A 57,671-nucleotide genomic window follows, 5' to 3' on the forward strand; every position below is an offset into this window, starting at 1 on the left:
ATACCAAAGAGTACTGCACAGGAGACACACGGCGGGTGCTAACGTCCGTCGTGGAGAGGGAAACAACCCAGACCGCCAGCTAAGGTCCCAAAATCTATATTAAGTGGGAAACGAAGTGGGAAGGCTTAGACAGCTAGGATGTTGGCTTAGAAGCAGCCACCATTTAAAGAAAGCGTAATAGCTCACTAGTCGAGTCGGCCTGCGCGGAAGATGTAACGGGGCTAAAATATAGTACCGAAGCTGCGGCATCAATCGAAAGATTGTTGGGTAGGGGAGCGTTGTGTAAGCGGAAGAAGGTGGTTCGAGAGGATTGCTGGACGTATCACAAGTGCGAATGCTGACATAAGTAACGATAAAACGGGTGAAAAACCCGTTCGCCGGAAGACCAAGGGTTCCTGTCCAACGTTAATCGGGGCAGGGTGAGTCGGCCCCTAAGGCGAGGCTGAAAAGCGTAGTCGATGGGAAACGGGTTAATATTCCCGTACTTGGTAAAGCTGCGATGTGGGGACGGAGAAGGTTAGGTTAGCGTACTGTTGGAGATGTACGTTTAAGTTGGTAGGTGGGTAGACTAGGCAAATCCGGTCTACTGTCAACACAGAGAGATGATGACGAGGCTCTAAGGAGCTGAAGTAACTGATACCACACTTCCAGGAAAAGCCACTAAGCTTCAGGCTTTACTAAACCGTACTGAAAACCGACACAGGTGGTCAGGTAGAGAATACTCAGGCGCTTGAGAGAACTCGGGTGAAGGAACTAGGCAAAATAGCACCGTAACTTCGGGAGAAGGTGCGCTGGCGTAGTGTGAAGTTCTTTGCGAATGGAGCATGAACCAGTCGAAGATACCAGCTGGCTGCAACTGTTTATTAAAAACACAGCACTCTGCAAACACGAAAGTGGACGTATAGGGTGTGATGCCTGCCCGGTGCTGGAAGGTTAATTGATGGTGTAATCGAAAGAGAAGCTCCTGATCGAAGCCCCAGTAAACGGCGGCCGTAACTATAACGGTCCTAAGGTAGCGAAATTCCTTGTCGGGTAAGTTCCGACCTGCACGAATGGCATAATGATGGCCAGGCTGTCTCCACCCGAGACTCAGTGAAATTGAAATCGCCGTGAAGATGCGGTGTACCCGCGGCTAGACGGAAAGACCCCGTGAACCTTTACTATAGCTTGACACTGAACCTTGAATTTTGATGTGTAGGATAGGTGGGAGACTATGAAGCGGTAACGCCAGTTATCGTGGAGTCGTTGTTGAAATACCACCCTTTAACGTTTGATGTTCTAACGAAGCGCCTGAAACGGGTGTTCGGACAGTGTCTGGTGGGTAGTTTGACTGGGGCGGTCTCCTCCCAAAGCGTAACGGAGGAGCACGAAGGTTTGCTAATGACGGTCGGACATCGTCAGGTTAGTGCAATGGTATAAGCAAGCTTAACTGCGAGACAGACAAGTCGAGCAGGTGCGAAAGCAGGTCATAGTGATCCGGTGGTTCTGAATGGAAGGGCCATCGCTCAACGGATAAAAGGTACTCCGGGGATAACAGGCTGATACCGCCCAAGAGTTCATATCGACGGCGGTGTTTGGCACCTCGATGTCGGCTCATCACATCCTGGGGCTGAAGTAGGTCCCAAGGGTATGGCTGTTCGCCATTTAAAGTGGTACGCGAGCTGGGTTTAGAACGTCGTGAGACAGTTCGGTCCCTATCTGCCGTGGGCGTTGGAGAATTGAGAGGGGCTGCTCCTAGTACGAGAGGACCGGAGTGGACGCATCACTGGTGTACCAGTTGTCTCGCCAGAGGCACTGCTGGGTAGCTAAATGCGGAAGAGATAAGTGCTGAAAGCATCTAAGCACGAAACTTGCCTTAAGATGAGTTCTCCCCGACTTTAAGTTGGTAAGGGTTGTTTGAGACTAAGACGTAGATAGGCTGGGTGTGTAAGCGATGTGAGTTGTTGAGCTAACCAGTACTAATTGCCCGAGAGGCTTAACTATACAACACTCAAGGGTTTTGGCTTGTTTTTGATTGAAAGAGTAGAGATTTTAGAGCGTAAGGCTTTGAAGTCTGTAGATAAGAGAGATAAGCTTTAGATAAGCGAAAGAATTATCTTGGCGGCGTTAGTGCAGTGGACCCACCTAAATCCATGCCGAACTTAGAAGTGAAACGCTGTAACGCCGATGGTAGTGTGGGAGTTTCCCATGTGAGAGTAGGGCACCGCCAGGTTTTGAATGAGAGAAGAACGCCATTGAGGGAACTCAGTGGCGTTTTTCTATTTTGGTAGGGAGGAGGGATATTTTCACTCTATTACTCAAAAGATAAAAGAGGCTTGAAATCTAAGTAGGTTATTAAATTTTTAAAATTCACTTTTTGCAAAGTCAAATAAAAATTTCTATTTTTATTCAAAATAAGAGAAAAGGATTTATATATCTGCTAAATTATTTACGATATCCAACTAAAATTTCATTCCAATCAGGCTGAGTAAATTGAATTGCCAGTTTATTTCCCTTTTTATTAAAAGAGCGGTGTAATTTAGTTAGATTTTGGGCTTTCCAACTATTACTCGATTTTTCTGTGCATTTATCGAAATCTAAGAGCCAATATTTTTGTTCTGGCGTGGCGAAATGTTGTACTAAAATAGTATGGGTGTTGAGGTTGGTGTAGCAAATTTGTCGGTCATGTAATTGACGGATTAGTTGCAATACTCATTCAAACCCTGCTTCAAATAAACACCTATCCATCGTAGCTGAATAAATCGTGAATGTAATTAAGCTATTTTGCTCTTTGATTTGAGCTGCAACAGATGATGTGCGTAGGTATCGTTTAGCACTTATTAGGGCATAAAAGAGCGGTAATAAAAGGTATCTAATCCTGTTTCATCAATAAAACGGCTTGATGTTCATCGTATTGTTCCAGTGTATGTTGATAAGCGGCTACTTGCTCTGGTTTTTGCTCTCCTTTATAGCGGGCTGTCTTTTTTACGCGTAATACCCAAAATTCACTCAAATAAGTCATATTTGAGTGTTATTTTAAGTGCGGTGCTTTTTTGTTAATTATTTATTCGACAAAATCATTGCTCTTTTGAGGATGAATATTTTGCTCAGTGGTATCAACAAATGCGAGATAATGTAGATAACCGCCCTTATCGGCAATATAGTGCCGTCAATGATGATCGCACCTGCCCAAGTCATAGCGCAATGAATGGTTTAGTGTATGCCTATGATGATCCATTCTGGCACACCTTTTACCCGCCTAATGGCTTTAATTGCCGTTGTACGGTGATTGCCCTTGCCGAGCGGGATATTAAGCGGCGTAATTTAACCGTGAGCCAAAGCGAAGGGCGATTGGTGGAATATGAGCGTAAAATTAACCAACGAGAAACCGAGAAAACCACGGCGTTTAAGGTCAATGAAGATCGTTGGGTGATTACCGACCGTGGCTTTGATTACAACGTGGGGCGCACAAGTTATAAACCCAATTTAGACCTGTACCCCGAAAAACTCGCTCACCAATTTGCCAAACGGGAAATGAGTGGTACTGGCTTTAAATGGGATTTTAAGCAATTTGAAAAAGAGTTTAATACCGCTAAACAGGCATTAAAATTAGGTGATAAACCGAATAGCACGCAACTGACTGCCATCCGTAACCAGCTACGCCGTGAATATAAATTTACTGCTGGGGTGCTAAATGCAGAAGATAAAGCCAAACTTGCTAGCCAAACCGCAACCGTGTGGCTGTCTGATGATACCTTGATTAAGCAGTTTAGTAGTCGTGAGGGGCAAAACTTTGAGGCGGAAGAATATGCCGTATTGCCTGAGTTGATTTATGAGCCTGATATGCTTTTGCCTACAAGAGAAAAGCATTTCCAGTTTTTTAAACAAATTAAAGGTCATAGATATACTGTGGTTTTGAAAGTATTGGAAAATGAGGTCTTTGTGCAATCATTCAGAAAAATGAGTGAGAAACAGTGGGATAAGGCATTGAAAGATAGCCACTAGGCAGGGCTCGAACCCACTGCACACAATCCCCGGTACTCTTTCAACCGTTCGTCCGCGATCTTCGAGATTCATCGCTTTTCTAGTGGCTGTGTTGAATATACCCCTTTTTATTTTTAATGACAATAGGAAAGAAAAATGAAACATCTATTAAATAGTGAAAATATACTAGATTGCTTGCCTGCATATCTTACTGGAGATGAAAAATCCGAAATTAGAGAAGCATTGTTGCAAAATCTTGGTAAGAGTGAAAATATGAAAGAAGGATTAGTAATGTATTTAGAATGCCTTAAATATATTAACGAATACCCTGATGACGGAAAAACCTTTAAATTTGGTCATATACCACTACCAACCAGAAAATAGATAAGATGATCGAAATAAAAATCAACAACGAAAAAGAAGTGTTTGAGCTATTGGAACGCTTAAGTCAAGGTGTGCGTTATAACGCCCCTTTAATGCGTACCCTTGCAGGCACGATGCAATCGGCGGTAGATCAAAACTTTCAGGCAGGTGGTCGCCCTAAATGGCTGGGGGTAAAATCTCGCCCAAATGGTTCGCCCTTGATTGATAGCGGTGCGTTGCGCAATAGCATTCGAGCCAGTTGGGATAATGATGAGGCTATTGTTGGCACGAATTTAGCTTATGCCGCTATTCATCAATTTGGCGGCAAAACCAAGCCCCATAAGATTAAGCCTGTAACCAAAAAAGCCTTGAGCTTTGGGGGCATTGTGCGAAAATCCGTTAATCACCCGGGGAGCAATATCCCAGCTCGTCCATTTCTGGTTTTAACCCCACAAGACGAGGCGGATATTTTAGAGGACGTACAAGACTATTTTCAGCGTTTGATAAAATAATGCTATTTAGCCCCTAAATCGCACGCTGTGCGATTTTTTCTTTTATGGGTAAAAAATTATCATTCCAAAATTTTTAAAACAAATTAAAGCGATTTAAAACGGTTTTAAAATGGCTTTGCTACTCTCTTTACCTTTTTATTTATTCTTTGCACTTAAATCTGTGCTGAACGCCAACACTTCTTTTCTCCTTTCTCTTTCTCGTTATGCTTGTCTTCATTGGATGAATGAGGACTTTTTAGGAAATTAGACTTATAACTGAGTGATAACGAAGAAAGTTTGAATATCTGCGCATACCATTTGTAATGAATAGCTCAGTTAAGTAGCAAAAAATGAAGTAAGTTACGAAGAAACGACAATGCGAGAAAGTGGATTTAAATACAAAATAAATGTTCTAAAAATGCTCTGCACTTCAGATATCAAGCACAGAGCAAAGATCGGTGGTTTTTCTACAAATTTTTATTTTTGATAGAAATACAGTCCTTGGAACGGTTCAAGTGTGAACTGGCTTGTTACTTGAGGTTCAGTTGCCTGAATATGGCTGTTTTCAAGTAATGTCCATTGTTGGTTTGCCAAGTTTCCCGGCAGTTTAATGTGTTGTGGCTCGTTACTTAAATTGGCTAAAACTAACAATTTTTCATCCGCACTTTCACGCAAATAAGTCCATAGGTTTGGTGAAGTTGGATTGAGATCTTGGTAGTTCCCCTCAATGAAAATTGGATATTGTTTGCGTAAGGCGATTAAGCGTTGATAAGTATAAAATACCGATTGTTCATCAGCCAAAGCCTGTTCTACGTTAATCTCTGTTTGTCCAACACCAATCCAAGGCTCAACTTGGCTGAACCCGCAGTAAGTGCCATTATTCCATTGCATTGGTGTGCGGCTATTATCGCGAGATTTTTGTGCCAGAATTTTTATTAATAGGTTTTCATCCATTCCTTGTTCACGCAGTTCAGCGAACATATTCAGGCTTTCTACATCACGATATTGCTCAATTTTCGAGAAGTTTGGATTAATCATTCCAATTTCTTCACCTTGATAAATATAAGGCGTGCCTTCCATTCCGTGTAATACCATTGCTAGCATTTTGGCTGATTGTTGATGCCATTTGCCTTCATCACCAAAACGCGAAACAATGCGTGGTTGATCGTGGTTACACCAAAATAGTGCATTCCACGCTTTGCCGTGCATTCCTTGTTGCCAATAATTAAAAATTTGTTTTAATTCCACAAAATCAGGTTTGGCGAGTGTCCATTTTTCACCATTTGGATAATCCACTTTCAAATGATGGAAATTAAAGGTCATTGATAATTCTGAACCTTGCTGATTGGCATATTGCTGACAATGCTCAAGGCGGGTGGAGGACATTTCACCCACTGTCATTAAGTTACGAGGTTGGAACACTTCGCGGCTTAATTCTTGCATAAATTCGTGGATGCGTGGACCATCGGTATAGAAACGACGTCCATCACCTTGATTATCATTAGGAAAATCTTGTTGCTTGGAAACCAGATTAATGACATCTAAACGTAACCCATCTACACCTTTGTCTGCCCAAAAATGACAAATTTTTTGTAATTCTGACCGCACTTGTGGATTTTCCCAATTCAGATCTGCTTGCTCTGTGGCGAAAAGGTGTAAATAATGTTTGCCCACGCGTTCATTCCATTTCCATGCGTTGCCACCAAATTTAGAACGCCAGTTATTTGGTGGGGTAGTGGCATCATCCCCTCGCCAAATATAAAATTGGTGATAAGGGCTTTGTGGATCTTGTGCCGCTTTGAACCATTGATGTTCCGTTGAAGTGTGATTAAACACCATATCCATAATAATACGGATATGACGTTGATGCGCTTGAAAAACCAGTTGCTCAAAATCTTGCATTGTGCCGTAAATGGGATCGATGGCACAATAATCTGCCACATCATAGCCATTATCTACTTGAGGCGACACATAAATTGGCGTGATCCAAATGGCATCTATACCCAGTTTTTGTAAATAATCTAAGCGCTGAATAATGCCTTGTAAATCACCAATGCCATTGCCGGTAGTATCTTGGAAACTTTTTGGATAAATTTGATAAATTACGCCGTTTTTCCACCATTGAAGGTGAGAAAGTGCGGTATTTTTTTCTATCATTTTTGCCTCACTGTTATTGTGGAAGTGTGCCATTGGCAGCACGACGTTTATACACGATCATTGTTAAAATGAGTGGCACAACCACGGCAACCACCATCGCAAAGGCAAACACACCCCAGAATGGTAATTGAATGGAAAGAATGCCAGGTAAACCACCCACACCAATACTGTTTGCCAGCACGCCATTTAAGCCACAAATTAGACCTGCGCAAGCTGAGCCGATCATTGCACAAAGCATAGGGAAACGGTATTTCAAGTTGATCCCATACATTGCAGGCTCGGTAACACCTAGGTAAGCAGAAATGGTTGCTGGCACAGAAATTTCACGTTCATTGGCTTTTTTGCTTACAATTACAATGGCTAACACCGCAGATGCTTGTGCGATATTTGAAAGGGCAATCATTGGCCATACGGGCGTGCCTCCAATATTTTGAATCATTTGCATATCAATGGCGAGGGTCGTTTGATGAACCCCCGTGATAACTAATGGAGCATAAAGAAAGCCAAATAACGTTGCACCGATTGGCGCGAAACTGCCTGTTAATCCTGCGCGGACGACATAAGCCACGCCATTACCGATTTCACGACCAATAGGGCCGATAATAGAATGCGCAAGGAATACGGTGATAATTAACGAGGTAACAGGCACAATCACTAAATTCAATGAAGCTGGCACAATGCGACGTAAGCGCGTTTCGATCCAGCCTAAGGCTAACCCCGCCATAATTGATGGAATAACTTGCGCTTGGTAACCCACTTTATCAATAGCGAACCAACCGAAATCCCACATTTCAGGAATTTTTGAGCCAAGTTCGTAAGAATTCATTAATTGTGGTGAAACCAAGGTTACCCCAAGCACGATCCCCAAAATGGGTGAGCCTCCCATTTTTTTTACGGTGGACCAACAAATTCCCACTGGTAAATAGAAGAAAATCGCCTCACCAATTAACCATAGGAAAGAATGGATAGTTGCCCACATTGGGTGTGTTTGCACCAAGGTTTTGCCGTCAAACATTGGAATATCCCCAATTACATTGCGGAAACCTAAAATCAACCCTCCGCTAATTAAGGCAGGTAAAAGAGGAATAAAGATCTCCGCAAAATGTGAGATAAGTTGTTCATACCATTTCATATTTTGGCGTGCAGCGATTTTCGCTTGCTCTTTATTTGCCTCAGAAATTTGCGTTTGTTTGAGCAATTCTTGGTAATAAAGATCCACTTCAGGCCCAATCACCACTTGAAATTGCCCAGCATTGGTAAAGCACCCTTTCACCATAGGCAACGCTTCAATGCCTTTCACATCAGCAATTTCAGGTTGATTTAACACGAAACGTAAACGCGTGATGCAATGGGTCGCTGTGGCAATATTCTCTTTCCCACCAATTAACTGGATTAATTGGGTAATATATTGAGGATGAATTTTCTTTGCCATAATTTTTCCTTTCGTCTAAAAAATGTTCGTGTGTATCTTACGTATTTTTATTTTTCTCTCAATGGGAACGTTCCCAATTTGTGATCTAAATCACAGATTTAGATGCAACGAAGGGGAATTAATGAATGAAACGGAGATTGAATACGCCAAATAGCGTGAAAATGCACTGTTTTAACCTTTTCTTTCGTATCAATTTGGCTATTGTTCATCTTGATCGTCTGTATTTCATTGTAATAAAAAGACATTATTTTACGGAAAAATGAGATATGGCAAATAGCGTAAAAAGATCTAAACCAACCCACAATCAATGCAATTCGCCTTAATTTCTTTGTGTTCCAGTAAATGAAAGAGTTGTTTGACTGCTTGTTTACCGGCAGTAGTAAAGCCGAGATCGACACTCAAAGTTTGAGGGAAGAGAAATCGTAATAGCGGATTGTTACCGATGCCAGCTACGCGAATGTGAGTAATTTGGTGTTCTTGCAACCATTTGACTACTCCGATTGCCAAGGTGTCGGTGGCACAGACAATGGCAGAAATTTGCGAAAAATCCACCGCACTTGCTAATTGATAAGCACTGTCATAGCTTAGCTCACCTAGCACGGCATAAGGTGAAAGCTGATGAGCTTGACAAAAGCGAAGATAGGCTTGATGGCGCAAGTAACCTGTCGTCATATCGCTTTCTTGTACACCAAGATAAGCGATTTTTTGATGACCTTGTTGATGCAAGGTTTCAAGTAACAGGGTTACGGCACGTTGTTCATCATAGTACACACAAGAAAATTGCACATAATGGCGTGCAATAACCACTAATTTTTTTTCCCAACCTTGCAGATCTTGTTCTTCTAAACCTGAAAACGCAAACAAAATGACACCATCAACACGGCGTTGTTGAAAGAAGTTGAGATGTTCCTGCAAACGGTGCATTTCCATTTGGCTTTCTACAATAATGGGTTCACAGTTCGCCGCATAGAGTAGAGGGAGCATTGCGGAAAGGGCTTGGTTTTCCGCATTAGACGTTAAACGCGTGACAATAATGCCGATCATTGGGTTGCCTTGCCCACGCATCGCCCGTGCAGATTGCGAAGGGGTAAAGTTATGTGCTTGAATAATCGCTTGAATTTTCTCGCGTGTTTCCGTACTCACGTTGCTATCTTGGTTTAATACGCGAGAAACTGTTGATTTTCCTACGCCAGCTAAGGCAGCAATATCTTTAATCGTGAGTTTTTTTGCCATTATTCAATCCTATGCAGAGAAGGCGCTCTTTTTAAAGTGCGGTGCTTTTTTGCCGTATTTTCATTTCGTGATTACTGAAACCTTGTACGAGATCTACGATTTTTTTACCATCAGGCAAGATTAAATTAGGGGCAATATCATACAATGGCACGATAACAAATTCGCGATTCTGCATATCATAATGTGGGATCGTTAAGCGTTCAGATTGAATGATGTCGTCTCCGTAAAGCAGAATATCTAAATCTAAGGTGCGTTCACCCCAACGGCGTAAACGGACACGCCCTTGTTCTTGCTCAATACGTTGCAGCTCATCAAGTAATGCTAATGGGGATAATGCAGTGGCTAGGCAGGCTACCGCATTGACATAATCAGGTTGATCTTGTGGCCCTAAAGGCTTGCTTTGATAAAAATGGCTGACGCGCATTAATTGTGAGTGAGGCAGTTGCCCTAACGCGTGCAGTGCGTTTTCTAATTGTTGCACTGGGGTAGCTAAATTACTGCCTAAAGCGATATAAACCTGTTTCATTATATAACTTGCTCTTTCTGGGTTTTACGTCTTCTTGGACGATAACGTTTTTTCTTTGCGATTGGATGACGTTTTTGATGCGCTTTCAGCAACTCGTTACGTTGTGCGTCATTACTAAATTGATATTCGTGCCACCAAGTTGCCAATTCAATGGATTCCCCCCCTTCCACTTGTGCGCGCATTGCGAGCAAATCAAAGGCTGCGCGGAATTTAGGGTGCGCCATTACACGTATTGGGGCGTTACCATTACGTTTGAGCAATTGTAATTGTAAGAACCAAATATCACGAATCACCCCAGTATGGCGGCGCGGTGCAGCAAGGCTTGTGCAAAGCTGATCAAGAATGTCGTTGCTGGCTAAGGCGTAGGCATCGTGGTTATTTAAGCCACCTTCATTTTTCAGCATTTCCACTTTTTCTCTTAATGGATACCAGAAAAAGCAGGCAAATAAAAAGGCGGGGTTAATGCGTAATTTATCGGCAATGCGTTCATCGGTAGAGGTGAGCGCAGTCAAAATCATTCGCTCTGCAAAGCTATCTTGCTTTTCAGTGAAATAAGGCATTAGCGTTGGGAAAAGCTGATCAAACAAGGTGTATTGGCGCAGTAGATGATAGGTTTTTACGCCATTACCTGTTTGTAAGAGTTTTTGTGCCTCATCGTATAAGCGAGCTGGCGGAATATTGCGTAATAGGTGTGCCATTTGTTTGATTGGCGCTTCTGTCGGCTTTTCTAAAAACATATCCAATTTTGCTATAAAGCGAATGGCACGCAACATACGCACAGGATCTTCTTGATAGCGAATGACGGGATCACCAATTAAACGTAATTTGCCCGCTTTAATATCTTCAATGCCGTTGTAGAAATCACGCAGCGTGTTATCTTGCGGATTATAATAAAGGGCATTTACGCTGAAATCACGGCGTTCCGCATCTTGTTCTAGCGTGCCGTACACATTATCACGCAGTAACATTCCTTCATCGCTTTGCTTAGATTGGCGTTCGTTATTATGTTCAGAATGGCTAGCACGGAAAGTGGCGACTTCGATAATATCACGTCCAAACATCACGTGTGCCAAGCGAAAACGGCGACCGATCAAACGGCATTGGCGTTGAAAAATGGCTTGAATTTGTTCTGGACGGGCATTGGTTGCCACATCAAAATCTTTGGGTTTTTTATCCAGTAACAAATCTCGCAAACAGCCGCCTACCACATAGGCTTCATAACCGTGACGTTGTAATTTTTGTACCACCGTAAGTGCATTTTTACTGATCATTCTCGGTTGAATACCATATTGTGACGCATTTATAATATGTTTTTGAGAGCGATGAGCTGTTTTGCCTTGTGGTTTTTTTTCTCGCGGCGTGGCATTTTCTACTAAAGCCACAGCAGGTCTAGCTTTGCTAGGGCTGGCTTTAATCTGTTTTTTATTTGCTCGTTTATGGGAAATTTTTTTCGAGCTCGTTTCTTGTGTTGCATTATCTGTTTTCTTTTTAAACAGATTTTTAATTAAGGTTAAAATAGCGAACCCCTTGCTTAAAAAGCGAAATGACATTAATCAAAAGTGCGGTGAAAAATTACCGCACTTTGTAACTTAATAAACCTCTTTATGTCGGCGCATTAGCCGATCATCTGTTTCTCACGAATTTCAGATAAGGTTTTACAATCAATGCAAAGATCGGCGGTTGGGCGAGCCTCTAAGCGGCGAATACCAATTTCAATACCGCAGGAATCACAATAGCCGAAATCGCCACTGTCGATTTTTTTCAGTGTATGTTCAATTTTTTTCATTAATTTACGTTCACGATCGCGATTGCGTAATTCTAAGCTAAATTCCTCTTCCTGCGTGGCGCGATCTGCGGGATCAGGGAAGTTTGATGCTTCATCTTGCATATAAGCCACAGTGCGTGAGGTTTCTTCTTGAATTTGTGCGTGCCACGCTTCAAGGATTTTTCTAAAGTGAAGAATTTGATCATCATTCATATATTCTTCACCTTCTTTTGGTTGATAAGGCTCCACTCCGGCTAACGCTAATAAACTTAAAGAGGATTGAGTCATTGGTATCTCCTAATAGTAATTCATCCATTTTAACTTAGTATAACTGACCTCATTATCACCGTAGGAATAGCAAAATTCAGCTATATTTTTGACCGCACTTTCGCGTTAAGTTAAGACTTTCTGAGGAGAGCCTATTTCCATCTCAAAATTAGGCTCTTTTTAAAGAGCGGTATAAATATCAGAACTTTGAGCAATTAGCAAATAAATTTACATAAGAAAAAATATTTTTACAAAATAAATCTCAATTTTGCGATCTAGCTAACAAAATGTAGACGTGCAAAATGACTGATTGCGAGGAAAACATAAAAAAAGACTAGACAAACTTTTAATTGCGCGAGTATCTTTTAAGCATCGTTTTTCAAAAAGAGAGAGACAAAATGCAAACATTTTCATTAATCAAAACAAAAGGCTATATTAATGGTGAATATGTCGAAAGTGCAAATGGGCAAACTTTTGCGGTGCTAAACCCAGCAACACAACAAGAAATTTGCCAAGTGGCCGATTTAGGTGTAGTAGAAACAGAACGTGCCATTTTAGCCGCGGAACAGGCACAGAAACAGTGGAAACAGACATTGCCGAAAGAGAGAGCGAAGATTTTAACCCATTGGTATGATTTGGTGTTGCAACATCAAGAAGCGCTTGCACAACTCATTAGTTTAGAACAAGGAAAACCGATTGCTGAAAGTCGTGGTGAAGTGCTTTATGGGGCAAGTTTTATCCAATGGTTTGCCGAAGAAGCAAAGCGAATTCAAGGGGATATGTTGCCGTCAGATAAAGGTCATCACCGTTTAATGGCAATAAAACAGCCTATTGGTGTGGTGGCTGCCATTACCCCTTGGAATTTTCCTAATGCTATGATTACCAGAAAAGCCACGCCTGCTTTGGCGGCTGGCTGTGCCGTGGTGCTAAAACCTGCACCTGAAACCCCATTATCTGCCTTAGCCCTCGCGGAATTAGCCAGCCAAGCGGGGTTGCCAAAAGGTTTGTTGAATGTCATTCCTACCACCCAAGCCGTAGAAGTTGGAAAAGTGCTTACAGCAAGCCCAATTATTCGCAAATTAACGTTCACCGGTTCAACCAAGGTGGGCAAACTATTAATGGCACAATCGGCGAGTACGGTGAAAAAATTATCCTTAGAACTGGGAGGCAATGCACCCGCTTTGGTATTTGATGATGCGGATTTAGACACTGCCGTGGAAGGTGTGTTTGCGTCTAAATTCCGTAATGCAGGTCAAACTTGTATTTGTACGAATCGCATTTATGTACAATCGGGAATTTATGCGGCATTTTTGCAAAAATTCAGCGAAAAAGTACAACAAATTACCTTGGGTAAAGCCAATGAACCTAATGTGACAATGGGGCCATTAATCCGCCAAAGTGCTGTGGATAAAGTACAACGTCACATTGATGATGCGTTACAAAAAGGGGCGAAACTTGTACTTGGCGGTAAACCTGCCAATCTTGGTGGCACATTTTTCCAACCCACGGTTTTAAAAGATGTTGACCAGACAATGTTAGTTGCCAAAGAAGAAACCTTTGCTCCTTTAGCACCAATTTTTAAGTTTGACACGGAAGAAGAGGGCATCGCAATGGCAAATGATACCGAATTTGGGCTAGCAGCTTACTTTTTCACACAAAATATTCATCGCATTTGGCGAGTATCAGAAGCCTTAGAATATGGCATCGTGGGCATTAATGAAGGATTGGTTACGAATGAATTTGCCCCATTTGGTGGAGTGAAAGAATCAGGTATTGGGCGAGAAGGTTCTCGTTATGGTATAGAAGAATTTTTAGAGCTAAAATACCTTTGTTTAGGCATAAAATAAAGTGCAAAAATAAGGGGCAAATGTTGCCCCTTTGTTGTGATGTTATGCCTCTAAATGTTGAATCAAAATCTTGGAACGACGCTGATAATTGTATTTTTCTCTTTTTTCTACGGGCAGATCTTCTACCTGAGCTAAGTAAAATCCTCGTTCTTGAAACCAATGTACTGTACGCGTGGTGAGAACAAATAATTTCTCAATTTGCTGTTCTTTTGCTCGTTTGTGAATGGCTTCTAATAAAATATCGCCGCGAGAAGAATTACGATAATCAGGGTGAACCGCAACGCACGCCATTTCTGCCATTTTTTCCTGTGGATAAATATTGAGTGCTGCGCAAGCAATGACTACACCATCACGATCAATAATGGTGTAATTTGCAATCTCCATTTCAAGTTGCTCACGAGAACGTTTAACCAAGATGCCTTGCTGTTCCAATGGGTGGATAAGCTCTAATAATGCGGGAATATCCGCCACGTTGGCAAGGCGAATATGTTCTGAATTTTCCATTGAAAGCTGCGTTCCCACACCATCTCGAGTAAACAGTTCTTGTAGCAATGAACCATCTTCTTCATAACTTAATAAATGAGAACGTTTCACCCCCGCACGACAAACCTCAATCGCCGCCTGCAAGAAGCGGGCTTGCGAGCTGTGATATTGATTTTGGGAAATCAATTGAGTTAAATATTTTTCTGCCTCTTGGGGTAACAAATCAGCAATGGTTTCTTGCTGATCATTTAAAATACCTTGTGTATTAGAAAACGCGATCAGTTTTTCTGCTTTAAGTTTGATTGCCAATTGTGTTGCGATTTCTTCAAAAGGTAAATTAAAGGTTTCCCCTGTTACAGAAGGGGCGATAGGACCGAGTAGCACAATGGATCCCTGATCGAGTTGTTGCTGAATTTTTTCACTATCAATACGACGAATTTTTCCACTGAGTTGATAATCAACCCCTTCATCTACGCCAATCGGTTGTGCCAAAATAACATTACTACTCACGACATTGATCACCGCTGAATGAGGTAAGCGTAAGGAAAGACGGGCGGCAATATCATAATTTAATTTACCTACTGCCTGTTTTACTATGTCAAGACTATGGGGATCGGTAATGCGAATATTTTTATGGTACGTTGGTGTAATGCCTTGTTGTTCAAGGAGATGATTAATTTGCAACCTTGCGCCAAACACAATAGCTAATTTAATGCCAAGGCTGTGGAGTAGGCTAATGTCATTGATAATATTGATGAAATTTGGGCTGGCAATGGTGTCGCCATCAAGCATAATCACAAAGGTTTTGCCTCTGTGCATATTTACATAGGGCGTGGATTGTCGAAACCACTGTACAAGTTCGGTGCTACGCATAACTTCCTTTTATAATTATTCATTTGTTTTGAATTTATATTCATTTTTGAAAATATGCAAGGGAAATTTTGCTGAGATAAAAAATGCGGTGAAATTTCACCGCACTTTGTTTTTTAGCAATTAGTTTACTATGTTGAATTGTTCTTTCATTAATGCCGCAAAATCGGTGTAACCGCCTATTGGTTTTTCATCAATGAAAATTTGTGGTACGGTTTCAACCGGTTTACCTACGGAAGCAGATAAATCAGCTTTGCTGATACCTTCTGCGATAATATCCACATAACGATAGTCAAAATCGTTTAAGGTTTCTTTTAATTTGTCAGCAAGCTCTTTTGCACGCACGCAATAAGGGCAACCGGGGCGACCAAAAATAACAACGAACATAATGATTTCCTTCTGTTGAGGCTAAGCACATTGGCTAGATAAAAATTCAATAGAGACAAAATGCTTAGCAAGATAAAAAATTGTGCAAATTGTACTGATTATGGCAAAAAGAATAAAGGAGTTTTTTGGCATTGTTGTAATTGGTGTAATATATCAACATTGCAATCTGATAACGTCTATCTTGTAAAAGTAGGGAAAAATGAACTTATTAATGTTATGCCGTGAGCCTCGTCTTTATAGCTGTCAGCGTTTGAAAGAGGCGGCTGAAAGTTGTGGACATCAAATAGATATTCTTGATCCAAACCGTTTTGTGCTAAAACTTAGCGAAAATACACCGCACTTTGAATTGTATTATCAGCCAAATCGCGACGTAGAACCTTATTTATTGCCCGATTATGATGGGGTGTTGCCGCGATTTGGGGCGACTAGCACGCAGATGGGCTGTGCGGTGTTGCAACATTTTCAGGCAAAAGGTGTCGCCTGTTTAAATGATGTTGAGCCTTTTTTAAACGCGAGAGAAAAGTGGCGGAGCTTGCAGATTTTAGTCCAGCAAGGTATTGCTGTTCCGCCTTCTTTGCTGGCGGGTAATGAAACGCAGGCTAAACAAAGCCTTGAACTTATCGGCTCACCAACGATTTTGAAAACCTTAAGTGGATCACAAGGCATTGGCGTGATTTTAGCGGAAAGCCAAAGTAGTGCCAGCAGTATTGTAGAAACGCTTAATCACTCTGGCGTTCCCGTCTTAATGCAGCAATTTATTCGCGAGGCACAAGGGGGTGATGTACGTTGTTTTGTGGTTGGGGGTAAGGTGATTGCGACAATGGAGCGTAAAGGGCAAGCGGGCGAGTTTCGCGCGAATATCCACCGTGGAGGAACAGGTGAACAAGTGTGGCTAAGTGAGCAAGAAAAACAAATTGCCCTGTCAGCTACCCAAGCTTTAGGCTTAGATGTGGCTGGAGTGGATTTAATTCGCTCACAGCAAGGTTTGTTAGTATTAGAGGTTAATGCTAGCCCGGGCTTAGAAATGATCGAAAAAACCAGCGGTTTGGATATTGCATTGCAAATGATTTTGCATTTGGAGCGAAAAAGCCAAGCCAGATCAAAAAATAATGAATAAATAGCAAGTGCGGTAGAAAAATCGCGTATTTTTTGTTTTAATAAAGCCGTTTTCTCGCAATTCTTGCGGTTTCTAACGGCATCCGCCCAATTTAACTAGGTGAGGTTTTTATGATTATTTATTTGCACGGTTTTGACTCTAATAGCCCGGGTAATCACGAAAAAATAATGCAGTTAAAATTTATTGATGACGATGTTCGATTCATCAATTACAGCACCTTACATCCACGTTATGATATGCAATTTTTACTCAATGAAGTGCATAAATTCGTGTCAGAAAGCAATGATAAAACCCCACTCATTTGCGGTGTTGGTCTTGGTGGTTATTGGGCGGAACGCATAGGCTTTTTATGTGGTATTAAGCAGGCAATTTTTAATCCGAATTTGTTTCCCTATGAAAATATGCAAGGCAGAATTGATCGCCCCGAAGAATATCAAGATATTGCAACAAAATGCGTTGAAAATTTCCGTTTAAAAAATAAAGGAAAATGCTTAGTATTTCTTGCTATGCAAGATGATGTGCTAGATGCGCAGCGTAGCGCGGAAACCCTTTCCCCTTTTTATGAGATCGTTTGGGATAAAAACGAAGGGCATAAATTCAAAAAAATTTCGCAACATTTACAACAAATTAAAGCCTTTAAAGCAGGATAAAAAATCGGGCGGATTGGAATTATCCGCCCGATTTTATTTGTTATCTAACTGTCTTCCTGTGTTTGTTGTTGAAATTCAAATTGTGGAGGAAGTTGGGGTTTTAATTCATCTTCATCAATTTTTTCGACATCTGGCGTATCCAGCAAGCGTTCTGCTTTGCTATGGGCGCTTTTTTCTTTACCTAATAGCTGTGGCAAAATTTTACCGTAACTGCCTTTTGGTGATAAAGCGCTGGTGATAAAAGCGCGGTTAAATGCATCACCAAATTCTTTGTCTAGCACGGTGTCGTTTAAAATAAAATAGCCCTTGTTTGGCAAGGCAATGTAGCTTAATACATCATTAGGGGAGAAATCAGGAAAGATTTTTTGCAATTCCGCGAGCCAATTATCCGTATTCCCTTCTATCTTGAGGGCGTTGATTTCTTTGATTAAACTAATGGCGAAACTTTTGCCTTCCACGGGCTTATCAAAATTGAACGAGAGCATTAACGGGCGTTGATTTTCTTGATAATGGCCAGTTTCAGAATAGAGGCTTAAGGTGTAAATTTGAAACGGCCCCCAGTTATAATCAGCATTGCCCACCATTTTCCAATCTGCCCAAAGGGCGCTGGAAAATAAGGTAGAAATTAAAAATGCGACAAGTTTCTTTTTCATTCTTTTTCCTGATAAATTGCTAGTGGCGATTATAGCAAGTTTTTTATTTTCGACAGATTTAATTTGTACAAGTTGCTAAATTTCGCACAATTTGTTCAATTTGTTTTAAACCATTTAAGCGAGAGTGGCTCAATCGTTGTGCGATCCCAAGTTCATCAAAATAAGCGGTTAAATCAAAAGATTGTAATTGTACTGCTGTTTTGCCGTTAATTTCTTGCAAAATCAGCCAAAGCAAGCCGTTAATAATGCGTGCTTCGCTGAAGGCATTAAATAGAAAAGTGCGGTCGTTTTTTTCTTCAAATTTGAACCAAACCTTGGCTTCACAGCCAGAAATAGGCTGCATTTGAGCGAGCGTTTGTTCATCAGGGCGAGAGAGATTTTTTCCGCTTTGAATGATGAAACGGTAGCGATCTTCCCAATTTTTGGCGTTTTTAATTTCTGTTCTCATTGCGTTAATCTAACAAGGCTAAGGCGTTATCCAACGCCTTAAAAAAGTGTTCAATATCTTGCTCATTATTGTAAGGGGCAAGGGAAAGGCGTAATGTACCACGTTGTCCGAGCCTTGCCAAATAAGGCTGAGCGCAATGTTCGCCAGCGCGCAGGGCAATATTTTGTTCGCTCAACAGGGTAGCGAGATCAGAAAGATCAATATGCTTAAATAAAAAGCTAATAATTGGGCTGTGATCGCCATAAGTAAAAAGCTGGCAAGCAGGATATTGTTGCAGGCGAGCGGTGATTTTTTTGCTTAATTGCGCGACATACTGATGTGCGGCATTGTTATCCCATTTTTCCAGCCATTCTAGCACAGCATTAAAACCGATTACGCCAGCAATATTTGGTGTTCCAGCTTCAAGTTTATAAGGTAATTCAGCAAATTCTGTTTGCTGTGCACTGACTTTCTGCACCATTTTGCCACCAAATAATAAGGGCTGAAGTTGGTTAAGTGCGGTCAATTTTCCAGCCAAAACGCCAAGCCCTGTGGGGCCATAGATTTTGTGTGCGGAAAAGGTGAGAAAATCCACGTCAAGTTGTTGTAAATCAAGGGAAAGATGATTAATGGCTTGTGCCGCATCAGCTAAGATGAATGCGTTACTTTGGTGGCGAATAATCGGGATTAGATCAGCCAAAGGCTGCACCACACCCGTTACATTGGACATCATCGTCAAGGCAACAATTTTGCAGTTTTTTTGCACCGCACTTTTTAATGCACGATCATCAATAACGCCGTTAGTCTGCAATGGCAGAACGATCAATTTCGCCCCAGTTTTTTGGCTTAGCTGCTGCCAGCTGACAAAATTGGCGTGGTGTTCTGCTTCTGTGATGATGATTTCATCTTGTGGCGTAAGCTGTGGTAGTAGGCCGTTCGCCACTAAATTAATGGCGTGCGTGGTGCCTGATGTCCAAATAATACTTTGTTCGCTTTCTGCGTTGATCAGCTTTTTTACTCTTGTGCGCGCTTGTTCATAGCTTGTGGTTTGTTGTTCGTCATATTGGCTACGATGTACCGATCCTGCGGATTGATAGAACGCAATGGTGGCATCAATCAAGGCTTGCGGTTTTAAGCTGGTGGCGGCACTGTCTAAATAAACGGCAGCATTAGGTTGTTGAAAATAAGGGAAGTTTTTCCGAAATTCTGTGGAGTTAAAAGCCATAGAATGATCCTTTTTCTTTTTGTTGGCGTTTTTGTTTACGCTGTTCGCTTTGCATTTTTCGCCATTGTTCAGGGTAAATCGGTTGCGAATCTTGCCATAAACCGACACGTTGTGCGCGCGCTTGTTGTTGTGCGTGAAAATAGCTTTGATCGTGCGCATAACGCTCATACACCCACGCCATTCCTCGTTTTACCATTGCAAGATTGATATTTTGCCCTTGTAGGTTATACACCGTGGCAAGCGTACGTTGATAGCGATCATAGCCTACAATTTGCAGTTGAACCGCTTGTTTATGAATCAGGTTGGCTAAGGTTTGGCGCGATTTATTACCAAAGGGCTGTTTCTTTTCTGGCGCATCAATGCTGTCTAAACGAACTTTGATTTGTTTGTTATTTTCAAGCAAACAGCTAAAGGTATCACCATCAGAAATTGCCACAACGCGGCAAGGAATGATACGCACTGCTTCTGCTGTTTGAGGAAGCCAAAATATTGTTGTAATAAAGAACAAGAAACGCTTTCGTAACATTCTGATCACATTGATTCTAAAAAAGTTTGAAATTTTCCTTATTGTAACGAAAAGCCATAACAAAACGAATAAAATAAGAGTAGAATTGTTGCGGTTTTAGTAAATTAACAACTTTATAGCGGTATGACACAGAAGATTTTTCAGTTATTACGTTCTTTTGCCATTCTTTTTTTAATGCTTTTTCTCGGTGAGCAAATCGCTCGTTTTATTCCTATTGGCATACCCGGTAGCATTTGGGGATTGCTTTTATTATTCACCAGCTTAATGTTACAAGTGATTAAAGTGCATTGGATTTTTGCAGGTGCAAGCCTATTAATGCGTTATATGGCGGTGCTATTTGTGCCAGTAAGCGTGGGGATTATTCAATATTCTGACCTTTTGCTCAATCAAGCCAAAGTGCTGTTAATCCCTAATGTGGTGGCGACAATTTTAACATTGGTGCTCAGTGGCATTTTGGCGGATTATCTTTTTTCCCAACAGTCTTTTGCTGGATTACGCAAAAAAGTCTTGAAAAAACGGGCTAAGGAGAGCAAATGATTTACGCTTATACTTTGCTTACCCTCGTGGTGTTTATGGTTGCCTTGCAGATTAGTAAGCGGTTGAAATCAATCATTTTTAATAGCTTTATCCTTACCGTAGCAATGTTGATTGCCATTGTGGTGATGTTTAATGTGCCTTATCCTGATTATATGGCAGGGAATGCACCGTTAAATCATTTATTGGGGGTGAGTGTGGTTGCCCTCGCATTGCCGCTATACGAACAGTTTCGCCAAATTAAAGAATATTGGAAAACGATTTTATTTATCACCGCACTTTCTTCTTTATTCTCAATGGTGGTAGGAGCTGCGCTCGCCTTGTTGCTTGGGGCAGAACCTGAACTGGTTGCAACGATTTTACCAAAATCCGTTACCACACCAATTGCGATGGAAATTGCTCAAAACATTGGTGGTATTCCCTCCGTTGCGGCAGCAGCGGTATTGATTGCAGGGTTGCAAGGATCAATGTTTGGCTATTTAATTCTGAAAGCCATAAAAATAAAATACGCCGAATCCATTGGGCTTTCAGTGGGGGCAGTTTCGCACGTTTTAGGTACGGTGAGTTGTATGGAAGTTGATCCTAAAGCGGGAAACTATAGCTCAATCGCCTTGGTGCTTTGTGGTATCTTAAGTTCCATTTTTGCCCCTTTTGTATTCAAATTAATTTATTTCTGGGTGGTGTAGAATGAAAAATTCAGTGAATAGCCTTTGGCACGAACGTTATATCCCTGATAGTCCGCGAGAGAAAGATCACCGCCCGCCATTTCGCCGTGATCGTGGACGTATTTTGCACAGTGCAGCCTTTCGCTGCTTACAAGCCAAAACGCAAATTCACGCAGTAGGTGAAAATGATTTTTACCGCACACGTTTAACCCATTCTTTAGAAGTGGCGCAAATTGGTAGCAGCTTGGTCGCACAGCTTAAATTTACCGAAGCATTCGCTCATTTGTCCGAGCAATTAAAGATAGACAAAAGCCTTTTACAAAAACAGTTAAAGCCTTTATTACCTTCTAATGATCTGATTGAAAGCCTATGCTTTGCTCACGATATAGGGCATCCGCCTTTTGGACACGGTGGTGAAGTGGCATTAAATTATATGATGCGAGATCACGGGGGTTTTGAAGGCAATGCACAAACTTTCCGCTTATTAACCAAGTTAGAGCCTTATACTGCAAATGCAGGAATGAATTTAACCCGCCGAACCTTACTTGGTGTGGTGAAGTATCCCGCCATTTTAGATTGTTCTTCACCACAGTATGGCGAAATTTTGCCGCAAGGGAGTGAAAATCCCTTGTATGCCAAAATTGCGGATTGGAAGCCGGGAAAAGGGATATTTCGCGATGATGTTGAAATGTTTCACTGGCTATTAGCACCATTAAGTGAAAAAGATCGCCAGCTTTTTCAGCAATTTAGCAAACCAAGAACAATGCCGCAGCAAACACTAAAAACCTGCTATAAATCTTTAGATTGTAGCATTATGGAATTGGCGGACGATATTGCTTATGGCGTCCACGATTTGGAAGATGCCATTGTGGTTGGGGTGATTCATTTACATCAATGGCAAGAGGCGTTGCAGCAGCTTAAAAATAGCCCTTCTCAATGGATCAAGCAGAATATTGAAAGCCTGAGCAAAAAATTGTTTTCAGCACATCATTATGAACGTAAAAATGCCATTGGTGCATTGGTAAATTATTTTATTACCAATGTGCGGTGGAAAATTAATCCTGAATTTGATGATCCTTTGCTCCGCTATAATGCTGAATTGCCAGAAGATGTGATTAGCGTGCTAAACGTGTTTACCGATTTTGTGTGGCAATATGTCATTCGTGATGTTAATACGCAACGCATTGAATATAAAGGACAACGAATGCTGACAGAAATGTTTCAAATTTTTGAGAGCGATCCTGAACGCCTGTTACCGCGTAACATGGCGACACGTTGGAAAAATGCAGAGCCGAATCAGAAAAAACGGATTATCTGTGATTACATTGCAGGAATGTCAGATGCTTACGCAATGAAAGTGTATCAACAGCTTTGATCCAAGAATGGGGGCTAAATACAGCCTCCACAGCTTCCGCAGCGCCAATCGTCTTTATTTACGGCTTGGTAAAACCAACGCATATAATTTTCTTCTAATGGAATATTGGCAGCAATAAATACATCACTTAGCCATTCAATATTAGCAATAATCCAATCATCTTCATCAAGCCCCTCTAAGTAAAGTTCGTCTGTGGGATCGATGAAATTATAAATTCCCCTTGTTCCCATATCGTGTTCGCGTTTTTGTTCTGGGATTTTAAGAGGCTTGTCTTGATAAAAAATTTCCCAATGCCCTAAACAAAGGGTATTGCCTTGCGTACTCCAACGCGCAATGAATGGATTTTCCATGGTAAGTATGAGTTGTCATCAATCAGTGATTGAATTATTGATCCAATTAAAACAAAGCCGAATACCCAATTCACCTTATTTTTATAAGGGCATTATGTGAAAGTGCGGTGTGATTTTGAACGATTTTTCGTTTTTAAAGTCTGAAGTTTCCCTATAAAATTTTATAGAATAGTGTAAAATTAGTCGTTATTTCTATTTTAAGCGGTATTTTACCGTCGTTTACGGTGGAAAATTTTATGGAAAAAAAATTACCTAAAGCCCTTGATGCCATTGATATAAAAATTCTTAACGAATTACAACGTAATGGCAAAATTTCTAATATTGACCTTTCTAAGAAAGTCGGATTATCACCAACCCCTTGTTTAGAGCGTGTAAAACGTTTAGAAAAACAAGGCGTGATTATGGGGTACCGTGCGTTGCTTAACCCTGAATTATTGGACTCGCCCTTGTTGGTGATTGTAGAAATTACCCTCGTACGCGGAAAACCCGATGTGTTTGAAGAGTTTAATGAAGCGGTGCAACAGCTTGATGAAATTCAAGAATGCCATTTGGTATCGGGTGATTTTGACTATTTACTCAAAACGCGTGTAGCGGATATGGCAGCATACCGCAAATTGCTTGGCACAACCTTATTGCGTTTGCCCGGCGTGAATGATACCCGTACCTATGTGGTAATGGAAGAAGTGAAACAGACCAATTTTTTACAATTAAAATAAGATGATTAAACGAATTACAGCAAAACTCACACCAAAACAATATATTGCAGAATTGTGTTTAGGTGTCATTTCTTTATTTGGTTTGTATTTGATTATTGCTTGGTCAAGTTACAGCCCTTTTGATAACACGTGGGCGGTGTCTTCCTCGCAGCCTGAAACCCTCAATAAAGCAGGGGCGTTGGGTGCTTGGCTCATCGGCTTATTTTTCACCTTGTTTGGACATATCGGCAATTTAATTCCTTTTATTTTATGCTTTGTGCCTATTTATTTATTCAAAACGAAAAAATTCACTCAGATCACTTGGATTAAAGCCATTCTTCGCACTTTCGGGGGCGTTTTACTCTTTAGTGGCTTAACTGCATTAGCGACGTTATTGCTCTCTAATACCAGCGCTTATCTGGCTGGTGGGGTATTAGGCGGAAGCTTAGTGGTTTCGCTTTATCCTCTTTTGGGTAAAGCGGGCGTGATTTTATGTGCCTTATTGTCTGCAATCGCTGGGTTTATTTTGTGTTCTGGTAAGGCGCTGATACAGCTTTTCATCAGATTTTACTATTGGCTTACAATGAATGAAGATAAAACCCCTGCGATGGCAATGCCAACTGAGCCGCAAGCAAACAGCGAATCTGAGCCTTTAGAAGAAATTATTATCCAAAAGCCAGCGCCAATTTCGTCATTACAAAATGAAAATGCAGAGCAAAGCGAAGCAAGCGAAGAGCAAAATAAAGATAACCAAACCTTTATTCAAATTAGTGGCTTACAAGAATTTGTTCAGCCAGAAGTGCCACTTGCACATAATCAAAGCCAAGCCGTTTCCAATAACCAAGAGTTTTTTGATCCGCGCCAAATGGAATCCCTTTCCAATTATGATGTAGGGCAAGAAGAGCCATTGCCGAATGTGCGTCTTCCTCAAGCAAGCACAGTAACAAGCCCAGCTACACAAATTGGCGTAAGCACAGAACAGATAATGGTTGAGCCTGTTCAACCTGTTGTAGCACAGAAGAATTCAGCGGTGCAGACAGATTTACCAAATGTGGCTGATTTACCAAGTGCGGTGGATTTTTCCACTGAATTTTCTGCAATAACGCAAGAACCTGAATTAAAGGTATCCATTCCTGATTATTCTTCAGAAAACCATTCAGAAACAGAAAATTGGGCAGAGCAAGAGAATGAAATGGATGAATTGGCACGTCAATTTGCAGAACAAGAACAACAACGTTTAGCGGAGATGGAACAGCGCGCAAAGGAAATCAATGCAGAAGAAGCCCTAACGCATATTCTTACCGAAAAATTACCAACAACGCATACTCAGCCGACGGAGAGTAAATCAGAGATCAGCCAGCCCACTTACAAACCTTATGGGGATTCATTAATTCACCCTGCTTTTCAACAACAAGTGAAAAAAGCGGAAAAACCGACCACACCACTGCCAAGTTTAGATTTATTAGATAAGCGTGAAGTGGAAGAGCAAAATATCACCCGTGAGGAAATTTTGGAAACCTCACAACGAATTGAACAACAATTGCGCAATTTTAATGTGAAAGCAAGTGTAAAAGATGTGTTGGTAGGCCCCGTGGTAACGCGCTATGAATTGGAATTGCAGCCCGGAGTAAAGGCCTCAAAAGTGACCAATATTGATACGGATTTAGCTCGTGCGTTAATGTTCCGCTCAATTCGTGTTGCTGAAGTGATCCCAGGTAAACCTTATATCGGCATTGAAACCCCGAATTTACACCGCCAAATGGTGCCACTGCGTGATGTGCTAGATAGCCCGGCTTTCCGTGAATCAAAATCCTTGCTTTCAATGGCATTAGGAAAAGACATCAGTGGCAATCCAGTGATTGTCGATTTAGCAAAAATGCCTCATTTATTGGTTGCCGGTTCAACGGGGTCAGGGAAATCCGTTGGGGTGAATACGATGATTTTAAGTTTACTCTTTAGAGTGAAACCTGAAGAAGTAAAATTTATTATGATTGACCCCAAAGTAGTGGAGCTTTCTATTTATAATGACATTCCTCACTTGCTTACCGAAGTCGTTACCGATATGAAAAAAGCAGCGAATGCATTGCGTTGGTGCGTAGATGAAATGGAACGTCGCTATCAATTATTATCCGCTTTGCGAGTGCGTAATATTGAGGGCTATAACGAAAAAATTGACGAATATAACGCAATGGGAATGCCTATTCCAAATCCAATTTGGCGTCCGGGTGATACGATGGATACAATGCCGCCAGCCTTAGAAAAACTCAGCTATATTGTGGTGATTGTGGATGAGTTTGCCGATCTTATGATGGTAGCAGGAAAACAAATTGAGGAGCTTATTGCTCGCCTTGCACAAAAAGCCCGTGCTATTGGAATTCATTTAATTTTGGCTACGCAACGTCCTTCAGTGGATGTCATTACGGGCTTAATTAAAGCCAATATTCCAAGTCGTATTGCCTTTACCGTGGCAAGTAAAATTGACTCTCGTACCATTCTTGATCAAGGCGGAGCTGAAACGCTGTTAGGTCGAGGAGATATGCTTTATTCAGGGCAAGGGTCGTCGGATTTAGTTCGTGTACACGGTGCCTTTATGAGTGATGATGAAGTGGCTCGAGTGGCTGATGATTGGCGAGCAAGGGGCAAACCTGATTATATTGATGGCATTTTAGACAGTGCTGATGAGGAAGAAGGGGAAGTCACTCGCAGTGGTGATGAGGGCGAGCTTGATGATCTTTTTGATGAAGTGATGAATTTTGTGATCGAAACAGGCACAACCTCTGCATCATCAATTCAACGTCGTTTCCGTGTCGGCTTTAACCGTGCCGCACGCATTATGGATCAGCTTGAAGAACAGGGCATCGTATCACCATTGCAAAATGGAAAACGTGAAATTTTAGCTCGTCGCTCAGATTATTAGTTTAATCTTTCAGAAAATGACGTAAAAAATGCAACAAATGGGACATTTGATTGTCTGATTAACACAATGATTTCCCATTATTTTAGAATGTAAGGAACATTTATGAAAAAAATGGCAGCAAAAATGACCGCACTTATGTGTTTAGGATTAAGCCAATTGGCTTGGGCAGATGCGGTGAGTGAATTACAAATGCGTCTTAACAAAGTGGATGTGTTAAGTGCCGATTATGTACAGAAAGTGAGTGATGCGAAAGGCAAAGAAATTCAACAAGGGCAAGGCAAACTTCGTATTAAACGCCCAAATTTATTTAGAATGGATAATCAATCTCCGCAAGAAAGCCAGATTGTATCAGACGGCAAAACCCTGTGGTTCTATGATCCTTTTGTGCAACAGGTTACTGCAAATTGGGTGTCTGACGCAGTGAATAATACGCCATTTGTGTTGCTTACTAGCAATGATCAGGCACAATGGAAAAAATATACGGTGGCACAATCTGCGGATACCTTTACCCTTAAACCGAAATCAGCGAAAAGCAATATTAAGCAATTCACTATTCGCATTGACACTGATGGCGTGCTGAAAAATTTCAGTACGACAGAGCATGATGGGCAAACCAATTTATATTTATTGCGTAATATCACCAATCAACCGTTAGCGGATAATTTATTTAAATTTACTGTGCCGAAAGGGGCAGAATTAGACGATCAACGTAAGAAAAAATAACCGCACTTTATTCAAGGCTAAATTTCGATTTAGCCTTATTCTTTTTTAACTCATTGAAAAACCAATATTATTTAGCTGAGAATATACCAATGTCGAATCTTGCTTTTGATTTTGCTGAAAATGATTTTCGTCCTCTTGCTGCGAGAATGCGTCCCACTCACTTAGACGAGTATTACGGACAAAGCCACTTAGTTGGTGCGGGTAAGCCATTACGTAAGGCCATTGAAGCAGGGCATATTCACTCAATGATTTTATGGGGGCCTCCCGGCACAGGCAAAACCACCTTAGCAGAAATTATCGCACAGCGAATTAATGCGGAAGTGGAGCGTATTTCTGCGGTAACGGGTGGAGTGAAGGAAATTCGCGAGGCGATTGAACGGGCGAAGCAAAATCGCCTCGCTGGGCAACGCACGATTTTATTTGTGGACGAAGTACATCGTTTCAATAAAAGCCAGCAAGATGCTTTTCTGCCTTACATTGAAGATGGTACGGTAATTTTTATTGGTGCAACCACAGAAAATCCCTCTTTTGAACTCAATAATGCCTTGCTTTCAAGGGCGCGCGTGTATGTGTTGAAATCATTAACCTCACAAGAAATTGTAGCGGTTTTACAGCGTGCCATTGAGGATAAAGAAAAAGGGCTGGGCAATTTGCATTTAACCTTAGAAGAAAATTTGTTGTCAATGTTGGCAGATTATGTCAATGGTGATGCTCGCCTTGCACTCAATAGCCTTGAATTAATGGTGGATATGGCGGAAGAAGAAAAAAAAGGTAAATTTTTACACCGCACTTTATTAACGGAAGTGTTGGGCGAACGCCAAGCCCGTTTTGATAAACAAGGCGATCGTTTCTATGATCTGATTTCGGCATTGCATAAATCTGTGCGAGGTTCCGCACCTGATGCGGCGTTGTATTGGTTCGCACGGATTTTAACCGCAGGTGGCGATCCGCTATATGTTGCAAGACGTTTACTTGCCATTGCCTCTGAAGATATCGGCAATGCTGATCCTCGTGCAATGCAAGTGGCAATTGCTGCGTGGGATTGTTTCACACGTGTTGGCGCGGCGGAAGGTGAAAGAGCCATTGCTCAAGCGATTGTCTATTTAGCCGTAGCGCCGAAAAGTAATGCCGTGTATCAAGCCTTCAAGGCAGCCAAAAAGCACGCCTTAGAAAGCCCTGATTATGATGTGCCAGAACATCTACGCAACGCGCCCAACCATTTGATGAAAACGCTAGGCTATGGGGCAGAATATCGCTATGCGCATAATGAAGAAAATGCTTATGCGGCAGGTGAAAACTATTTCCCTGAACCGTTAAAAGATACCCAGTATTATTTCCCAGTGGCAAGAGGAATGGAAATCCAAATTGGAGAAAAATTGGCACGATTACGTCAATTAGATCAACAAAGTACAAATATCCGTTATAAATCGAGTAAGTAGCCTAGTTTATTTTTCTTATCCGATCTAAAATAGAACCGTTTTTTGAGCATATTTATTTTCTAAAGGTAACAAAATGATCGATGCAAATTTATTACGCAATAATCTTGCCGAAGTGGCTGAAAAATTAAAACTAAGACGTGGTTTTGAGTTAGATGTTGCACGTATTACAGAATTAGAAGAGCAACGCAAAGCCTTACAGGTTAAAACCGAAACCTTACAAGCGGAGCGTAATGCCCGTTCAAAAGCCATTGGAGCAGCCAAAGCTCGTGGTGAAGACATTGAGCCATTGTTGGCGGAAGTGGACAATATGGGCATTGAATTAAGTATGGCAAAAAGCCAACTTGATGACGTGCAAGCGGATCTACAAGAAATTGCCCTCAGCATTCCCAATATTCCAGCCGATGAAGTACCACTTGGTCAGGATGAAAACGATAATGTTGAAATTGCTCGCTGGGGTGAGCCAAGAACCTTTGATTTTGAAGTGAAAGATCACGTTACCTTAGGTGAACATTTACAAGGGCTAGATTTTGCAGCGGGAGTAAAATTGAGCGGAGCGCGCTTTGTGGTGATGAAAGGACAAATCGCCAAAATGCACCGTGCGTTAGCGCAATTTATGCTAGATTTACACACGGAACAACACGGTTATAGCGAAACCTATGTGCCTTATTTAGTGAATCACGCCACCCTTTATGGTACTGGGCAGTTGCCAAAATTTGGTGAAGATTTATTCCACACCAACCCACTAGAAGGGGAGCAACCTTACGCCTTAATTCCAACCGCCGAAGTGCCAGTAACCAATCTAGTGCGTGATGAGATTTTAGAACAAGCCCAATTACCCATTAAAATGACCGCTCATACCCCTTGCTTCCGCTCTGAAGCGGGATCTTACGGGCGTGATACACGCGGTTTGATCCGTATGCATCAATTTGACAAAGTAGAAATGGTGCAAATTGTTGAGCCTGAAAAATCAATGGAAGCCTTAGAAGAACTCACCAGCCACGCTGAAAAAGTGTTGCAGTTGTTAAATCTACCTTATCGTAAAGTCTTATTATGTACTGGCGATATGGGCTTTGGCTCAGCAAAAACCTATGATTTAGAAGTTTGGGTACCAGCCCAAAACACCTACCGCGAAATTTCTTCTTGCTCAAATATGTGGGATTTCCAAGCACGCCGTATGCAAGCACGTTATCGTGTGAAAGGGGAGAAAAAGCCACGTCTTGTTCACACCCTAAATGGTTCAGGCTTAGCTGTTGGTCGTACTCTTGTTGCTGTGCTAGAAAACTACCAAAATGCTGATGGCAGTATCACAGTGCCAGAGGTGTTACGTCCATATATGGGCGGATTGGATGTGATTGGCAAATAATCTCACCCTAAAAAGACGACTTTACTAATCTGTATCTCAAACGCTGAGTTAAGCTCAAGAACTTGAGGTACAGATTTTTTATATTTAAACAAAGCCAATACTTAAATGTTCAAATTATTAAGTGCGGTGCAAAATGGGCGAATTTTTCTTTAGATATAAATACGCCGATCTTTGTTTATTACTATAAATTTTAACCGAAATCGTGCTAGAATAGTCGCCGTTTTTTGTCAGTGGATTTTATAGGTTAACAAATGAAACCCTCTATTATCAGTAAATTAGATAGTTTAAATGAACGCCACGAAGAGTTAGAAGCCTTGCTTGGCGATGCCTCAGTAATTAGTGATCAAGAAAAATTTCGTGCTTATTCTAAAGAATATGCACAACTCGAAGATGTGGTGAAATGCTTTGCACGTTGGAAACAGTTAAACAGCAATATAGAAGACGCAGAATTATTGCTTGATGATCCAAGTATGCGTGAAATGGCACAAGAAGAAATTGAAGAATGCCAAGCTGAAATCGAGCAAGTAGAAGCGCAATTGCAAATTTTATTACTACCAAAAGATCCGAACGATGAATACAACTGCTATTTAGAAATTCGCGCAGGAACAGGGGGCGATGAAGCAGGGATCTTTGCGGGTGATTTATTCCGTATGTATAGCCGCTATGCAGAAAGTAAACGTTGGCGTGTGGAAATGCTCAGTGCAAATGAAAGCGAACAGGGCGGTTATAAAGAAGTGATCGTAAAAATCAGTGGCGAAAACGTGTATGGTCAGCTTAAATTTGAATCTGGTGGGCATCGTGTACAACGTGTACCGAAAACCGAATCACAAGGTCGAATTCATACCTCTGCTTGTACAGTGGCAGTAATGCCAGAATTGCCAGAAAGTGAATTGCCAGAAATTAACCCAGCGGATTTACGTATTGATACTTATCGTTCATCAGGGGCTGGAGGACAGCACGTCAATACGACGGATTCTGCCGTGCGAATCACCCATATTCCAACAGGTATCGTGGTGGAATGCCAAGACGAGCGTTCACAGCATAAAAACAAAGCCAAAGCAATGTCGGTGCTTGCTTCTCGTATTGTTCAAGTGGAACAAGAAAAATTAGCTGCAGAACAAGCGGATACAAGGCGTAATTTATTAGGTTCAGGAGATCGTTCCGATAAAATCCGTACCTATAACTACCCGCAAGGTCGTGTTACGGATCACCGTATTAACCTGACGATTTATCGTTTAGATGAAGTGATGAATGGAAAAATTGATGAATTGATTCAACCAATTATTACCGAATATCAAGCCGATCAGCTTGCAGCATTGTCAGATCAAGGCTAACTAGCGAAGCAAGAAAATACAAGTGCGGTGGGAAATGGCTATTTTTCCACCGCACTTATTTTTTTAGGAAATAATTAAGCGCGATTTAATTCAACCAGTTGTTTTTTTGTTAATGCAAAAACGCCTAATCCGCCATTTTTTAGCGCTAACCACTGGAATGGTGCGTGAGGGAATTGCTCAATTAAATGGATCATACTATTTCCCACCTCACACACTAATACCCCGTCATCTGCCAGATAATCAGCGGCAGATTTTAAAATTTGTTTCGTAATCTCTAATCCATCAACGCCAGAGCCTAGCGCCATTTCTGGTTCGTGATGATATTCTTCAGGTATTTCATCAAGATCTTCTTTATCCACATAAGGTGGGTTGGTCACGATAAGATCGTATTTATCTTGAGGAAGATGAGTAAACAGATCGGATTGAATTGGGAAGACGCGATCACTGAGATTGTGGTGCATAATATTGATTTCCGCCACATCTAAAGCATCAGTGGAAAGATCAATCGCATCAACTTCTGCCTCTGGGAATTGGTTTGCGCAGGCAATTGCAATACAACCACTGCCTGTACACATATCCAAAATTCGTTGTGGGGCTTTGGTGAGCAACCCTGCAAAGCGTTCTTCAATTAAAGCGCTAATAGGGGAGCGAGGCACGATCACGCGTTCATCCACATAAAATTCTAATCCACAAAACCACGCGCGGTTGGTTAAATAGGCAACCGGAATACGTTGCTCAATGCGTGCCAAAATCAGTTCTAACAAATTTGCTTTTTCGCTTTGTGTTAAACGGCTGTCATAAAGCTCCGTAGGTAAATCAGGCGGAAGCTGTAATGTGGTTAATACGAGTTGCTGTGCTTCGTCCCAGGCGTTGTCATAACCGTGTCCATAATATAAATCAGAGCGATTAAAGGTACTGTATGTCCAACGTAGGAAATCTTTTAGAGTGTGAAGTGAATGTGTCACGTTATCTGCAAGAATTTGTTGAATGAGTTCTTGGTTAAAGGCTGTCATCAATGTTTTCCAATTCAAAAAGAATAAATTTAAAGTGGTTAATGATACATTAATCAATGAGCTAAGTCAGCTGAAGAGAGCAAAGAAAATAGACGGCGTGACAGTAATAAAGTGCGGTGGTATTTCAGTTTGTTTTTGATTAAAAACGCGCAAAATTTTGACCGCACTTTTTTTACATCTTAATCGCGTGGATCGGGGTTATCTAACACGGTTTGTGTTTGATTTTGACGGAATTGCTGTAAGCGTGTGGCAAGTTCAGGGTTAAAACGGGCTAAGATTTGTGCTGCTAATAACCCAGCATTCGCTGCCCCCGCCGCACCAATGGCTAATGTCCCAACAGGAATGCCTTTTGGCATTTGTACGATAGAGTAAAGACTATCCACGCCATTTAAGGTTGCACTTTTTACTGGAACGCCCAACACGGGAACAAGGGTTTTGGCGGCGATCATTCCGGGCAAATGAGCCGCACCGCCAGCCCCCGCAATAATCACTTTGTAACCATTCTTTTCAGCATTTTCAGCAAATTGGAATAATTTATCTGGGGTACGGTGAGCTGAAACAATTTCAATATGATGAGGCACGTTAAGCTCTGTGAGAATTTGAGCGGCTTCTTGCATTGTCGCCCAATCACTTTTTGATCCCATTACAATTGCAATTTCAGCGATTTGGTTTGGCATAGTTTTTCCTATTCATAAAAAATTAACTGAACTAGGATAGCATAGCTTACGCTTTATAGGCAAACGATTGCTTTGTTTGCTTGATTGACCAAAAATTAGCAAGATAACCTGATTAAGTGAACATAGCGTGGCTTGTTTTCCTTGCAACTTTGGGCTAAAAATCTTATCCTAGCAACAATTTTTCTACCCTAATCTTAATAAAGATTTCATATTGGATAACCTTCTTAAAAACAAGCATACTAGGTGTCATATATGCAGACAAAAGCTAAATACAGAAAAGATTATCGCTCGCCAGATTTTACCGTAACGGATATTTTCTTGGATTTTCAATTAGATCCAGAAAAAACTGTGGTAACAGCGAAAAGCCAATATCAGCGACTAAATTCGGCGGCAACACAATTACGTTTAGACGGGCATAGTTTTCAATTTGCAGAAATTCGTTTAAATGGTGAAGATTTTAAGAAATATCAACAAGATAGTGAAGGGTTAAGCTTAGATCTGACGCATCTTAACGTTGAGCAATTTGAATTAGAAATTGTAACCTATCTGAAACCCGCCGAGAACACCTCATTACAAGGCTTATATCAATCAGGTGATGCCCTTTGTACACAATGTGAAGCAGAAGGATTCCGTCAAATTACCTATATGCTTGATCGCCCCGATGTGCTAGCCCGTTACACCACCAAAATTACCGCAGAAAAAGCTAAATATCCTTATTTATTATCTAACGGCAATCGCATTGCCAGCGGTGAATTGGACAATGGTTTTCACTGGGTGGAATGGCAAGATCCTTTCCCAAAACCGAGCTATTTGTTTGCCTTAGTGGCAGGGGATTTTGATGTTTTACAAGACAGTTTTATCACCCAAAGTGGCCGTGAGGTGAAACTTGAGCTTTATGTGGATCGCGGCAATTTAGATCGTGCCGATTGGGCAATGCACAGCCTGAAAAAATCAATGAAATGGGACGAAGAACGCTTCGGGCTAGAATATGATTTAGATATTTATATGATCGTTGCGGTAGATTTCTTCAATATGGGGGCAATGGAAAACAAAGGCTTGAATATTTTCAATGATAAATTTGTATTGGCCAATCCACAAACCGCGACCGATGAAGATTATTTAGCCATTGAAAGCGTGATTGCTCACGAATATTTCCATAACTGGACGGGCAATCGTGTTACTTGTCGTGATTGGTTTCAGTTAAGTTTGAAAGAAGGTTTAACCGTGTTCCGAGATCAAGAATTTTCTTCTGATACGGGATCACGTGCGGTAAATCGCATTAATAATGTGAAATTCTTGCGTACCGTGCAATTTGCGGAAGACGCTAGCCCAATGTCGCACCCAATTCGCCCTGAAAAAGTGATTGAAATGAATAATTTCTACACCGTAACCGTGTATGAAAAAGGGGCAGAAGTGATTCGTATGTTGCATACCTTGCTAGGTGAACAAGGTTTCCAAGCGGGAATGCGAGAGTATATTTCACAAAACGATGGCAAAGCCGCCACCTGTGAAGATTTTGTGCAAGCAATGGAAAAAGCCAATGACGTTGATCTTAGCCAGTTCCGCCGTTGGTATAGCCAATCCGGTACGCCAGAGCTCACCATTAGTGATAGCTATGATGAACGTTCTCATACCTATCGTTTGCAAGTATCACAACACACGCCAGCAACCGCCGATCAAATGGATAAAGTGAATTTACATATTCCATTGAAAATCGCCCTTTATGATGAGCAAGGAATTGCACAATCTTTGCAATATTATGGTGAAGTCGTGAGTGATGTGTTAGATGTCACAGAACAGACGCAAACCTTTGAGTTTCATAATATTTATTCACGCCCTGTGCCTGCCTTATTATGTGATTTTTCTGCGCCAGTGCGTTTAGATTATGATTACAGCACCAAACAGTTGATTACCTTATTGAAGTTTGCGAAAAATGATTTTATTCGTTGGGATGCGGCGCAAATGTTGTTTAGTAACGAGTTACGTCGTAACTTATCACAATATCAGCAAGGGCAACCACTTGAATTTTCAGAAGAAATTCTTACCGCACTAGGTCAAGTATTAGAAAATCATCAGAAAGATCCAGAATTAACCACGTTAATTCTTACCTTACCAAAAGAAACCGAATTTGCCGAGCTGTTTAAAACCATTGATCCTGAAGGCATTGCCGTGGTGCGTGAGTTTATGCTACGTACCTTAGCAGAATATTTGAAGTCAGAGTTATTCCGCATTTATCAGCATATTCATTTGGAAGATTATCGTGTGGTTCAGCAAGACATTGCCTTGCGTGCTTTGCGTAATCTCTGCCTAAATTATTTGGCATATACCCATTTAGGCAATAATTTGGTGTATAAGCACTATGTGAATGCAAATAATATGACAGATTGTTTGGCAGCGTTATCAGTAGCAACGAAAGCACAGCTACCTTGCCGTGATGAGTTATTGGCTGATTTTGAACAAAAATGGCAGCACGATGGCTTAGTGATGGATAAATGGTTTGCCTTGCAAGCAACACGACCTGATACTGATGTGCTACAAATTGTGGTGCAACTAATGGATCATCCAAGTTTTAACTTTAATAATCCAAATCGTGTGCGTGCTTTAGTGGGCAGTTTTGCAGGACAAAATCCACGTGCTTTCCACGCCGCAGATGGGGCAGGTTATCGTTTCTTAACGGATATTTTAATTCGTTTAAACGACACCAATCCACAAGTTGCCTCAAGATTAATTGAGCCATTGATTCGCTTTAAACGTTATGATGCACAGCGTCAAACCTTGATGAAACGTGCCTTAGAACGCTTGAGCGAAGTGGAAAACCTCTCTAAGGATTTATTTGAAAAAATCGAAAAAGCCTTACAATAATCCAACCAAAGTGCGGTTAAAAATGACCGCACTTTTTTACAGTTTAACTATCCAGTGAGATAAACGAGTGAATATGTATCCTTTAATCCGAAAAGCACTTTTCAGCCTTGATGCTGAAAATGCCCACAATTTAACGATCCAGCTATTAAAACTTGCTGGTAAACCTGCCTTATATCCGCTGGTTAAAGCGTTGTTCGCTTGCCCACAAGGTAATGAAAAAACGGTTATGGGGATTAAATTTAAAAATCCTATTGGGCTAGCCGCTGGCGCAGATAAAAATGCTGAAGCCATTGATGGCTTTGGTGCAATGGGATTTGGTTTTATTGAAGTCGGCACTGTTACCCCTTTAGGGCAAGAGGGCAATCCTAAACCTCGTCAATTTCGCTTAATTGAGAAAGAGGGCATTATTAATCGTAATGGCTTTAATAATCAGGGCATTGATGCGGTGATTGAAAATGTCAAGAAAGCGCACTTTGATGGCGTGATCGGGATTAATATTGGCAAAAATAAACGCACCCCCATTGAACGCGGTAAAGAAGATTATCTTTATTGTTTGAATAAAGCCTATAATTATGCTGATTATATTACGGTGAATATTTCCTCGCCCAACACGCCAGATTTACGCCAGTTACAATATGGTGAAGCGTTAGACGATTTATTGCAAAGTATTAAAGCCCGTCAGCATATTTTGGCGAACCAATATAATAAATATGTACCAATTGCGGTAAAAATTGCACCAGATTTAACTGAACCTGAATTGGTACAAATTGCAGATGCGTTACGACGTCACAAGATTGATGGGGTTATTGCAACGAACACCACCATTGTTCGCGACAGCGTGCAAGGTTCAAAAAATGCCAATGAAATCGGTGGGTTAAGTGGAAAGCCATTACAGCAAAAAAGCACCCAAATCATCGCTCGTTTATATCAAGAATTAAAAGATGATATTCCGATTATCGGCAGTGGTGGCATAAACAGTGTTGCTAGCGCACAAGAAAAAATGGCGGCAGGTGCGCAATTATTGCAGGTGTATTCAGGCTTGATTTATCAAGGCCCTAGATTAATCAAAGAACTAGTAACCCATTTTTAATGGATATATAACCAGAAAAGGCTTGAGAAGCAGCCTTGAAATAGCAATAAATGAAACAGAGATAAGGGCGGGCGAATGTCCGTCTTTATTTTTTTAACTTAAAGCGGAAAAATTACAAAAAAAGTACCGCACTTTTTTATTTAGGAACAACAATGCAAAAGATTTACGATTTACATTGTCATAGCACGGCATCCGATGGGGTACTAAGCCCCAAAGAGGTTGTACAACGTGCTTATGACAATCAGGTTTCCGTGTTGGCATTAACTGATCACGATAGCGTTGCTGGTTTAACGGAGGCACAAGAACAGGCTGATTTATTAGGTATTACGCTGATTAATGGGGTGGAAATTTCGACGCAATGGGAAAATCGCGCTATTCATATTGTGGGATTGGATTTTGATAAAAATCACGAAAAAATGACCGCACTTTTGCAACAGCAAGCAGAAAAACGCTTAGCAAGAGCAATAGAAATTGGCGAGAAATTAGCAAAATTAGGAATAGAAAATGCTTTTGAAGGGGCAAAGCGCTTCACTCAAGGCGAGGTAACCCGAGCGCATTATGCGCGCTATTTAGTGGAAATTGGCAAGGTTTCTCATATTAATCAGGCTTTCAAACGTTATCTTGGGCAAGGCAAATCTGCTTATGTCAAAGCGGAATGGGTGGATATTCCTAGTGCGATTGAAATTATTCACCAAGCGGGCGGAATGGCGGTGTTGACGCATCCTCTGCGTTATACTTTAACCACCAAATGGCTCAAAAAACTGATTACAGATTTTGCCCAAAGCGGCGGTGATGCAATTGAGGTTTCGGGTTGTGGGCAAACGAAAGATCAACGATTATTGCTGGCACGTTGGGCGCTTGAACAAGGTTTACTTGGGTCTGTTGGGTCAGATTTCCATTTTCCTTGTGGCTGGATTGAATTAGGACGATCTCTTGAATTGCCAGAAAATGTACCACCCATTTGGCAAAAATTTCGCACCATTTTGTAAATTCCGTGTAAAACAAGTTGAATTTCTCTTAGTTTAAGTGTAATTTATGTGTTACATATGTTGTATATAAAAATTTACACTTTGAGGGTGAGTAGGAAAGAAAAATGAACCACGTAAATCACAAAGATAGCATTCATAATGTGAATATTGTTAATGAAAAAGTGCTAATTACACCACACGAACTGAAAGAAAAATTGCCATTACCGCAACATTTATCTCATCAAATTGAGCAATCGCGGGCGGATATTGCGAATATTATTCATAAAAAAGATAATCGTTTATTAGTGGTGATCGGGCCCTGTTCCATTCACGATCCCATTTCTGCCTTGGATTACGCAAAACGATTGAAAGCCTTGTCAGATGAATTAAAAGATCAGCTTTACATTGTGATGCGTGTGTATTTTGAAAAACCACGTACGACAGTCGGCTGGAAAGGATTAATCAATGATCCGAAAATTGACGGTAGTTTTGATGTGGAACACGGATTGCATATTGCACGCCAATTATTGTTAGAACTGGCAGAAATGGGCTTACCGCTTGCTACTGAAGCCCTTGATCCTATCACACCACAATATATGGCGGATTTATTTAGCTGGTCAGCTATTGGGGCGAGAACCACGGAATCACAAACACACCGTGAATTGGCATCAGGCTTGTCAATGGCGGTAGGTTTCAAAAATGGCACAGATGGTAGCATTGCAACAGCTATTAATGCAATGAAGGCTTCGGCAATGGGACATAGTTTTATTGGAATCAACCAACAAGGGCAGGTAAATTTACTCAACACGGCAGGCAATCCAAACGGACATATTATTCTGCGTGGTGGTAAAGTGCCAAATTATCAAGCCGAATTTATTCAACAAGCCGAACAAGAATTGCAAAAAGCTGGCTTAGCACCGGCAATTATGGTGGATTGTAGTCACGGTAATTCCAATAAAGATTATCGTCGTCAGCCAATTGTGGCGCAAGACGTTACGCAGCAAATTGTCAATGGCAACCAATCAATTATAGGCGTGATGCTAGAAAGCCATATCAACGCAGGTAATCAAAGTGCGGAACAGCCGATAAGTGAAATGCAATACGGTGTATCCATTACCGATGCTTGTATTGATTGGGAAACGAGTGAAAAATTATTACGCCAAATGGCACAAGCCTTGAGCGAGAAATAACTAAACTGTAAAGAAATAAGGACAACAATGTGGACGCCCTAAAAGCACTGCGTACAGAAATTGATACACTAGATCAAGAATTATTGCAATTATTCGCAAAACGGTTGGCATTGGTAAAAAAAGTGGGAGAAATAAAACATCAACAAGGTTTACCTATTTATGTACCAAATCGTGAAGCAGAAATGTTGCAAGCAAGACGACAAGAAGCAGAAAAACTTGGTGTACCGCCTGATTTAATCGAAGATGTACTACGTCGTTTAATGCGAGAATCTTACACCAGAGAAAATCAATTTGGTTTTAAAACCATTAATCCAAACATTAAAAAAATTGTTATTGTTGGCGGAAATGGAAAGCTAGGCGGATTATTCGGGCGTTATCTACAGCTTTCTGGCTATCAAGTTGAAAATTTAGGGCGAAATGATTGGGACCAAGCAGACGAGATTCTATCGGGCGCAGATGTAGTCATTGTCTCTGTACCCATCGTAAACACAGTAGAAACTATCGAACGCCTTGCCCCTTATTTAACCGAAAATATGCTACTCACCGATCTCACTTCGGTGAAAAAAGCCCCACTTGCTAAAATGCTAGAAGTGCATAAGGGGGCAGTAGTGGGCTTGCACCCAATGTTCGGGCCAGATATTGCAAGTATGGCAAAACAAGTTGTTGTGCGTTGTGATGGGCGTTATCCTGAGCGCTATCAATGGCTGTTAGATCAAATCAGTATTTGGGGCGCGAAGATTTATCAAGTGGATGCGGCAGAACACGATCAAAGTATGACTTATATTCAAGCTTTACGCCATTTTGCTACCTTCGCCAATGGGCTACATTTATCCAAACAACCCGTGGAATTAGCTAAATTATTAGCATTATCTTCCCCCATTTACCGCTTAGAATTAGCCATGATTGGGCGTCTATTCGCTCAAGATGGGGCATTATATGCCGATATTATTATGGATAAACCCGAAAACCTTGAAGTGATCGAAAGCCTAAAACAAAGTTATGAAGAAAGTCTCACTTTTTTTGAAAACGGCGATAAACAAGGTTTTATCAACGCATTTGAAAAAGTGCGTGATTGGTTTGGCGATTATTCAGAACAATTTCTTAAAGAAAGTCGTCAATTATTACAACAAGCGAATGACTATAGACATCAGTAAATTATAGATTTGCATCGTATTATCGGCTTTCAACATTGACTTCTAATGAGCAGACGTTCTCTGCTCATTCTCATATTTAATCATCTTGCCAAATATTGTGGAATTTTAGGAACACGTGAGATCATAAGTGCGGTGTAAAATAAGGTCATTTTTTATTTTTAACCTGAGTGGTTAAGAAAAAAACAACTCCAACACTCAGGTCAAAAAGTTTTATCTTTTAACCATTTTTCTCCGATTCTTCCTCACCCTCTCCGCACTTACCAAGAAAATCGCAAGCCATATTAGGGCAAAAGCGGCAAGTTTGGCACCGCCGACAGGTTCGTGATAGACAAAGACGGCAAGCATCAGCACAAGCGAGGGCGTGAGGTATTGCAGCATGGCAAGGGTGTTGAGCGGCAGGCGTAAGGCGGCAAGGTTAAAGGTGATGAGCGGCACCAAGGTCAGCACACCGCATAAAAAGAGCAAAAAGCCCGTTAAATCAAAAGCAAAATGGGTCGGATAATAGGCAAGATAGCCCAAGGCAAAGGGCAGCATCAGCGTGGTTTCCACCAGTAATCCTGCCATCGCCCCGACAGCGGCTTTTTTACGCAAAGTGGCGTAAAGTGCGGTAAAAACCGCCAAACAAACGGCAATCCACGGCAAGTTGCCTGCCAAAAAGATTTCTAGGGCAACGGCGAGAATAACCAGCACAAAGGCGGTTTTGCCCACAGGGCTTAAGCGTTCGCCAAACAGCCAAAAGCCCAGCACCATCTGCACAATGGGGGCGATGAAGTTGCCAAGGGCGGCATCGGCCATTCTGTCCGTTACGATGGCATAAATATAAATGCCCCAAGCAAGGGCAATGGTGCTGCCGCTCATCAAAAGCAGCAGCAAGCTGCGTCTGCTACCGATAACGGTTTTGACGCTCTGCCACTGCCTGTTTAGGCTGATAAAAACAAGCAGCAGCAATAAAGAAAAGAGAATGCGAAACACGATGATTTCTGTCGCCCCAACGCCTTGCAGCAGTTTAAAGACAAGCGGGGTTAATCCCCAAATCAGCATGGTGATGATGGCGTAGATTAGCCCTGCTTTTTGTTCGTTTAAAGGGTTCATTTTTTATCCTTGTGTTTTTATGAATTTATGGATGATTTTAGCATGCTAGTGCTTTACTGATTAGCCCTGATTTTGGATAGGGTTTATTGAAATTTTGCGGTAATGGATTTGTTTTTATGGCAAAAGTCAAAGAATCAGGCTGCCTGAAAACTTACGTTTTTTGTTTTCAGGCAGCTTTTGATTTGCTAAAGCACGATGCTCAAAAAGCTAGCTGCATCAATAAATGCCTGTTTTGTCCCAAAAATCGCAATGATGCTGCGATAAGGCTTGCTCACGCATTTCGGCAGCAGGCAGTTTTAGCAGCAGATAGTTTTCTTTTTGGGCATCAAATTTCTGCCATTTGCTGTTTTCTGGGTTGGTTAAGGCTGCCCATAATTGCATCATCTCTTCTGAGAGTTTGTCTTGCAGCGGATTGAGCGTGGTTTTTAGGCCGCTGCCGCCGTGAAAGCCACGAAAGAGATAGGGCAGTTCATAGGTATGGCCAGCACCGATGGGAAAGGTAGCAGGCATCAGATAGCTGGGGGCTGTGTGGTCGGCAAAAACATAACCATAAGTGGGGGTGTAGCGTGAAGCCCAATGGTTCGCCTGATTGGCAACGCAGGCAAAAAAGGCAGAGGTGAATACATCGGCATAGGCTTCGGCAATGCTGTCATACTTTTCTGGCGGAAATTGTTGCATGACTTTTGGGGTGAGTGCTTTGCCTAGGGTTTGTTCAAGTGCGGCTTGATAGTCGGCTTTTGTCATGGGGTTGCCTGTTAGGTTTTCCATGAGACCTGCAAAAAATCTTCCTTCGTTGCGTGTGATGCCATTGACCAGTGTTACACGGTTAAAGCGTCCATTTTTGATGGCATCGGCTGGGTGCTCCTGAAGAAAACTGCCGTCAATCATGCCTTGCTGCAACGCATTGCTCATATTTTGCTCGCTAAGAATTTTATGTAATGGCAATTGACGCAGGCAATTTGCGGTGTCTTTTTGACAGCCGACTGCATCAACGAATTTTTGATTCATCGCTCTGGCTCTTTGCAGGGAAAAGGGGGCGAAAAAGACGGGTTCACGCAGCATACTGATACCGCCGCTCATAGAAATGGCGTGCTGAAATTTATTTTTGCTCCAAGGCGAAACAACCTGTGCCAATACGGCATTGCCGCCTGATGATTCACCAAAAATGGTGATATTTTTTGGATTGCCGCCGAACTGGGCAATATTTTTTTGCACCCAATCTAAGGCAAGGCTTTGATCCATATAGCCGTAATTGCCAAAAGCGTGTCCCTCGCTGTCTAAAGATGAATGGCTGAAAAATCCCAAGACGCCCAAGCGGTAGTTTAGGGTAACAACCACGGCATGGGCTTTTTTGGCAAGCTCGGACGGATTGTAGTCATCGCTGGCACCGACCAACCACGCACCGCCATGAATCCAAAACAACACGGGCAAATGATCATAAGCTTTCGCATCTTTTGGAGCAAAAACATTGATAAACAAACAATCTTCGCTACCGCCAGCTTTGCCGAAAGAGCCCAAATCGGTATTTTGCGGGCATTGTGCACCATATTTTGTGGCATCTTTGATGCCCTGCCAGTTTTTGGCCTTTTGCGGCGGCTGCCAACGCAGAGAACCGACAGGCGGCTCGGCATAAGGGATACCTTTATAAAACTGTACGCCATCTGCCAATCCGCCGCGTAATTTCCCATTTTCAATCTGTACCGTTTGTGCCATAGCCGCAGAAGTCATCACAAGACTGAGCATGGCGAATTTTTTCATGATTTTTTTCATTACTGGGTTTCCTTAACCGTTTACGTATTGGCGTTATTATCGTTTTTTCTTCTTTGGCGGTACATTGGTATTTAATTATGCTAGTATTTGTTTAAGTTATACTAAAGTGATGAGAATAAGGTGAAGATATGGAGCTGACGCAGTTAAAACAATTTATCAAAGTGGCAGAATATGAGAGCTTAAGCGAGGCGGCAGCTGTTCTGCATATTTCACAGCCAGCACTTAGTGCCATGGTAAAGCGGCTTGAAGCAGAACTTGGTGTTATGCTGTTTGAGCGTAAAAAGAATGCCATCAAGCTTAATGAAATGGGCAGGAATGCCTTGGTGTATGCACAGGCGGTTGTGGCAAAAGCCGAGGAGATGAAGGCGTATTTTTTAGAACAGGCAGACGATTTTTGCCATATCAAATTTGGCTTTTGCGATGCTGGCATTATGTGGTTTTTGTTACCAAAATTTTCTTTATTGCCAGAGCAGTATTCTGTAAAAACCAGCCGATTTGAATTTCTTAAAAAAGGTCAGGCAGAGCTGTGTTCAGGTCAGTATGATGTGGTTATCAGCAGTCAGAAGTTTGACGATGAATGCGATGGCAACGCCATAGCCAGCCATTTTTTGCTGACCGATCGGGCATTATTGTCCGTCCCCAAAAATCATCCGCTTGCCAAACATACCAGCCTATCTTTAGAAGATATCCTTCCTTATAAAGTCTTGCAGTTAAATGTACAGGGGCATTTTTGGGGAAAAATCAGCCAGTATCTTGCCAAGCATCTGCCAAGTTTATTCATTGATTATGAAGATGATTTTATGACTTTTCAGCAGCGGCTGATTGAGAGCGATTTTCTGTCTTTTTCCAGCCAATTGGCTCAGACTTACCGTGATGACGGAGATGGCCGTTTATTGATTCCGCTAAAAGATGAGGTATGCCAGATTGATTATTTTTTAAACTTTTTGACGGTCAAAGAAAAAAGACTAAAAAAACTGCTTGATTTGATTTTATAGCCGTCTTTAAGTTCAAAAAGAGCAAAAGGCTGCCTGAAAGCAAAACTCAAGTTTTCAGGTAGCCTTTTTATTGGGAAAAGGGGATTAAAAGAGCGGTCAAAAATCTTCAAGGTTTTTATCCTGATTTGATGGGTTTTCGTTTTGATTTTTAAATGATTTTTCTAATAACTCGGGTGAAAATTCATAGTGAATAATACCGCTATTTAAAAGCGTATTTTTTTCAGGCTGCTTGAAAACATCAAAATAGCGTTTTTAAACCGCTCGATGCTTTAGCAAGTCTTAAAATCAGCATAAGAGAGCATTGGGGGAATGATTGCCCAAATAGCAGCCGTGCTGATTTTACCCAAGTTTTCATCGTGATGATGGTGCCGATTATCCAAAAAGGCTTGACCGCACCGATGGATTAAGGCACAATGCGTCCAAGTTTTTAAACCTATAAACAGAATATTATAGTCGCTTAAATTTAAACGAAAAAAGTTGCCCATCTGCCCTATGTCAGCCCAAACCAAAGCCATCTTAAAACAATGTATCCCCACTTTTTCCATTTTGGCGGACGAAAACCGCCACGAGATTTTGGATTTATTGATTATTCACGGCAAATTAAATGTCAATGAGCTTACCGAAAAAATCCATTTATCCCGTCCTGCGGTGTCGCACCATTTAAAGCTTATGCTTCAGGCGGGGCTGGTGCAGGTTACGCAAGTGGGCAAGGAGCGTTATTATTTTGCGACTTTGGAGGATTCTGCCCTTTTGCTAAAAGCACTGGTTGAGTCATTGCAAGAGCATTGTGGCTGGAGCGGATAGCTTACGGATAGGACAAAGTTTTTAGACTTCCCAAAAGACTTTTTATAAGGAAAAATCATGAACCCTTTATTACAGCAATTATTAGACCGCCAAGCACTGCGTGATGTCGTTGATACCTTCTCTAATTTAGCGGACGAATGGCGGATTCACGAACAGGTTGTGCAACTCTTTACCCCTGATGCGGTGGTTAATACGCACATCAATGGGCAATTGGTGTATGAAATGCAGGGACACGAAGAGATTGAACGGGTTTTTACCGATTTTACCAAGCAGTTTGACACCATGTATCACGCAAACGGTCAGCATACGGTAACTTTTCATAGTGAAACTCATGCAAGTGCCGTCTTGTATTGCATGGTGAAATTGGCAAATGCTGCCGAAATTCAAACCCATTCGGTACGTTATCTTGATGACTTTATTAAACAAGATGATAAGTGGCTGATTCAAAAACGTGTGGCTCATTTTATGATAAGCGAAACACAAAGCAAATCCGCTTCAAAAAGCCCAAATGAATAATATGGCAATGACAGAACAAAGCCTGATTGAGCAAGTTTTTGATGACTATATGCAGGCGGTTATTAAGGTCGATATTGACACCCTTTATCGATTAACCGAAAGCGATTTTACGCTGACGCACGTTACAGGCACTGTGCAATCATTGGCGGATTATGTGCAATTCATTCAAGAAGGCACTTTTCATTATTACTCCTATCATAAGCAATTGAGTGAAATTACGGTCGATGGACAACATGCCAAGATGTATGTACGTGGTGAAACAGATGCCAGCATTTATGGCATAAGAAAAGTGTGGAAAATCGGTCAAACGCTATCCTTAATCCATAATGGACAAGCGTGGAAAATCAGCAAAATTGTGGTGTAGCACTTTTCAGGCAGCCTGAAACGGCATGATAGGTTTAGGCTGTTTTATTTTTAACCTTATAGGTTTACATTCTTAAACCTATAAACTCTCTTACAAGGAAATCCAAGTGATGTTATTTGAATCTTTCACTTTTAAAAACGGCAAAACCGCCAAAAACCGCTTTTTTAAATCGGCGATGGAAGAGCAGCTTGCCGTCCATAACCATGTCAGCGATAAATTGGTCAAACTCTACGACACTTGGGCAAAAGGCGGTGCGGGCATACTGGTTACGGGCAATGTGATGATTTGCCAGCAAGGCAAAGGTTCGCCAGATGATGTCGTGCTATCTGATGACGGCGATTTGCCGATGCTCAAGAAATGGGCAACAGCAGGCACGCAAGACAACACCCTGCTCATCATGCAAATCAACCACGCAGGCAAGCAATCGCCCAAAGCCCTAAACACCGAACCTGTCGCCCCAAGTGCCGTGCCGCTTAGCGGCATGGAGAGCTTTTTTAATCCACCCAGAGCTTTGACGATACCCGAAATTCATACCTTGATTGAGCAATTTGCCAAAACCGCCCAACTTGCCGAACAAGCAGGCTTTTCAGGCGTACAGATTCATGCGGCACACGGCTACCTGATTAGCCAATTTTTATCGCCTCACCACAACCGCCGTGATGATGAATATGGCGGCAGTTTGGACAATCGCATGCGGTTTTTGGTCGCCATTTATGAGGCGATTCGGGCAGCGGTGCAGCCTGAATTTTTGGTGGGTGTGAAACTCAATTCCGCCGATTTTCAAAAAGGCGGCTTTGATGAGAGCGAATCGGTGCAGGTGATTGCCAAATTAAGTGAGCTTGGGATTGATTTTATTGAAGTCTCGGGCGGTAATTATGAAAGCCCTGTGATGCTGTCAAGCAAGGCAAGTTCACAAAAACGCGAGGCCTATTTTTTGGATTACGCCCAAAAAGCACGCACGGTTAGCCAAGTGCCGCTTATTATTACAGGCGGATTTCGTTCGCAAAATGCGATGAATGATGCACTAACAAGCGGTGAACTCGATTTTGTCGGCGTGGCACGCCCATTTGCGTTAGTGCCTGATTTACCCAATCAAATCCAAGCTGGAACATACCAAACTGTTGAACTCAAACCCGTTGCCACAGGGGTTGCCAAAATTGATGAAAAAATGGGGTCGGTGCTTGAAATGGGCTGGTATATGTATCAAATGGCACGCATGGGCGTTGGGAAAAAGCCAGACCCAAACACATCGGCATGGCGGATTTTGTGGCGGACGCTTTGGCAAAATGGCAAGGCGGGTTTAAAAAGCAGTCGGGTTTGATGCTGCGGTTGCTGTTTTAAATTTAAACGGTTGAAAGGCTGCCTGAGCATGTTGGTTTTAAGTTTTCAGGCTGCCTTTTGATGAAAAATAAAATGAAAAAACACGGTCAATTTTTTGCCGTGATTTGATGATTTTTCGCTTTAATTTTTAAACCCTTTTTCTACCCACTCGGGTGAAAATTTACGTATCAAATAAATTGTTATTCTTTCAATCAGGCTGCCTGAATATTTAAAATTTTCAGGCAGCCTTTTTTTCTTTTAAGCGATAAACAGCAGCTTACGCACGCATCATCAAGGCTTGATGCGGTTTATTTGGGTTTATTTTGCCCCATGGGGTGTAAGTCTTTAATCACCGAAAGCATGGCTTCCCATTCGCCAATCATTTGGGCGGGCGGCATGAGTTTGCCGCTTGCAAGCTGGCGTTTGACGCTGTGCAAAAGTAGGTGGGCAAACATTTCGCCGTGATAATCCCAGTCTTGCTTGGGATTTTTTTGTTTGGCAAGTTCGATAAAGGTGTGTTTGACGGATAAAAAGATGTCGTCATAGAGGTGGTGGCGTTTGGTTTTGATTTTAAAGAGGGCGGGCAAAATGGGACGCATTTTGGCAAAAAATGTTATCCGCTCTTCGGTGAGCTGTGCCGATTTTTCTTGGGCGGTGATGTCGTAAAACAAAATCGCCATCAATTTTTGGTATTCGGCTTTGACTTCGGCAATCATTTTGCCTGCCAAGTCACTTTTGCCTGAATAGTATTTGTAAAAGGTGGCTCGGTTAATCATGGCGGTATCGACAATGTCTTGCACGGAGATTTTGTCAAATGTTTTGTGTTCCAGCAGTTCAATCAGGGCGTTTCTGATGAGTTTGTGGGTGCGAAGGACACGCAGGTCGGTTTTTTGGGTCATAACGATTTCTTTATTCTTTGTATTTTTAACAATACATTTTTAAAAATATGTTTTGTTATCATAGCAGATAATGGCTTGATTGTGGGTAGGATTTTTTGACCATGAGATTAAAATAGGGGTCTGTTTTTATAAAAATTTTTTAAGGTTTTGTGATGGAAAGAGGCTTTTATTGGGCGGTGCTTTGGCTGCTGGCTGGCTGTGAGCAAACGCCTTTTTCGGGGTACAGCGGTTATGTTGAGGGGGATTGGCAGGTTGTGGCGGCGCCTGAATCGGGCTGGGTAACGGCCTTGCCTAAGGCAAATGGGGAGGCGGTAGCGGTCGGTGAGGTGCTGGCTCGCTTTGATGATGAGGGGCAGCGTTTGGCGGCAGATGAGGCTCGTGAGCAGATGCTTGCGGCAAAGGCGGCGTTTGAGGACAGTCTGTCGGGGGAGCGGCAGAGCCGTTTGAAGGGCTTTGAGGCGAAGGCGGCGGCTTTGCGGCTTAGGCTGCAGCAGGCTAGGCGTGATGCGAAGTGTTATACGGCTTTGGCTAAGGCGGACGCAGCGGCTAGGGCGGAGGCGGAGCAGGCGGTGTTGACGGTTCAGACGCTGCAGGAGCAGCTGCGGGCGGCGGAGGCGGATTTGGCGGCGGCAAGGCAGCCTGCCCGCAATGGGGTGCAGCTGCGTTTGAAGGCGGCTTGGCAGGCTTCGGAGCGGCATTGGGCTTTGGCTCAGTGGCACGTGGATAACCGTGCGGTCATAAGCCGTGCTGATGGGGTGTTGTATGAGCGTTATGTCAAGCTGGGGGAGTGGGTGTCTGCGGGTACGCCGATGTTTAAGGTGCTGCCTAAGGGGGCGCGTAAGGCGGTGTTTTATGTGCCAGAGGCGGTGCTGGCTCAGTTTCCTGTCGGCAGGCGGGTGAGGGTGTCGGGCGATGGGGTTGGGCAGCTGACGGCTGCGGTGGATAAGGTGGCTGTGTCGCCTGAGTATGCACCGCCGATGCTTTATGATGAACGTTCCCGTGGCTCGCTTCGTTTTCGTGTTGAGGCGACTCTTTTGGGGACGGCGGCCGATGTGGTGCCTTTTGGTTTGCCTGTGTCGGTGGAGGCTGAACATGACTGAGCTTGCGATTGATGTGCAGGGGCTAAATAAGCACTTTGGCGGTAAGACGGCGGTTGATCATGCGAGTATTGCCCAGCCTGTGGGCAGTGTGTGGGGGTTTCTTGGCCCCAATGGTTCGGGTAAGACGACCTGTATCCGTATGCTTTGCGGGCTTCTTGTGCCTGATGCGGGCAGGGGGCAGTGTCTGGGGTTTGATATTTTGACGCAGTCGGCAGAGATTAGACGCCGTACGGGTTATATGACGCAGAAGTTTAGTTTTTGGTCGGATTTGACGATTCGTGAGAATTTGGAGTTTGTTGCCCGTTTGTATCAGCTTGGCAATGTCAGAAAGGCGGTTGATGATAAGCTGGAAACGCTTGGGCTGGTACGCCGTCAGCATGAGCTGGCAGGCGGTCTGTCGGGCGGCTGGAAGCAGCGGCTGGCTTTGGCAGCGGTTACACTGCATTCGCCGAAACTTTTGTTGCTTGATGAGCCGACCGCTGGGGTTGATCCTGAAGCACGGCGGACGTTTTGGCAGGAGATTTACCGTCTGTCGCAGGAGGGCATGACGGTGCTGGTTTCTACCCATTATATGGACGAGGCGGAGCGGTGCGACCGTATGGTTTATTTGGCTTACGGCAAAATGCTGGCATCAGGCACGGCGGCCGATATGATTAAAAAGAGCGGGCTTGTTGCCCGTGTCAGCCGTACGGGCGATGATGTCCGTCAGTATGTGGAGCCTTTGCTGGCTTTGCCTGAAGTGGAAAATGTGAATTTTTCAGGCGGCCGTCTGCACGCAGTGGGCCATGAGGGCGGCAGTCTTGATGCGGCACTTGCAAAGTTTGGGCAATCGCTTGACTGGCAGGCAGAAATTCCTTCTCTTGACGATGCGTTTATCGCTTTAGAAAAGCAAAGCGGAGGGGATTTGCGATGAGGGCGTTTTTTTCTCATGTTTGGGCGGTGCTGGTGAAGGAATTTTTGCAGATGCGGCGCGACCGCACGACCTTTGCGATGATGCTGGCCATTCCGCTTTTGGAGCTTTTTTTGTTTGGCTACGCCATCAATATGCGGCCTCAGCATTTGCCGTTTGCGGTTCAGAGCAGCGACAGCACCGAGATAACCCGCTCAATCCGTTCGGCCATGGTGCAGTCGGGCTATTTTTTGGATAAGGGCGACAGCCGTGCCGAGGAGGGTGAGCGGCTTTTGCAAAGCGGCAAGGTGAATTTTATTTTGGTGATTCCGCCTGATTTTTCTAAGCAGCTTGTCCGTGGTGAAAAACCGCAGATTTTACTCAAGGCCGATGCCAGTGATCCTTCGGCAAGCGGTGCCAGTGCTTATTTTGCCGAGATTGTGCAGCAGGCTTTGCACCCTTATCAGAGGGATTACAGGCTTGCTTTGCCTGAACGGCCTGTGCAGACGGTGGTGCATCATCTGTACAATCCCAAAAGCATCACGCAGTACAACATTGTACCGGGGCTGCTTGGCATTATTTTGCAGATGACGGGCGTGATGATGACTGCCATCACCATGAGCCGTGAGCGGGAACGTGGTACGCTTGAAAATCTGTTGGCGATGCCCGTGCGGCCGCTTGAGGTGATGCTTGGCAAGATTCTGCCCTATATCGGCGTGGGCATTGTGAAAAGTTTGGTGATTATTGTGGCAGGCAAATGGCTGTTTGCCGTGCCGTTTTTGGGGTCGGCGTGGCTTTTGTCGGCGGGCTTGGCACTGTTTTTGTCGGCCAGTTTGATTTTGGGCTTTGCCATCAGCACCATGGCACAGTCGCAGCTTCAGGCATTGCAGCTGACGTTCTTTTTCTTTTTGCCCTCCATGATGCTCTCAGGCTTTATGTTTCCTTTTCGTGGTATGCCGATGTGGGCACAGTATATCGGCGAGGTGCTGCCTGTTACCCACATTCTGAGGATTGTCCGTGGCATTATGCTAAAAGATGCTGATATGTCCGCATTGGCAGGCGATTTTGCAGCGTTGTCGGTCTTTACGTTGCTGATGGGCTGGGTGGCGGTCAAGCGGTACAAAACCACCATGGGATAATGGGCAAAGGCTGCCTGAAAGTTTAGAAATAGGATTTTCAGGTAGCGTTTTTATTGTTAAAGGATAAAAGAGCGGTTAAAAATCTTGAAGTTTTTATCGCTGTGATTTGATGATCTTAGCTTTTATTTTTAAATGATTTTTCTACTGACTTGGGTGAAAATGGATATTGAATTCAATCACTATTTAAAAGCATATTTTTTCAATCAGTCCGCCCAAAAACTCAAAGGTTTGCTTTATTCCCACCACTTATCTTTTACCTCTTTTTTTTGAGTCAAATCCCAAACCTCGCCAATTTTGGGGACGGCATAGCGAATGTGCTCACGCTCGGCGTTTTCGCTAAAGCGTTTTAAAGGTTCGTTCCAATCATGGGTTGCCAGTTCAAATTTACTGTGGTGCACCGTGATGACCGTGTGGGGGTTTAAGTCTTTGATGGCGTGGATTAAATCATCGGGCAAGAGGTGTATCTGTGCCCAGTCTTTGCTATATTGCCCGTTTTCCAAGATGGCAAGGCTGATATTGGGGTAGGTTTTGCCGATGGTTTGAAAATAGGGGTCGTAACCGCTGTCGCCGCCAAGATAGATGGTTTCGCTCGGTGTTTGCAAAAGATACGATGCCCAAAGGGTGTTGTTGGACGATAAGGCTCGTCCTGATGCGTGGCGGGCAGGCAAGGCGGTGAGCTCAAAGCCTTGTGCCAGCTTAATTTTTTGCTGCCAGTCAAGTTCGATGATTTGCTCTGGCCGATAGCCCCAGCGTGCCAAATGTGCACCCACGCCCAAAGGGGCAATGACTTTGCCAACACGTTCCTTAATCCGTTTGACGGTATCGTATTCCAAATGGTCGTAGTGGTCGTGGGTGATGATGAGGTAATCAACCGCTGGCAAATCATCGGCTTGATAAATGTCTGTGCCTAAAAAGGGCTTACCGCCAAAGGGCAAGGGGGTGATGGCGGTCAATACGGGGTCTATCAAGAAGCGTTTGCCGTCAAGCTGCATGAAATAGGTGGAATGCCCAAGCCAGACATACGCATTCTTATCGTGTGGCAGCTGTGTTAAATCGGTTTTGATGGCAGGAACGGGGGTGCTTGGTCGCACGTTTTTGTTGCCATGAAACAGAAAATCCCACGTTGCCCGCACCATGCTTTTGTCGCCTGTGATGGTTTGGGTGGGGGTGAGGTTGTGGAATTTGCCATTTTGATAATGGAGCGATGCCTGCATACGCTGCAAGCGTTCGCCTGTCGGTTTGGCTCCAAAAATAGGAAGCTGCAGATAAGCAAAAACGCAGAGGGCAAGAAATACAATAATGGCAAGAATCCAAATAAGCATGGTTAATTTTCTCATAAATTGTCAAAGCCTTTATGGGCAATAAAGGGGTTAAATCTTGGGTAATGGCTTTATAGTCATTTAAATTCAAACGAGTACTGCGTTAAAGGCTCCCTTATGTACTTTTTTGTACACTGCGGTCGCCTTTTCCTTGTCTTCGTTTGAATTTAAGCGACGATAATTCGTTGCCACCTTGTCTCATTTTTATTTTAAAAGACGATATTTTTCGCTGATTTTATGCCATGAAAAATAAGGCGGCAATGCTGTCTTTTTTCGGTATTATCGTTCCACAAAAGCGGTGCTGCTCATTAAGCATTTCTATCGGCAAAGGGTTAAGCCTTTATCAAACTTTACTGTGTTATTTTTCAGGCAGCCTGAAAATAAAACACCGCCCAAATTTAACTTCAGACGGCTTAACTTCTGATGTCCATCTAAAACGGCAAAATCTGCTAAACATCTGCTAAAAATACATCTGCTAAAAATCGGCAAAACGCCGTTCGCATTCGGCCTTTAATTCACGGTTAAACTGCATAAAGGGTTCAAGCTGCGAAGCGGTTAGGATTTGGGCGTTCATCGGGATTTGCGTGCCATCTGAAAGCTGTAATTGTCCCCGTCCTGTGTGCGTGTCTTTTTGGATAAAGCGGGTTTGCCCGTTGCCTGCGTCATTGACGATATAGTGATGATTGTCCCGCATGCCTGCAATCACGTTAAATTCGTCCGACCACCAAAATTTCACGCCGTCCACAACATAGACCGTATGCGGTGCTTTAACATATTCATCGCCGTTTTGATACAGCGAATAGACCTGACCGCCATGTTTTAAGCGGCCTTCAATACCTTTAAAGGTAGAAGACCAATTTGGCATGGCGGCAAAGTCGGTTAATACCGCCCACACCTGCTCGGGGGCGGCGTTAATGATGATGTCGGTGTGGATTTCATAAGTTTGTTCATCGTGCTTGATGATGTAGCCTGTTTCTTGCATAAATATTGTTCTTTTTCCTGTGCGGTGGGATTTGGCAAGATTTTGCTCATCTCACCGCATGCTTTTACCCGATAATTGCCTTCACTTCCAGATACGCATCTAAGCCATACACGCCAAATTCCCGTCCATAGCCCGATTGCTTAAAGCCGCCAAACGGGGCAAGTTCGTCATGAAAAGCCCCATTGATACATACACGTCCTGATTTTATTTGGTTGGCAAGATGATTGATGCGGCTGCGGTCTTTGCCTGTAATGTAGGCACCCAAGCCATACGGGGTGTCATTGGCAATGCGTATGGCATCGGCATCATCGTCATAGCCAATCACGCACAATACTGGCCCGAAAATTTCTTCTTGGGCGATACGCATCTTGTTATCCACATGGGTAAATATTGTAGGTTTTACAAAGGTGCCGTTTGCAAATTCGGCAGGTAAATGGTCGGGTTTACCCAAACCGCCGCCCAATAATTCGGCTTTGTCTTCTTCTAGGCCAATGCGGATATAGTTTTGCACCGTGTTCCAATGGGCTTTATTGACCATAGGGCCAACGGTGGTATCGGCATCTTGCGGTTTGCCCACTTTAACGGCGGTTGCCAAGGTTTGTTTTAAAAGTTCATTGACTTCAGGCAAGCGGTTTTTTGGCACAAGCAAACGGGTTGCTGCCACGCACGCCTGTCCGCTATTGATGTAGCAGGCAAACAATGCTTGCGGGATAGCGGTGGCAAAATCGGCATCGTCCAAAATAATGTTGGGTGCCTTGCCGCCCAATTCCAAAGTGATGCGTTTCATGGTGTCGGCACCGTTTTTGGCAATGGTTTTGCCTACACCTGTTGAGCCTGTAAACGTGATTTTGGCGACATCTGGGTGGCGGGTCAGTTCGTTGCCCACTACCGCACCTTTGCCCAATACAAAATTCACCACGCCTTTGGGCAAACCTGCTTCGTGGAAGCATTCGGCAATAAGCTCATTTTGCCCTGCTGAATATTCGCTTGCCTTAATCACGCAAGTACAGCCTGCTGCAATCGCTGATGATACCTTGGTCGCAATAAAGCCAGTAGTTGAGTTCCAAGGGATAATCACCCCGACCACGCCAACAGGCTCAAGGCGGACTTTAGAGTGTCCGACCGTGGGTTCTAGGTCGTAATCCACCAAGAGTTCTGCCATATTTTTAAAATCGGCTACCGCACCGCCTACCAGCAATTCGGTAAAATAGCGTGGGCAGCCATATTCGTCCATCATCATCTCTTCTAAGTCTTTTTGACGGCGTTTGAAGACTTCGTGCAATTTCCACAGATACGCTATGCGTTCTTCTTTGCTCGTTTGGCTAAAGGTTTTTAATGCGGTTTTGGCCGCAGCAATGGCGTTTTGGGCGTCCACTTCATCGGCAAGCGTAACGACAGCCATTTTTTCGCCCGTGGTTGGACGGAAAAGGTCTAGGGTTTCTGTGCCGTGTGGGGTAACAAATTCGCCGTTAATATAGATTTTATTAAAGATTTTCATCTCTGTTCCTTTTTATGGTTTTGCACCAAGCCCTTGCTATAAGAGGTGATGCGCTCTTTCACATGGGATAATGCTTATTGGGCTTCGACTTAAATGCCGTGTATGGATAAACCTTATACCGCTTAAATTAAGCATTCGGATTAAAGCCCGTCTTTCCCTCAATCGCCACCGAAACCGCCAAGGCCTCTTGAGCCTGCAAATGTGTCAGCTGAGCTTGATAAGCCTTTTGCAAAACATCAAAGGCATCAACGCCCAAAGCAGTACGCAGCGGCGGATTGCTCTCTTGGCACAAACCATAAATCGCAGCCGCCATTTTGGCAGGATCGCCAGCGATGTTGTCCTCGCCCGTCTTCTCAATATAATCACGCATATGTGCAAGACTTGTGCCTTGATAGGCTTCGCTCGGTGCCGTCCAATGCAGATTGTTTAAAAATTCACTCTTAATAGAACCAGGTTCAATAATGATGACCTTAATGCCAAATTCCGCAACCTCTTGAGCCAGTGTTTCGGCAAAGCCCTCCAGTCCGTATTTTGCCGCATGATACATAGAACCGCCTGCAAAAGCCGTGCGGCCGCCAATGCTTGTAATATAAACCAGCGTCCCCGACTTTCTGGCACGCAGCGCTGGCAAAAAGGCACGGCTGATGTGAATGGGTGCCAGCAAATTTAAATCAAGCTGTCCTTTGATGTCCGCATCGCTCATCTCCTCCATCGCCCCCAGCACCGCACCGCCTGCATTATTGACAATCACCGCCGCATCGGCGTGTTTTTCGGCCAAAGCATCAATATCCGCCCGCTTGGTAACGTCCAATTGCTCAACCGTTAGCAGATGGGGAAACTCGGCCGCCAACGCCGCCAAGCGTTCAGGACGGCGAACCCCCGCCACAACAGCCTGCCCCTGCGACAAAACCGTTTTAACCAACGCCAAACCCAAACCGCCTGACGCCCCAGTAATAAGCCATTTTTGTGTCATATCCATCACCTTTTAATAAAAAAATGGTTAATAAAAAATCTTGAGCTATTTTAATCATCAAAAGCCTGATACCGATAACCCAATCCTCTTTAACTCTTGCCTAATTCTCTTAAAATAAATAAAAAATGAAAAAAAACACCCTAAAGCGTGATAAACTTACCTAATCCACTTGACTTAACAAAAAGAGAGATTTTTATGCGTAACAATTACTTCAAAACCGCCCCTGAGGTTGCCGCAGCCATGCTGGCATTGGAAAAAGCCAATGAACATTTGACGTTACCCCAAAACATCAAAGAATTGATTAAACTGCGTGCCTCACAAATCAACGGTTGTGCCTATTGCGTTGATATGCACTTTGCCGATATGGTCAAAATGGCAATGGATATACGCAAAATCAATGCCGTCTGCGTATGGCGTGAAACCCCGTTTTTTGATGAGCGTGAACGCATGGCGTTGTTATGGACAGAAACCTTGACTGAAGTATCTGTCAAGCACGCACCGATTGAGATTTACGAGCAAGTTGCCGCTCAATTCAACGAGCAAGAAATGGCGGAATTGACGCTTGCGATTGCAACCATCAATGCATGGAATCGTTTTGGCGTGGGCTTTGGTTTTGAGCCGAAAGCGTAATTTTTCAGGCTGCCTTATATGCAAAAACAACTTAATTTAATTGAACAATTATTAAGTTTTTTAAAAAAAGATGAAGTCCACGAACTCAAAGGCATCGGGCTGACCCTGTACCGCTGCGACACCCCCATCGAACGGATAAGCTATATTCAAGAGCCTTCCATCTGCTTTATCCTGCGTGGGCAAAAACGTGTCTTTTGGGGACAAAATCAACTGCAATACGGCGATGGACAATATATGTGCTATTCCGTCGATTTACCGCTTGTCGGACAAGTCTTGGGGGCAAGCGAAAGCTACCCCTATGTCGGCATTCAAATGAAACTTAACCCAACCATCATCTTGCAGCTCTTGATTGACCTTGCCCAAAACAATCAAAACCAAGACGAACAGCCAAGCATTGCGGTCGGTGAAATTGATGAACCCATGCTTGATGCCCTGATTCGGCTAACGCATTTGGCCTGCTGCCCCGATGATGCGGCGATTCTCGCCCCGCTGATTCAACGGGAACTGCATTACCGCCTCCTAAAAAGCCCGCTGGGCGATATGCTGCGGCAAATGGTTGCACTGGGCGGATGGGCACAGCGAATCAGTCAGGCGATAACCCATTTAAAACAGCATTTTGCCGAACCGCTGCACATTGAAAAACTGGCAGA

General features: G+C 42.8%; 55 protein-coding genes and 2 rRNA genes (2 of these 57 only partly in view). 33 read left to right on the top strand and 24 right to left on the bottom strand.

Annotated features, from left to right (window positions below; translation table 11 throughout):
- Together L4F91_RS04500 and rrf are read left to right on the top strand one after the other, a co-directional pair.
- Positions 1-1,983, top strand: a 23S ribosomal RNA gene (locus L4F91_RS04500) (it extends 916 nt beyond the left edge of the window).
- 113 nt (positions 1,984-2,096) lie between these two features.
- Positions 2,097-2,212, top strand: a 5S ribosomal RNA gene (gene rrf / locus L4F91_RS04505).
- A 212-nt stretch (positions 2,213-2,424) separates the two neighbouring features.
- Here rrf and L4F91_RS04510 read toward each other — a convergent pair.
- Together L4F91_RS04510 and L4F91_RS04515 are read right to left on the bottom strand one after the other, a co-directional pair.
- Entirely contained in the window at positions 2,425-2,688 is a 264-nt protein-coding gene (locus L4F91_RS04510; protein ID WP_395897536.1) for a lipopolysaccharide kinase InaA family protein, read from the bottom strand.
- A 163-nt stretch (positions 2,689-2,851) separates the two neighbouring features.
- Positions 2,852-3,001 carry a hypothetical protein gene (locus L4F91_RS04515; RefSeq protein ID WP_395897538.1) on the bottom strand — a complete coding sequence of 50 codons (150 nt, stop codon included), beginning with the start codon at positions 2,999-3,001 and terminating at the stop codon, positions 2,852-2,854.
- Positions 3,002-3,102: 101 nt separating this feature from the next.
- Between L4F91_RS04515 and L4F91_RS04520 the strand changes: the two genes are divergently transcribed.
- From L4F91_RS04520 to L4F91_RS04530, 3 genes are all read left to right on the top strand, one after another.
- Positions 3,103-3,984 carry a phage minor head protein gene (locus tag L4F91_RS04520; RefSeq protein ID WP_395897540.1) on the top strand — a complete coding sequence of 294 codons (882 nt, stop codon included), beginning with the start codon at positions 3,103-3,105 and terminating at the stop codon, positions 3,982-3,984.
- A 135-nt stretch (positions 3,985-4,119) separates the two neighbouring features.
- A complete protein-coding gene (locus tag L4F91_RS04525; RefSeq protein ID WP_330935195.1) occupies positions 4,120-4,347 on the top strand; it encodes a hypothetical protein in 228 nt (75 codons plus the stop codon).
- A gap of 5 nt (positions 4,348-4,352) precedes the next feature.
- Entirely contained in the window at positions 4,353-4,838 is a 486-nt protein-coding gene (locus tag L4F91_RS04530) for a phage virion morphogenesis protein (protein WP_395897542.1), read from the top strand.
- A gap of 456 nt (positions 4,839-5,294) precedes the next feature.
- Here L4F91_RS04530 and treC read toward each other — a convergent pair whose 3' ends face one another.
- The 6 genes from treC to dksA form a co-directional block, all read right to left on the bottom strand.
- Positions 5,295-6,974: an alpha,alpha-phosphotrehalase gene (gene treC, locus L4F91_RS04535; protein ID WP_395897544.1), complete on the bottom strand. Its 1,680-nt coding sequence runs from the start codon at positions 6,972-6,974 to the stop codon at positions 5,295-5,297.
- Between the two features lie 13 nt (positions 6,975-6,987).
- The gene (gene treB / locus L4F91_RS04540) at positions 6,988-8,406 is read right to left on the bottom strand and encodes a PTS trehalose transporter subunit IIBC (RefSeq protein ID WP_395897546.1); all 1,419 of its coding nucleotides are present in this window, start codon (positions 8,404-8,406) and stop codon (positions 6,988-6,990) included.
- A gap of 288 nt (positions 8,407-8,694) precedes the next feature.
- Positions 8,695-9,639, bottom strand: coding sequence for a trehalose operon repressor TreR (treR, locus tag L4F91_RS04545; RefSeq protein WP_395897548.1), 945 nt, complete (start codon positions 9,637-9,639; stop codon positions 8,695-8,697).
- A 31-nt stretch (positions 9,640-9,670) separates the two neighbouring features.
- Complete coding sequence (gene folK / locus L4F91_RS04550; RefSeq protein WP_250364471.1) at positions 9,671-10,165, bottom strand: 2-amino-4-hydroxy-6-hydroxymethyldihydropteridine diphosphokinase; 495 nt, start codon at positions 10,163-10,165, stop codon at positions 9,671-9,673.
- Positions 10,165-11,715 carry a polynucleotide adenylyltransferase PcnB gene (gene pcnB, locus L4F91_RS04555; protein WP_395897550.1) on the bottom strand — a complete coding sequence of 517 codons (1,551 nt, stop codon included), beginning with the start codon at positions 11,713-11,715 and terminating at the stop codon, positions 10,165-10,167. The genes folK and pcnB overlap by 1 nt, the downstream gene beginning before the upstream one ends.
- A 65-nt stretch (positions 11,716-11,780) precedes the next feature.
- Entirely contained in the window at positions 11,781-12,218 is a 438-nt protein-coding gene (gene dksA, locus L4F91_RS04560) for an RNA polymerase-binding protein DksA (protein WP_250350415.1), read from the bottom strand.
- 377 nt (positions 12,219-12,595) lie between these two features.
- Between dksA and L4F91_RS04565 the strand changes: the two genes are divergently transcribed.
- Positions 12,596-14,044, top strand: coding sequence for an NAD-dependent succinate-semialdehyde dehydrogenase (locus L4F91_RS04565; protein ID WP_395897553.1), 1,449 nt, complete (start codon positions 12,596-12,598; stop codon positions 14,042-14,044).
- A gap of 42 nt (positions 14,045-14,086) precedes the next feature.
- Here L4F91_RS04565 and argA read toward each other — a convergent pair whose 3' ends face one another.
- Together argA and L4F91_RS04575 are read right to left on the bottom strand one after the other, a co-directional pair.
- Positions 14,087-15,400 carry an amino-acid N-acetyltransferase gene (gene argA / locus L4F91_RS04570; RefSeq protein ID WP_395897555.1) on the bottom strand — a complete coding sequence of 438 codons (1,314 nt, stop codon included), beginning with the start codon at positions 15,398-15,400 and terminating at the stop codon, positions 14,087-14,089.
- Positions 15,401-15,520: 120 nt separating this feature from the next.
- A complete protein-coding gene (locus L4F91_RS04575) occupies positions 15,521-15,784 on the bottom strand; it encodes a GrxA family glutaredoxin (protein WP_395897557.1) in 264 nt (87 codons plus the stop codon).
- 199 nt (positions 15,785-15,983) lie between these two features.
- On the opposite strand from L4F91_RS04575, the gene L4F91_RS04580 reads away from it, so the two are divergent.
- Both L4F91_RS04580 and ycfP read left to right on the top strand, forming a co-directional pair.
- The gene (locus tag L4F91_RS04580) at positions 15,984-16,901 is read left to right on the top strand and encodes a RimK family alpha-L-glutamate ligase (protein ID WP_395897559.1); all 918 of its coding nucleotides are present in this window, start codon (positions 15,984-15,986) and stop codon (positions 16,899-16,901) included.
- A 110-nt stretch (positions 16,902-17,011) separates the two neighbouring features.
- Positions 17,012-17,551 (top strand): alpha/beta hydrolase YcfP, encoded by a 540-nt coding sequence (ycfP, locus tag L4F91_RS04585; protein ID WP_395897561.1) that lies wholly within the window; start codon positions 17,012-17,014, stop codon positions 17,549-17,551.
- Between the two features lie 44 nt (positions 17,552-17,595).
- On the opposite strand, the gene L4F91_RS04590 is transcribed toward ycfP, so the two are convergent.
- The 4 genes from L4F91_RS04590 to L4F91_RS04605 are packed head-to-tail and all read right to left on the bottom strand — an operon-like array spanning position 17,596 to position 20,382.
- Positions 17,596-18,204 carry a hypothetical protein gene (locus tag L4F91_RS04590; RefSeq protein WP_395897563.1) on the bottom strand — a complete coding sequence of 203 codons (609 nt, stop codon included), beginning with the start codon at positions 18,202-18,204 and terminating at the stop codon, positions 17,596-17,598.
- 58 nt (positions 18,205-18,262) lie between these two features.
- Complete coding sequence (locus L4F91_RS04595; protein ID WP_395897565.1) at positions 18,263-18,652, bottom strand: SufE family protein; 390 nt, start codon at positions 18,650-18,652, stop codon at positions 18,263-18,265.
- Between the two features lie 4 nt (positions 18,653-18,656).
- Entirely contained in the window at positions 18,657-19,856 is a 1,200-nt protein-coding gene (locus L4F91_RS04600) for an aminotransferase class V-fold PLP-dependent enzyme (protein WP_395897567.1), read from the bottom strand.
- On the bottom strand, positions 19,846-20,382 hold the full coding sequence (locus L4F91_RS04605; RefSeq protein WP_395897569.1) for a thermonuclease family protein: 537 nt from the start codon (positions 20,380-20,382) through the stop codon (positions 19,846-19,848). Before L4F91_RS04605 ends, L4F91_RS04600 begins: the two co-directional genes overlap by 11 nt.
- Before the next feature lie 123 nt (positions 20,383-20,505).
- Between L4F91_RS04605 and L4F91_RS04610 the strand changes: the two genes are divergently transcribed.
- Genes L4F91_RS04610 through L4F91_RS04620 form a run of 3 tightly spaced genes read left to right on the top strand, consistent with a single transcriptional unit; the run spans position 20,506 to position 22,956 of the window.
- Complete coding sequence (locus tag L4F91_RS04610; protein WP_395897571.1) at positions 20,506-20,919, top strand: CidA/LrgA family protein; 414 nt, start codon at positions 20,506-20,508, stop codon at positions 20,917-20,919.
- Complete coding sequence (locus tag L4F91_RS04615) at positions 20,916-21,602, top strand: CidB/LrgB family autolysis modulator (RefSeq protein ID WP_395897573.1); 687 nt, start codon at positions 20,916-20,918, stop codon at positions 21,600-21,602. Before L4F91_RS04610 ends, L4F91_RS04615 begins: the two co-directional genes overlap by 4 nt.
- A 1-nt stretch (position 21,603) precedes the next feature.
- Positions 21,604-22,956 (top strand): anti-phage deoxyguanosine triphosphatase, encoded by a 1,353-nt coding sequence (locus L4F91_RS04620; RefSeq protein WP_395897575.1) that lies wholly within the window; start codon positions 21,604-21,606, stop codon positions 22,954-22,956.
- Between the two features lie 14 nt (positions 22,957-22,970).
- Here the strand turns inward: L4F91_RS04620 and L4F91_RS04625 are convergent, their stop codons facing one another.
- The gene (locus L4F91_RS04625) at positions 22,971-23,306 is read right to left on the bottom strand and encodes a hypothetical protein (RefSeq protein ID WP_395897577.1); all 336 of its coding nucleotides are present in this window, start codon (positions 23,304-23,306) and stop codon (positions 22,971-22,973) included.
- Between the two features lie 236 nt (positions 23,307-23,542).
- Here L4F91_RS04625 and lrp point away from each other — a divergent pair, with 236 nt between their 5' ends.
- The 6 genes from lrp (at position 23,543) to prfA (ending at position 31,777) form a co-directional block, all read left to right on the top strand.
- A complete protein-coding gene (lrp, locus tag L4F91_RS04630; protein WP_103852795.1) occupies positions 23,543-24,022 on the top strand; it encodes a leucine-responsive transcriptional regulator Lrp in 480 nt (159 codons plus the stop codon).
- Position 24,023: 1 nt separating this feature from the next.
- Positions 24,024-26,918, top strand: a complete 2,895-nt coding sequence (locus L4F91_RS04635; protein ID WP_395897579.1) for a DNA translocase FtsK — start codon at positions 24,024-24,026, stop codon at positions 26,916-26,918.
- A gap of 102 nt (positions 26,919-27,020) precedes the next feature.
- A complete protein-coding gene (gene lolA / locus L4F91_RS04640; protein ID WP_395897581.1) occupies positions 27,021-27,641 on the top strand; it encodes an outer membrane lipoprotein chaperone LolA in 621 nt (206 codons plus the stop codon).
- Between the two features lie 89 nt (positions 27,642-27,730).
- Positions 27,731-29,080, top strand: coding sequence for a replication-associated recombination protein A (locus L4F91_RS04645; protein WP_395897583.1), 1,350 nt, complete (start codon positions 27,731-27,733; stop codon positions 29,078-29,080).
- 73 nt (positions 29,081-29,153) lie between these two features.
- A complete protein-coding gene (gene serS / locus L4F91_RS04650; protein WP_395897585.1) occupies positions 29,154-30,443 on the top strand; it encodes a serine--tRNA ligase in 1,290 nt (429 codons plus the stop codon).
- A gap of 251 nt (positions 30,444-30,694) precedes the next feature.
- Positions 30,695-31,777, top strand: a complete 1,083-nt coding sequence (gene prfA / locus L4F91_RS04655) for a peptide chain release factor 1 (protein WP_395897587.1) — start codon at positions 30,695-30,697, stop codon at positions 31,775-31,777.
- Positions 31,778-31,851: 74 nt separating this feature from the next.
- Here prfA and prmB read toward each other — a convergent pair whose 3' ends face one another.
- Positions 31,852-32,790 carry a 50S ribosomal protein L3 N(5)-glutamine methyltransferase gene (prmB, locus tag L4F91_RS04660; protein WP_395897589.1) on the bottom strand — a complete coding sequence of 313 codons (939 nt, stop codon included), beginning with the start codon at positions 32,788-32,790 and terminating at the stop codon, positions 31,852-31,854.
- A 179-nt stretch (positions 32,791-32,969) separates the two neighbouring features.
- A complete protein-coding gene (gene purE / locus L4F91_RS04665) occupies positions 32,970-33,467 on the bottom strand; it encodes a 5-(carboxyamino)imidazole ribonucleotide mutase (RefSeq protein ID WP_250350395.1) in 498 nt (165 codons plus the stop codon).
- 252 nt (positions 33,468-33,719) lie between these two features.
- Here purE and pepN point away from each other — a divergent pair, with 252 nt between their 5' ends.
- From pepN to tyrA, 5 genes are all read left to right on the top strand, one after another.
- Complete coding sequence (gene pepN, locus L4F91_RS04670; RefSeq protein WP_395897591.1) at positions 33,720-36,329, top strand: aminopeptidase N; 2,610 nt, start codon at positions 33,720-33,722, stop codon at positions 36,327-36,329.
- 73 nt (positions 36,330-36,402) lie between these two features.
- Positions 36,403-37,419 (top strand): quinone-dependent dihydroorotate dehydrogenase, encoded by a 1,017-nt coding sequence (gene pyrD, locus L4F91_RS04675; protein WP_395897593.1) that lies wholly within the window; start codon positions 36,403-36,405, stop codon positions 37,417-37,419.
- A 152-nt stretch (positions 37,420-37,571) separates the two neighbouring features.
- A complete protein-coding gene (locus tag L4F91_RS04680) occupies positions 37,572-38,408 on the top strand; it encodes a PHP domain-containing protein (RefSeq protein WP_395897595.1) in 837 nt (278 codons plus the stop codon).
- A gap of 104 nt (positions 38,409-38,512) precedes the next feature.
- Entirely contained in the window at positions 38,513-39,577 is a 1,065-nt protein-coding gene (locus L4F91_RS04685; RefSeq protein ID WP_395897597.1) for a 3-deoxy-7-phosphoheptulonate synthase, read from the top strand.
- A gap of 29 nt (positions 39,578-39,606) precedes the next feature.
- Positions 39,607-40,731, top strand: coding sequence for a bifunctional chorismate mutase/prephenate dehydrogenase (gene tyrA, locus L4F91_RS04690; protein ID WP_395897599.1), 1,125 nt, complete (start codon positions 39,607-39,609; stop codon positions 40,729-40,731).
- 210 nt (positions 40,732-40,941) lie between these two features.
- On the opposite strand, the gene rarD is transcribed toward tyrA, so the two are convergent.
- On the bottom strand, positions 40,942-41,823 hold the full coding sequence (gene rarD, locus L4F91_RS04695) for an EamA family transporter RarD (protein ID WP_395897601.1): 882 nt from the start codon (positions 41,821-41,823) through the stop codon (positions 40,942-40,944).
- A gap of 216 nt (positions 41,824-42,039) precedes the next feature.
- Positions 42,040-43,593, bottom strand: coding sequence for a carboxylesterase/lipase family protein (locus tag L4F91_RS04700; RefSeq protein WP_395897603.1), 1,554 nt, complete (start codon positions 43,591-43,593; stop codon positions 42,040-42,042).
- A gap of 128 nt (positions 43,594-43,721) precedes the next feature.
- Between L4F91_RS04700 and L4F91_RS04705 the strand changes: the two genes are divergently transcribed.
- The 5 genes from L4F91_RS04705 (at position 43,722) to L4F91_RS04725 (ending at position 47,593) form a co-directional block, all read left to right on the top strand.
- Entirely contained in the window at positions 43,722-44,588 is an 867-nt protein-coding gene (locus L4F91_RS04705; protein WP_395897605.1) for a LysR family transcriptional regulator, read from the top strand.
- A 492-nt stretch (positions 44,589-45,080) separates the two neighbouring features.
- Entirely contained in the window at positions 45,081-45,392 is a 312-nt protein-coding gene (locus L4F91_RS04710; protein WP_395897607.1) for an ArsR/SmtB family transcription factor, read from the top strand.
- A gap of 57 nt (positions 45,393-45,449) precedes the next feature.
- Positions 45,450-45,908, top strand: a complete 459-nt coding sequence (locus tag L4F91_RS04715; RefSeq protein WP_250364498.1) for a nuclear transport factor 2 family protein — start codon at positions 45,450-45,452, stop codon at positions 45,906-45,908.
- Positions 45,901-46,272 (top strand): nuclear transport factor 2 family protein, encoded by a 372-nt coding sequence (locus tag L4F91_RS04720; protein ID WP_395897609.1) that lies wholly within the window; start codon positions 45,901-45,903, stop codon positions 46,270-46,272. Before L4F91_RS04715 ends, L4F91_RS04720 begins: the two co-directional genes overlap by 8 nt.
- 109 nt (positions 46,273-46,381) lie before the next feature.
- Positions 46,382-47,593, top strand: coding sequence for an NADH:flavin oxidoreductase/NADH oxidase family protein (locus L4F91_RS04725; RefSeq protein ID WP_395897816.1), 1,212 nt, complete (start codon positions 46,382-46,384; stop codon positions 47,591-47,593).
- A gap of 307 nt (positions 47,594-47,900) precedes the next feature.
- On the opposite strand, the gene L4F91_RS04730 is transcribed toward L4F91_RS04725, so the two are convergent.
- The gene (locus L4F91_RS04730; RefSeq protein ID WP_395897611.1) at positions 47,901-48,491 is read right to left on the bottom strand and encodes a TetR/AcrR family transcriptional regulator; all 591 of its coding nucleotides are present in this window, start codon (positions 48,489-48,491) and stop codon (positions 47,901-47,903) included.
- Between the two features lie 152 nt (positions 48,492-48,643).
- Between L4F91_RS04730 and L4F91_RS04735 the strand changes: the two genes are divergently transcribed.
- The 3 genes from L4F91_RS04735 to L4F91_RS04745 are packed head-to-tail and all read left to right on the top strand — an operon-like array spanning position 48,644 to position 51,619.
- Positions 48,644-49,591, top strand: a complete 948-nt coding sequence (locus tag L4F91_RS04735; protein ID WP_395897613.1) for an HlyD family secretion protein — start codon at positions 48,644-48,646, stop codon at positions 49,589-49,591.
- Complete coding sequence (locus L4F91_RS04740) at positions 49,584-50,504, top strand: ABC transporter ATP-binding protein (protein WP_395897615.1); 921 nt, start codon at positions 49,584-49,586, stop codon at positions 50,502-50,504. Before L4F91_RS04735 ends, L4F91_RS04740 begins: the two co-directional genes overlap by 8 nt.
- On the top strand, positions 50,501-51,619 hold the full coding sequence (locus L4F91_RS04745) for an ABC transporter permease (RefSeq protein ID WP_395897617.1): 1,119 nt from the start codon (positions 50,501-50,503) through the stop codon (positions 51,617-51,619). The genes L4F91_RS04740 and L4F91_RS04745 overlap by 4 nt, the downstream gene beginning before the upstream one ends.
- A 233-nt stretch (positions 51,620-51,852) precedes the next feature.
- Here the strand turns inward: L4F91_RS04745 and L4F91_RS04750 are convergent, their stop codons facing one another.
- Positions 51,853-52,956, bottom strand: coding sequence for an MBL fold metallo-hydrolase (locus tag L4F91_RS04750; RefSeq protein ID WP_395897619.1), 1,104 nt, complete (start codon positions 52,954-52,956; stop codon positions 51,853-51,855).
- A 242-nt stretch (positions 52,957-53,198) separates the two neighbouring features.
- Between L4F91_RS04750 and L4F91_RS04755 the strand changes: the two genes are divergently transcribed.
- Entirely contained in the window at positions 53,199-53,402 is a 204-nt protein-coding gene (locus L4F91_RS04755; RefSeq protein ID WP_395897621.1) for a hypothetical protein, read from the top strand.
- An 11-nt stretch (positions 53,403-53,413) separates the two neighbouring features.
- Here the strand turns inward: L4F91_RS04755 and L4F91_RS04760 are convergent, their stop codons facing one another.
- The 3 genes from L4F91_RS04760 to L4F91_RS04770 form a co-directional block, all read right to left on the bottom strand.
- The gene (locus L4F91_RS04760; protein WP_395897623.1) at positions 53,414-53,920 is read right to left on the bottom strand and encodes an SRPBCC family protein; all 507 of its coding nucleotides are present in this window, start codon (positions 53,918-53,920) and stop codon (positions 53,414-53,416) included.
- Positions 53,921-53,984: 64 nt separating this feature from the next.
- Positions 53,985-55,418 (bottom strand): aldehyde dehydrogenase family protein, encoded by a 1,434-nt coding sequence (locus tag L4F91_RS04765; RefSeq protein WP_395897625.1) that lies wholly within the window; start codon positions 55,416-55,418, stop codon positions 53,985-53,987.
- Between the two features lie 127 nt (positions 55,419-55,545).
- On the bottom strand, positions 55,546-56,391 hold the full coding sequence (locus tag L4F91_RS04770; protein ID WP_395897627.1) for an SDR family NAD(P)-dependent oxidoreductase: 846 nt from the start codon (positions 56,389-56,391) through the stop codon (positions 55,546-55,548).
- A 195-nt stretch (positions 56,392-56,586) separates the two neighbouring features.
- On the opposite strand from L4F91_RS04770, the gene L4F91_RS04775 reads away from it, so the two are divergent.
- Together L4F91_RS04775 and L4F91_RS04780 are read left to right on the top strand one after the other, a co-directional pair.
- Positions 56,587-57,021: a carboxymuconolactone decarboxylase family protein gene (locus tag L4F91_RS04775; protein ID WP_395897629.1), complete on the top strand. Its 435-nt coding sequence runs from the start codon at positions 56,587-56,589 to the stop codon at positions 57,019-57,021.
- 18 nt (positions 57,022-57,039) lie between these two features.
- Positions 57,040-57,671: the 5' portion of an AraC family transcriptional regulator N-terminal domain-containing protein gene (locus L4F91_RS04780; protein WP_395897631.1), read on the top strand. 250 nt of this gene lie beyond the right edge of the window; the window shows 632 of its 882 coding nt (coding positions 1-632); the start codon lies at positions 57,040-57,042; its stop codon lies beyond the right edge, outside the window.

The organism is Avibacterium sp. 20-126, from assembly GCF_044358625.1.
In the GTDB taxonomy this organism is placed as follows: domain Bacteria; phylum Pseudomonadota; class Gammaproteobacteria; order Enterobacterales; family Pasteurellaceae; genus Avibacterium.

Bases quoted from the DNA above. Each gene is read 5' to 3' on its own strand.
- L4F91_RS04515 (WP_395897538.1), bottom strand. From the start codon at position 3,001: ATGACTTATTTGAGTGAATTTTGGGTATTACGCGTAAAAAAGACAGCC.
- L4F91_RS04520 (WP_395897540.1), top strand. From the start codon at position 3,103: ATGCGAGATAATGTAGATAACCGCCCTTATCGGCAATATAGTGCCGTC.
- L4F91_RS04525 (WP_330935195.1), top strand. From the start codon at position 4,120: ATGAAACATCTATTAAATAGTGAAAATATACTAGATTGCTTGCCTGCA.
- L4F91_RS04530 (WP_395897542.1), top strand. From the start codon at position 4,353: ATGATCGAAATAAAAATCAACAACGAAAAAGAAGTGTTTGAGCTATTG.
- treC (WP_395897544.1), bottom strand. From the start codon at position 6,974: ATGATAGAAAAAAATACCGCACTTTCTCACCTTCAATGGTGGAAAAAC.
- treB (WP_395897546.1), bottom strand. From the start codon at position 8,406: ATGGCAAAGAAAATTCATCCTCAATATATTACCCAATTAATCCAGTTA.
- treR (WP_395897548.1), bottom strand. From the start codon at position 9,639: ATGGCAAAAAAACTCACGATTAAAGATATTGCTGCCTTAGCTGGCGTA.
- folK (WP_250364471.1), bottom strand. From the start codon at position 10,165: ATGAAACAGGTTTATATCGCTTTAGGCAGTAATTTAGCTACCCCAGTG.
- pcnB (WP_395897550.1), bottom strand. From the start codon at position 11,715: ATGTCATTTCGCTTTTTAAGCAAGGGGTTCGCTATTTTAACCTTAATT.
- dksA (WP_250350415.1), bottom strand. From the start codon at position 12,218: ATGACTCAATCCTCTTTAAGTTTATTAGCGTTAGCCGGAGTGGAGCCT.
- L4F91_RS04565 (WP_395897553.1), top strand. From the start codon at position 12,596: ATGCAAACATTTTCATTAATCAAAACAAAAGGCTATATTAATGGTGAA.
- argA (WP_395897555.1), bottom strand. From the start codon at position 15,400: ATGCGTAGCACCGAACTTGTACAGTGGTTTCGACAATCCACGCCCTAT.
- L4F91_RS04575 (WP_395897557.1), bottom strand. From the start codon at position 15,784: ATGTTCGTTGTTATTTTTGGTCGCCCCGGTTGCCCTTATTGCGTGCGT.
- L4F91_RS04580 (WP_395897559.1), top strand. From the start codon at position 15,984: ATGAACTTATTAATGTTATGCCGTGAGCCTCGTCTTTATAGCTGTCAG.
- ycfP (WP_395897561.1), top strand. From the start codon at position 17,012: ATGATTATTTATTTGCACGGTTTTGACTCTAATAGCCCGGGTAATCAC.
- L4F91_RS04590 (WP_395897563.1), bottom strand. From the start codon at position 18,204: ATGAAAAAGAAACTTGTCGCATTTTTAATTTCTACCTTATTTTCCAGC.
- L4F91_RS04595 (WP_395897565.1), bottom strand. From the start codon at position 18,652: ATGAGAACAGAAATTAAAAACGCCAAAAATTGGGAAGATCGCTACCGT.
- L4F91_RS04600 (WP_395897567.1), bottom strand. From the start codon at position 19,856: ATGGCTTTTAACTCCACAGAATTTCGGAAAAACTTCCCTTATTTTCAA.
- L4F91_RS04605 (WP_395897569.1), bottom strand. From the start codon at position 20,382: ATGTTACGAAAGCGTTTCTTGTTCTTTATTACAACAATATTTTGGCTT.
- L4F91_RS04610 (WP_395897571.1), top strand. From the start codon at position 20,506: ATGACACAGAAGATTTTTCAGTTATTACGTTCTTTTGCCATTCTTTTT.
- L4F91_RS04615 (WP_395897573.1), top strand. From the start codon at position 20,916: ATGATTTACGCTTATACTTTGCTTACCCTCGTGGTGTTTATGGTTGCC.
- L4F91_RS04620 (WP_395897575.1), top strand. From the start codon at position 21,604: ATGAAAAATTCAGTGAATAGCCTTTGGCACGAACGTTATATCCCTGAT.
- L4F91_RS04625 (WP_395897577.1), bottom strand. From the start codon at position 23,306: ATGGAAAATCCATTCATTGCGCGTTGGAGTACGCAAGGCAATACCCTT.
- lrp (WP_103852795.1), top strand. From the start codon at position 23,543: ATGGAAAAAAAATTACCTAAAGCCCTTGATGCCATTGATATAAAAATT.
- L4F91_RS04635 (WP_395897579.1), top strand. From the start codon at position 24,024: ATGATTAAACGAATTACAGCAAAACTCACACCAAAACAATATATTGCA.
- lolA (WP_395897581.1), top strand. From the start codon at position 27,021: ATGAAAAAAATGGCAGCAAAAATGACCGCACTTATGTGTTTAGGATTA.
- L4F91_RS04645 (WP_395897583.1), top strand. From the start codon at position 27,731: ATGTCGAATCTTGCTTTTGATTTTGCTGAAAATGATTTTCGTCCTCTT.
- serS (WP_395897585.1), top strand. From the start codon at position 29,154: ATGATCGATGCAAATTTATTACGCAATAATCTTGCCGAAGTGGCTGAA.
- prfA (WP_395897587.1), top strand. From the start codon at position 30,695: ATGAAACCCTCTATTATCAGTAAATTAGATAGTTTAAATGAACGCCAC.
- prmB (WP_395897589.1), bottom strand. From the start codon at position 32,790: ATGACAGCCTTTAACCAAGAACTCATTCAACAAATTCTTGCAGATAAC.
- purE (WP_250350395.1), bottom strand. From the start codon at position 33,467: ATGCCAAACCAAATCGCTGAAATTGCAATTGTAATGGGATCAAAAAGT.
- pepN (WP_395897591.1), top strand. From the start codon at position 33,720: ATGCAGACAAAAGCTAAATACAGAAAAGATTATCGCTCGCCAGATTTT.
- pyrD (WP_395897593.1), top strand. From the start codon at position 36,403: ATGTATCCTTTAATCCGAAAAGCACTTTTCAGCCTTGATGCTGAAAAT.
- L4F91_RS04680 (WP_395897595.1), top strand. From the start codon at position 37,572: ATGCAAAAGATTTACGATTTACATTGTCATAGCACGGCATCCGATGGG.
- L4F91_RS04685 (WP_395897597.1), top strand. From the start codon at position 38,513: ATGAACCACGTAAATCACAAAGATAGCATTCATAATGTGAATATTGTT.
- rarD (WP_395897601.1), bottom strand. From the start codon at position 41,823: ATGAACCCTTTAAACGAACAAAAAGCAGGGCTAATCTACGCCATCATC.
- L4F91_RS04700 (WP_395897603.1), bottom strand. From the start codon at position 43,593: ATGAAAAAAATCATGAAAAAATTCGCCATGCTCAGTCTTGTGATGACT.
- L4F91_RS04705 (WP_395897605.1), top strand. From the start codon at position 43,722: ATGGAGCTGACGCAGTTAAAACAATTTATCAAAGTGGCAGAATATGAG.
- L4F91_RS04710 (WP_395897607.1), top strand. From the start codon at position 45,081: ATGTCAGCCCAAACCAAAGCCATCTTAAAACAATGTATCCCCACTTTT.
- L4F91_RS04715 (WP_250364498.1), top strand. From the start codon at position 45,450: ATGAACCCTTTATTACAGCAATTATTAGACCGCCAAGCACTGCGTGAT.
- L4F91_RS04720 (WP_395897609.1), top strand. From the start codon at position 45,901: ATGAATAATATGGCAATGACAGAACAAAGCCTGATTGAGCAAGTTTTT.
- L4F91_RS04725 (WP_395897816.1), top strand. From the start codon at position 46,382: ATGTTATTTGAATCTTTCACTTTTAAAAACGGCAAAACCGCCAAAAAC.
- L4F91_RS04730 (WP_395897611.1), bottom strand. From the start codon at position 48,491: ATGACCCAAAAAACCGACCTGCGTGTCCTTCGCACCCACAAACTCATC.
- L4F91_RS04735 (WP_395897613.1), top strand. From the start codon at position 48,644: ATGGAAAGAGGCTTTTATTGGGCGGTGCTTTGGCTGCTGGCTGGCTGT.
- L4F91_RS04740 (WP_395897615.1), top strand. From the start codon at position 49,584: ATGACTGAGCTTGCGATTGATGTGCAGGGGCTAAATAAGCACTTTGGC.
- L4F91_RS04745 (WP_395897617.1), top strand. From the start codon at position 50,501: ATGAGGGCGTTTTTTTCTCATGTTTGGGCGGTGCTGGTGAAGGAATTT.
- L4F91_RS04750 (WP_395897619.1), bottom strand. From the start codon at position 52,956: ATGAGAAAATTAACCATGCTTATTTGGATTCTTGCCATTATTGTATTT.
- L4F91_RS04755 (WP_395897621.1), top strand. From the start codon at position 53,199: ATGCTGTCTTTTTTCGGTATTATCGTTCCACAAAAGCGGTGCTGCTCA.
- L4F91_RS04760 (WP_395897623.1), bottom strand. From the start codon at position 53,920: ATGCAAGAAACAGGCTACATCATCAAGCACGATGAACAAACTTATGAA.
- L4F91_RS04765 (WP_395897625.1), bottom strand. From the start codon at position 55,418: ATGAAAATCTTTAATAAAATCTATATTAACGGCGAATTTGTTACCCCA.
- L4F91_RS04770 (WP_395897627.1), bottom strand. From the start codon at position 56,391: ATGACACAAAAATGGCTTATTACTGGGGCGTCAGGCGGTTTGGGTTTG.
- L4F91_RS04775 (WP_395897629.1), top strand. From the start codon at position 56,587: ATGCGTAACAATTACTTCAAAACCGCCCCTGAGGTTGCCGCAGCCATG.